The following is a 57,671-nucleotide window of genomic DNA, read 5'->3' on the forward strand; positions in this document are numbered from 1 at the left end:
CGTTGCTGGGCATGTGCTACGGGATGTTATTTGCTGAGGCTAAAATTTTACAAATTAGTGGAGTTTTGCTTTTTTGCTCACTTGCCTTTTTTGCAACGACTTACGCATTAAGCTTTATGGATAATGAAAAAAAGAGCTTTGCAGCCTTTGCACTTTTTGTTTCAGCTATCTTTTTGCTAATTGGAATAACGCTTGGTTTTTGCTTGCTTATGATACTTGGCGGTACGTTGATGCTTGATTTTGAGATGACACTAAAATTTCACGTTTATTTTGTGCTAGGTTTTGTGTTTCTTGTGATACTTGGAGCTGCTAGTGTACTCTTACCTATGTTTGCATTGGCTCATGATCTAAAATTTACACTTAGTAAAGCCTCACTAGCATGCTATATTATGGGTGGTATCTTACTAGCTTTTAATGAAAATTTGTCTATTTTGTCAATATGTGTGGCGGCTTTACTTTTTATAGCTCAAGCACTTTATATTTTAAAAAAGCGCGTTAGAAAGGCGTATGATTACTGGAATGTAAATATCGTGCTTTCGTTGGTGGCTTTGCTTGGTGCTGCTGTTTTTATAGCTTTAGACAAATTAAATTTAGCTGCATATTTTTTAATATATGGCTTTTTATTTGCTTTTATCGTAGCTCATCTTTACAAGATTGCACCATTTCTCATATGGTATCACTATGTAGCACCTTTTGTTGGAAAGGTAAAAGTGCCACTTCTTGATGCTATGATACTAAAAAAGATAGCTTATTTTGGTATAGCTTTTAATGCTATCTCGCTTCTTTGCTATCTTCTCTCAACTTGCTTTGAACTAGAAAGTTTAGTGCAAGCAGGTATGATTTTTATAGCTATTAGTATAGTTTTGCTATCGATAAATATAATAAATATTTTTAGATTTACTGGTTTTAAAGGATAAAAAATGAAAGAAAAAATTTATAACGCACTGTCAAATATCGTTGATCCAGAAGTTGGCTTTGATATCGTTTCGCTCGGACTTATATACGATGCGAGTTGCGATGAAAATGGCAAAGCAAAGGTTACTATGACGCTTTCAACCAAATCTTGCCCACTGCACGAAATGATACTTGGCTGGGTAGAAACTGCCGTGCTTGATATAGAAGGTGTCAAAGAGTGTGAGATCGATCTTGTCTGGGAGCCTGAGTGGAATATACAAATGGCAAGTGATTTTGTAAAAGCACAACTTGGAGTTTAAATTTTAAGTTTTTAGATTTGAAAGTTTGTAAATTTTTAATAAGCTAGAGAGCAAAAGCTCTCTAGAAATTTTAAGGAGTTTATTTTTTATTAGTCCATTTGATGGCGCATAAATGATGGCACATCAAGTTGTGACATATAGTCTTCGTCATATCCACCACTAACTTTTTTAAGTCTTAATATACGCTCTTTTTTTATGATATCGTTTGCATTAGAAGTTTGTACTTCATCTTTTTTTTCAGTTTCTTTTTGTGAGCTTTGAAAACCTGTGGCTATTATTGTAACTTCAACCTTATTATCTTCTATTTTGTCATCAGTTGTTGTACCAAATATAATTTCAGCATCTTCATCCGCTGCCTCATGAATAATGCTCATCGCATTATTGATGTCAGCTAGTGGGCAACTAGGGCTTATTCTAAAATGAACTAAAATACCAAATGCGCCATTTATTGTCATATTATCAAGAAGTGGTGATTGTATAGCATTTTTTATAGCTTCTTGTGCTGCATCTTCGCCACTTGCTTCGCCAACGCCCATTAAAGCTAGTCCTCTATGGCTCATAATCGTTCTAACATCAGCAAAGTCTAGATTTATATCGCTTTTTCCTGAGTCAAGTACAATCGTACTCATGCCATTGACGGCTCTTGCAAGTACTTCATCAACCATTTCAAAGCTTTCTTTTATGCCAGCATTTTTATCAATTAGTGTTAAGAGTTTATCGTTTGGTATGACAACAATAGAATCGCTTTCTTTCCTGAGCTCTTCAAGGCCACAATCAGCCAATTTTCTACGTTTTTTTCCTTCAAACATAAAAGGCATAGTAACAACTGCAACTGTTAGTGCACCAATATCTTTTGCAGCTTGAGCAACTACTGGAGCTGCACCTGTACCAGTTCCACCACCAAGTCCTGTACCGATAAAAACTATATCTGATGTCTCAAGTGCACTTTTTACTTCATCGTAGCTCTCTTCAGCAGCAGCTTTTCCTATTTCAGGTCTCATGCCTGCACCTAGGCCTTTTGTCGTCTTTTCTCCAAGCTGTATTTTTGTATGTGCAAGAGAATTTTCAAGAGCCTTAGCATCTGTATTAGCAACAATAAGATCTATATTTAAATTTGGATTAACTCTTATTATGTGGTTGACCATATTGCCACCACCTCCACCTACACCTACGACTTTTATCTTTGCACCATAGATGCTTTTATTTTCTTCTACTGTGAAGCTACTCATTTTTGAAATTCTCCTTAAAATAATTGTGTAATACTATACCAAAATTTTGCAAAAGCATTTGGCTTTTTTTCTTGTTTGCTAATATCCGCAATATTGGCAAGCTCTTCTTTGTTTTTTGATTTATTTGCTATCTCTAATTCAAAATCTTTATCAGAAAAACTATCCTCTTTTTCATTTGGATCCTGCACCTCTTGTCCAAAATTTTGTACGTTTTCTTCTTCTACAAAAACATTTCTAAAATTTGCTTTCGGTTTTGAGGCTATTTCCCCTTGGTATCTCATTTTTTTCTCAGAATCAATCTCGTATGGGCTAAAGTTGCCAGCACCATACAAACAAAGCCCTATAGCACAAGAATTTGCTGGGTCTCTTAAAATTTCAAATAATCCATCCATTTCTTTTGGTTTTGCTATACGAACCGGCATTTTGTCAAATATTGCGGATGCAAGATCTCTAATACCTTCTAACTTAGTCATACCGCCAGTAAGTATTATTCCAGCACCAATGCTATCTTTATAGCCGCTATCTTCTAGCATCTTAGCAAGTACCATAAGGGTTTCTTCTGCTCTGGCATATATAACATTTGATATTATGTCTAGTGAAACTTCGTGGCTTTTTGTTTCATCTCCAAGGATCGGAAGTTCTATTAGATCAACTGACTTATTTATTAAAGCACCATAACCTAATTTTATTTCTTCTGCCTTTGGAAGAGGTGTATGCAGAGCCATAGAAAGATCATTTGTAATGTTTGCTGAGCCAACAGGTAAAAATTCGTTATATCTTATAGAATTTCCAGAATGTACCACAAGATTACAAGTAGCACCACCCATATCAACAAGTGCGGCACCAAGCTCTTTCTCGTCTTTTGTTAATGTTGCTATTGCAGAAGCATATCCTGAAAGGACTATGTTATCTAGTTGAACACCTGCTAAATTTACTGCTTTTCTTAGGTTGCTAATAGATGACTTTTGTACTGTAACAATATGTGTTTGTACTTCTAGCCTACTACCGTTCATACCTATTGGATCTTCAATATGTTCTTGCCCATCTACTTTAAAATTATAAGGAAGAACATGTAGTTTTTCATACTCATGAGGTATATCAGCTGTATGATCGGCCATTTGCATAGCACGTTCGATCTCTTTTATACCTATTTCATGATTTGGTATATTCACTACACCACTACTGTCAACGCTTTTTGTATACGCACCAGAAATAGAAACTATGACTTTTTCATAGCGTGTTCCTGCAACTCTTTGTGCCTCTATTAATGCATTTTTTATAGACTTTGCAGCTTGTTCAATATTAGTTATAACACCTTTTCTTATTCCTTGTGTTTTTTCAGTCCCAATTCCAATTATCTTAATGCCATTTTCATCATGTTGTGCTATTACTGCACAAATCTGAAAAGAGCCGACATCTATACCTAAAATTTTTGTACTCAAAATAAATTACCTTTTGATATATTCTTTAATTTCATAGTATTTTTTTAGTTTGTTTGTTAAATCTTTTATTAACTCATTATTTTTAAGCATCGTAACGTTTTGCTGTGTTATTTGCTTATAGCTATTATCTATATTATCTACAAGCAACCTTTGTTCCAAAATATCGTATATAACGGCCTTATCTTCTAATATAACATAATCTTTTTTGTTGTTAGTTTCAAAAAGTTGAGAAACAAAAGCTCTAGTTTCACTTTCATTTAGTCCTGAGATAGAGCTATTTATATCTCTACTGATAAAGCCTATATCAGTTCCTTTGAAATTTTGTAAAGACTCTTTTGCCATAGTTGTTAAGTTTTCTTTTTTCTTTTTATCTTTGTAAATTTCAAGTACCATTGCTCTTGCTTGTTCAAAACTCATAGGTTGTGGAGGAGTTATACTTTTTACTCTAACTATCAAATATCCATCTTTATATGTAAATGGTTTTATAACTTCACCAACTTTTGCACCTTTTATTTCATCAAGTGAGAATGTCGCATTATCTTCATTTATACTAACAAATTCATTTGTTGCAAGCTCAGCTTTTTTGATAGAGGTATATTTTTTTAAAGCATCAGTCTTGCTTTTCTCGATATTGTAGTCTTTGATAACTTCAGTCTTTACTTCGTCAAATGATTTGATTTTATCATCAGAGCCTTTGTATCTCTCCTTGTTTTCGTTGTAGTAGTCACTCAAAGTAGTTTGATTTACATCATTTTTGTTTGACTCTATAAAGTATGTTTCAAGACCGTATATAGTCTTTGTCATATAGTTGTTTTTTTTTGTTTCCCAAAGATTCTTTAGCTCTTTTTCATCTATTTTTATATCACTTTGATTAGCATTTATTATCTGTATTGCTAATTTATCTTGCATAAAAAAGCTTGCTTCCATCATTGCAATGTCTTCTTTGCTGGCTGGTAAATTTAAAATAGTTCTAAGTTTATCAAGTAGTATTGTTAGTTTTAAATTTTCTTCAAAATCGGTTGGGTTTATTCTGGCTCTTCTTAAAATATCGTAGTATAAATTTTTATCAAAAGCACCATCTTTTTGAAATGTTGGATCAGCGATTATATATTTTAAAATATCATCTTTACTAACACTAAGACCTATATCGTCTGCAAAATTTAATAGTAAATTCTCTTGAATTGTAGCCTGAAGTGCAGCATTTTGTAAGCCTAACTCATTGGCCTTTTCTTGTGTTAATTTACCATCAAAAAGATTATTGTAGTATTGATACAAATTATCGTATTTTTGTTGTAGTTCTTGAATGCTTATATTTCTGTGTCCTACTTTTGCTACCGAAGTGGCTCGATTGCTATTTAAATCATATGCTCCCCAGCCTACAAAGCCTGCTCCAACAAAGGCTATTGTACTTACCCAAATGGTAACAACTAGGTATTTTTTATGTTTTTGCATCCAAGACAACATTAAATTTTCCTTTAAAAGACTAACGAAATTTGTATGATATATTATATAAAATTGCCTTAAATAAGCTTAAAATAGGGGCTTTAAAAATACCTTTGTGAAGAATTTTGCTAACAATTTTTTAGTATTGTTAGCAAAATTTTTAAATACTATAATCGCTATAACCACTAGTTAAATGAAGCAATTTGCAACTATTTTCTAGCAAAGCTATCTCTTTTGCAAGAAGCTGAGGGCTTCTACTGTATGCGTAAATGCCATATCCTTTAACGATAATAATATTTGTATTTTTTTCTAGCATATATCTATAAATTTCAGTTTCTGCACGTTCATACCAGTCATCATATTGTTTTGGATCATAAACAGAAATTTTATCAAATCTCATATACCCAAAATAATCTTTCGGTACTATTTTTTCATGTTTCATTGCGTAGGCAGTTGCGTATGGTGGCATTGCGTAGCAAACAAATCTCGCCTCATTTATATTTTTATAAATATTTAAGTGTATATCAGCATCAAGACTAGCTTCATTCCAACGATAGTCTTTTTTTGATGAAAGAAGCGTCAAGTCGTCATCTTTTAAATTATCAAAAATGGCATTTTGTTTATTGATTATAAATTGATTTTTTTCGACTCTTGCTGAAATTGAGCCGTGAAAGACGCCAAAAAAATTCTTTCTAAACATAGAAAGTGATATCGTTTTTATCTCATTTATTGAGTGTTCTAGCTCCATTTTTTCTCCTACATTTAAGCGATTATATTTAAGCTATCTTAAAATTTATGTAAAATTTTGTGTAATGATAGCTTTTTAAGTAAAATTTCGATAAATTTTCCACACTATTTACTATAAAGAGGCAGCGTTGCAAAGTCCACATATCAGTGTTTTACTTGATGAAGTCCTATCTTTTTTTAAAAATTTAAATGGAAATTTTATAGATTGCACGCTTGGATATGCCGGACATTCTAGTGCCATTTTGTCTCAAAATAAAAATTTAAATTTAATTGCCTGTGATAGAGATAACGAAGCTATAAATTTTTCACTAAAAAAACTTGAGCCATTTGGTAGTAGAGTTAAAATTTATAAAAGTAACTTCTCTGAAATGATTAGTAAGCTAAGTCAAGAAGAAATTTTAAATGTTAGAGGAATTTTGGCCGACATCGGTGTTAGCTCGCTTCAGATAGATAAAGATGATAGAGGCTTTAGTCTTGGCTCAAGTACGCTCGATATGAGAATGGACAAAGAGCGAAATTTTAGCGCATTTGACGTTGTAAATGGATACTCTTTTGATGAGTTGGTTAGAATTTTTAGAGATTATGGCGAGCTAAAAAATGCTGCCGGGATTGCAAACAAGATTATAAATGCTAGAAATTTAGGCAAGATAACGAGTGCAAAAGAGCTTGCAAATTTAATAGGTACAGCCCAGATAAAAGGACGCGGAGTTAGCCCTGCAATACTTGCCTTTCAAGCCATCAGGATAGAGGTAAATGGTGAGCTAGATGAGCTAACAAATTTACTTGATAGTATAGAAAAATGTGGGTTTAAAGATTGTCTTGTGGCAATTATTACGTTTCACTCGCTTGAAGATAGGATCGTAAAAGAGCGCTTTAAAAAATGGGCAAATAGCTGTATCTGCCTACCTGGCGTCTATAGATGTGAATGCGGAAACAATCACGAACTAGGAGAAATTTTAACCAAAAAGCCACTAACAGCAAGCCAAAATGAGTTAAAGATAAACTCACGAAGCAAGAGCGCAAAACTGCGGGTTTTTAAGATAAAGGGATAAAGATGCAAGAAAAAGAAGAGCTACTAACGCTTCACGACGAGGAGCAAAAACGTGAGGTAAATTTAAGCTTTAAGACATTAGTGATGGTCTATTTAGCTGTTTTTATAGCTCTAGCTATATTTTTGCCAAAAATTTACATAGCAAATCAGATTTATTATATAAGTAGGGATATAGCCGACATCAGCGGTAAGCGAGATATGCTTTTAGAGGAAAATAGAGCTCTTAATATAAAGCTCGAAAATTTACGTTATAAAAATCAAATTTTAAATAATATGCAAGAGCGTCAATGGAAATAACGAAACATTTAAAGCTTTATTTATTCTCATCTAAATTTTTGCGATTCAATTATATTGGCAAATAATTTAGCCATTTTGTATACGACTGCACAAAAATAAAATTAACTCAATAAACAAAGCCAAGCTTAACTTGCTAATTACTTTCTTTTTGAGAGATTAGCTTTTCATATATATATTGTTCTAAATCTTTTTTTGATATGTCATTTTTTATAGCAGTATTATAAATTTCTTCGACCTTGCTTGAGTATTTTTCATAGCTAAAATATGGAAAATGCACACTCCAAGCTTTCTTAATAAGATCGTGACTTATCTCTCTTCTTGCCCAAACTTTAAACATATCAAAGCCAATGAAAACGGCCGAAGTAACGACAGCAGTCGCTATTATCGATATGTGTGCATCAGTTTTTGCTAAAAAATGATGCGTGATGATTAACAATGGAAATAAAATGACAAAACAGATAAGTGCGTAAATCTGATAGAGCTTGATATGATTAAATCTAAAATTTAGCTTTGCTCCATCTATTAGCATACCTTCGTTAAAAAGGGCATTCGCTTCAAGTAGATCCCTGAATAAAACTGGCTGTTTTGAAACAAAAAAAACGTTTTTTATGATTCTATCTTTTAAAGTTTCTTGCATTTTTTATAGACTTTTTACCTTTGAAATTTTGACTCATTATATCTAAGAATCTATAAATTCAAACAAAATTAGATACAATTTGCCCAAAATTTAAGGAGCTAAAAATGGCAGATCAAGCTTTACAAACCGTCTTTTTAAATGGAGAATTTTTGCAAAAAGACGAGGCAAAAGTTAGTGCTTTTGATAGAGGATTTATATTTGGTGATGGAATTTATGAGGTTGTGCCTGTGATAAATTCACAAATGGTTGATAAAGATGGGTTTTGGGCTAGATTTGAAAGAAGCTTAAATGAAATAGATATAAGCTTGCCCTACGAAAAGGAAAAATTTGAGGCAATCTTAAACGAGATAATCGCAAGAAACGCCTTAAAAGAGGGCGGAATTTACATGCAAGTAACAAGAGGCGTGGCGTTTAGAAATTTCTATTTTATGGAAAATTTAACACCAAGCGTCTTTATCTTTTGCTACGAGAGTGAAATTTTAAACAATCCTGCTGCAAAAACTGGCATAAAGGTGGTAAGTGTCGAGGACATCAGGTGGAAGAGGCGCGACATCAAATCTATCTCTCTTCTAGCTCAGTGCTACGCTAAAAATGAAGCTCACAAAAAAGGCGCAGACGAGGGCTTTATGGTGGAAAATGGCTTTGTCACAGAGGGCTGTAGCTCAAGTGCTTTTATTATCAAGGATAAAACTTTAATCACGAAACCACTTTCAAATGAAATTTTGCCAGGAATTCGCCGAATGAGACTTTTAAAGATCGCTAAAGATATCGGCCTTAAGATAGAGGAGCGAAAATTTAGCATGGATGAAGTTTATGGTGCTGATGAAGTCTTTATCTCGGCTGCTACGCTCATACTCTTACCAGTCGTCTATGCTGATGGCAGGGCAATAAATGGCGCAAAAGTAGGAGAAATTTCAAGCAAACTCCGAGAAATTTATGCTGGTGAACTTTTAAAAGAAGCTGGACTTTGAGAGAAAAAATCTTAATAAGTGCTTGCCTAGTCGGCATAAATTGTAAATTTAACGGCGAAAATAATCTCTTAAATAAAGATGTTTTGGATGAAATTTCAAAGAGATATCATCTGCTTTTTGTTTGTCCAGAGGTTTACGGTGGACTTAGCACGCCAAGAGAACCGGCTGAGATGAAAAATGGTGCGGTTGTTTGTAAATTTTCAGGTAAAGATGTGAGTAAAAATTTTAAAAAAGGAGCAGAAATTTGCCTAAAAATAGCAAAGTTAAATGGCTGCAAAAAGGCTATTTTAAAATCAAAAAGTCCAAGCTGCGGAAGTGGGCAAATTTATGACGGAAGCTTTAGTAAGAGACTTATTTTAGGCGATGGCATCACAGCAAAACTGCTAAAAGAAAATAAAATTTTAGTTTTTAGTGAAGATGAGATAGTGCGGCTTGATGTTTGATAAACTAAAAGACAACATTATGCTTGAGGTAATCTTTAAGTGCGTCGTGGTAAGGTTTTGTAAATGCTCTCAATGATGTAAAAGTGGGTGAGGTTTTAAAGAAAAAACTCAAACGATATAAAAGTAAAAAGAGAATGAGACGATGAAGCAAATTTGTAAAAACAATAATGAAAGGATGTTTTACGTTTTTGTTTTAATCGTAGAAGCTATATTTAAAGATAAGGAAAAAAGTTGAAAAAGGGTATATTTTTAGCATTTAGCGTTGCTTTGTTTTTGGGATGTTCGCAGACCCAACCAAAGCCAAGTGTGCAAAATTCTTTACCAGATGAAAATGTATATAAGCCAAATGAACGCATTAGTTTGCTTGATTTTGAAATGAAGCAAGATGCCTCGTCGCTACCGCAAAATATACAAAGTGCAAGCTTTGACCAAGAGGAAATTTTAAAAAGAAGGTTTAAGGTTTTTACATTAAGGGGCGTAAAATTTAATCCAAACGATGTCTTTTGGGCATTTAATATATATAAGCCAAGCGAAAAGAGAAAGTATTTTGGCTCAAATTTTAGACAGATACCACAAAGCTGGTTTGACGCACAAAAGGATAATGCAAATTTTTCAGCTCTTTCAAGCATCTCTGCTTATGCTCTAACTTCGGCAAACACAGCTTTAAGAAATTTTCCAACCGATGAGCCGATATTTTTAAATCCGCAAACTCCAGGAGAGGGCTATCCGTTTGATTATCTACAAGAATCAACCCTAAGCATCGCTCATCCACTTTTTATCTCACATCTTTCTAAAGATAGGGCATGGGCGTTTGTTAGTGATGATGCGGTTTGGGGCTGGGTAAAGGTCGAGGATATAAAATTTATAAGCGACGATGAGGCAAATGCCTATCAAAAGTCAAGTTTTGTGACTATAAAAACGGACAAGATGCCAGTTTATGATAAGGCTGGAAATTTCTTGTTTTATTCAAGAGTTGGAGCGATACTGCCTGTTTTGGCTCAGGATAGTAAAAACTACTACGGAAAAATTTATGTAAGAAATCTCTTGAGAGAATTTGTGTTGCCAAAGTCTGTTGGCGCTCTTTTTCCTCTTAAATTTAATGACTCAAATCTAAAAACAATTATTAGCTCCCTTCTTACTCAGCCTTATGGCTGGGGCGGGGTCGATAAGCTAAGGGATTGCTCACTTTTTACTAAAGATTTGTTAGCAAGCTTTGGCGTGTGGCTGCCTAGAAACTCAAGGGCTCAAGCAAATATGGGACAAAAATTTGATCTAAAAGGACTTAGTAACGCTGCTAAGACAAAAGAGATAAAAGAAAAAGGTGTGCCATATCTTACGCTTGTGCATCTGCCAGGACATATCATGCTTTACGCTGGATACAAGGGCGATGATATCTACGTGGTACATGATGCTTGGGGACTAAAAACCGAAAATAACGGCAGGGCATTAATCGGTGCTACGGCAGTAACTACGTTAAACATCGGACAAAATAGAAGCGATATACAAAACTCAAATTTGCTCATTTCAAAGGTTGATTCTATAAATGTGATAAAGCCCGAAAATGTAATAAGCGATAAAGCTAGAAAAATTTCAGCTTTACAAAGGGCTTATGATGTTAAGGTCGAGGATAATTTGGTCAAATTTGGTGATGGAACAATATTTGTCTATGATGACTTTAAACAAAAAGATGATGAGTGTAGTATCGGTGCTGATATAGAGGATATGAATGCGCTTGATTACGCTGCATTTTCGCCGCTTAGCACCGCACTAAGCGATGCTGGCAGATGCAGAAATTATGAGTTTTTAGGCAAAATTTATGGCTCAAGCGAGAGCGAGGTAAAAGCAAATTTGGTAGATGTCGTTTGGCTAAAAGATAGCCTTGCGCTAAAACTACCATTTAACTCTAAAAATGGAGCTGCAGCCGCTTTACAAGATGTAAGTAATGAGCTAAATGAGATGGTAAAACATGATATGAGTTTGCTTGAGTATTTAAAAGATCCAGGTGGGACATTTAAGTGGCGAGTTATTGCTGGTACAAACCGCTTGAGTGCGCACAGCTACGGCATCGCGATCGATATAAATGTGAAAAAGAGCCACTACTGGCAGTGGAGCAAGGGCTATCAAAATCTCATTCCTGAAAAGATAGTGCGTGTTTTTGAAAAACATAAATTTATCTGGGGTGGACGCTGGAAGCACTTTGATACGATGCACTTTGAGTATCGCCCAGAGATGTTTGAGTAGATGAAAGAGCAAATTTTAGAAATTTTATCTCGCTCAAACGTCTTTTTAACAGGTGGCGGAGGTGTTGGCAAGAGCTATCTAACGGCCTCCATCATCATACACTACAAAGAAAATTTTAAAAACGTCATAATCCTTGGCTCAACTGGCATAAGTGCCGTTAGCCTTGGAGGAGTTAGCTTGCATAGCTTTTTTAAATTTGGCTACTGCAAGGACTATGAGGAGCTAAGGCGCTTTGACTATCATCAAAAAGACAAACTAAGCAAGCTAAGAAATATGCTAGATGCATGTGATCTGCTTGTAATTGATGAAATTTCAATGGTGAGCTCAGATTTAATGGAGATGATAAGATACCGACTACTTACTTCCAAATTTAAAGGTAGGGTGCTTATAGTGGGCGATTTTTATCAGCTTCCGCCAGTGCAAAAGGAGCAAAACGAAAATAGGCTTTTTAATTTTTTATACGCTTTTAACTCCAGTGCGTGGGAGGATATGAAATTTACAAATGTTGAGCTACTAGTCTCAAAACGCACAAATGATCTTAAATTTTATGAGATTCTCTCTCGTCTTAGAGTTGGTGAGTTAGATGATGAAATAATGAGCTATATAGAGAGTTTAAGAGTGACCAAGATAGAGCCAGATGATGATACGAGTGTGCTTTTTGGCAGAAATGCCGAGGCTGAAATGCTAAATCAAAAAAGGCTTTCAGAACTTAGCACGCCACTTGAAATTTCAAACTCAGATGTGAGCATTTTGGATGAAAATTTAGATAAAAAAGAGTTTGAAAAATGGGCAAATACGCTAAATATCTCAAGGGATTTGGAGATGAAGATAGGCGCTAAGATCATCTTTACGTCAAATAAATGGGGTGAGTACTATAACGGCGAGCAAGGCAAGATCATGCAAATCTTAAAAGAAAACGGAGTCATTTCAAGCGTGATCGTGAAAAAAGATAGCGGTGAAATTTGCGAGATAGAAAAAGCTGCTTATATATTTAGTTCGTTAAATTTAAACGAAGATGAGATCGAAGAAAATGTGCAGGCATCGCTTTATCAGTTTCCATTTAAACTTGCTTACGCTCTAACTATCCACAAATCTCAAGGAATGAGCATAAACTCGCTCATTTGTAATATCAACCACATTTTTGCCAAAGGACAACTCTACGTCGCACTTTCTCGTGCAGTAAGTCCTAAAAATTTAAAACTTTTTTATGATAAAAAAAGTGATTTTAGGCAGCATTTAAGAAAAGTGGTTAAAATTGACGACGAAGTTAAGAAATTTTACCAAGAAAACGTATTTTTGCATATTAAGGAGAATTTATGAAAAAGCTATTTTTAAGCCTTGCTTTTTGTATTTTTGCATTTGCAGACGTGCTAAAAGTAAGAGATTTTCAAACAGATATTTATTCAAAAGCTGGACAAAATTTAACAAAAAAGATAAATATGAATCTTGAAGTTGTTGGACGTGATGTTGAAGAAAATGAAGCGTATGTACTTGATGCTTTAAACATAATAGTTGGTAGCTTTTACGTGGAAGATATTTTAACCTCAATGGGAAAAGAGAAATTTAAAGAGCTTTTCATAAAATACGCAGCCAAAAAGCACTCTCTTGATATCGATGATGTGCTTATCTTAAATATAAAAGTGATAAATAATCTTGAGCTAAGCGAGATCATAAAAGCAATAAAAAGCCAAAATTTATGCTCCGATCCAAGTGTAAATGAAGAAATTGTAACAAAACCAGAAAAGAAGAAAAAGGGCAATGAGATCATCATCTCACCAGACCCAAATGATGTAGTTCAAAAGCCTATCGATCTAAATAACGTTCAAGAATTTGGAAAAGATTTTGGAGAGAAGTGAATAAATTTGGCTAAAGTTAGCCAAATTTATTGATTTACAATGTCATAACCTTGAGGAATGACAGGAGTTAGCGTCTCTTGTGGTATGAGTGCGTCTTTTACTGGGTTGCTTAAGGTTATTTTTATTTTATTTGAAAGTTTATCTTTATAGTCAATCGTCGTTGGAAGAGTGTTTTTAATGGTTATAAAGTACTCAACTCCGTCATATATCGCCTTATAAAGTGTCGGCTGAATTTGCTCTGCGTGAGCTAAAATTTGCGTCAAATTTGGCGTATCATCAAGCTTTGAAATGATGGCTTGCTCAAGCTCGTCTTCAATCACGATCACACGCTCTTTGTTAAAATAAATTCTCTTTGGTGTTGGACTTTCATATATCCAAAGTGCAGTATTGTCGTTTTTTGCGTAAAATCTACCCTTGTAATTTATACTTTTGCCTTCGCTAAAAACAGTTTGCGTAAAGTCACTTTGAAGGCTTTTGAAATTTAAGCCAGCACCAAATGAGCAAACTGCGACGAGAGATGCAACTAGAAATTTTTTCATTTTTTATCCTTTTTTGGCGTATTCTAGCCCAGTTTAATTAAATAAATAGTTAAACTATGCTAAGATCCAAAGTTTAAAAATTTAGGAAGGTAAAGTAATGATTTCATCGGTATTTAGAAAGATTTTTGGCACGAAAAACGATAGAGAAGTCAAAAAATATATAAAACGTGTGGCGCAGATAAATGCGCTAGAACCAACTTATGAGAAGATGAGCGACGATGAGCTTAAGATAAAATTTAACGAGCTAAAAGCCCAAGTAGTAGAAGAAAAAGTCACTTTAGATCAAATTTTAAATGATGTTTTTGCGATCGTTAGAGAGGCTAGCAAAAGGGTGCTTAAGATGCGCCATTTTGATGTGCAGCTAATTGGCGGCATGGTGCTAAACGAGGGTAGGATCGCTGAGATGAAAACGGGCGAGGGTAAGACCTTGGTGGCGACTTTACCAGTTATCTTAAACGCGATGAGTGGCAAGGGCGTGCATGTAGTAACCGTAAATGACTACCTTGCAAAGCGTGACGCTACGCAAATGGGCGAGCTTTATAACTTTTTAGGCTTAAGCGTAGATGTGATACTAAGTGGTGGATACGATGATAACGTAAGACAAGCTGCGTATAACGCCGACATAACATACGGCACAAACTCAGAATTTGGCTTTGACTATCTTCGTGACAACATGAAATTTGAAGCTGGTCAAAAGGTGCAAAGAGGCCACAACTTCGTTATCGTGGACGAGGTCGATAGTATCTTGATAGATGAGGCTAGAACACCGCTTATAATCTCAGGTCCAACAAACCGCACGCTTGATGGCTATATAAGAGCTGACCAGGTCGCAAAACAGCTTACTAGAGGCACTCCAGCCGATCCAAACGTGCCAGGCTCAAAGCCAACGGGAGACTTTATAGTAGATGAAAAAAATAGAACGATAATGATCACAGAAGCTGGTATAAGCAAGGCTGAAAAATTATTTGGTGTTGAGAATTTATACAACCTTGAAAACGCCATACTAAGCCACCACCTAGATCAAGCTCTAAAAGCTCACAATCTCTTTGAAAAAGATGTGCACTACGTCGTAAAAGATGGCGAGGTAGTCATTGTTGATGAATTTACTGGACGTCTAAGCGAAGGCAGACGCTTTAGCGAGGGACTCCACCAAGCACTTGAGGCAAAAGAGGGCGTAAAAATCCAAGAAGAGAGCCAAACTTTAGCCGATACAACATATCAAAACTACTTTAGGATGTATAAAAAGCTTGCAGGTATGACTGGTACGGCCCAGACAGAAGCCACTGAGTTTTCCCAAATTTACAACCTCGAAGTTATCTCGATCCCTACAAACCTGCCAGTTAAGAGGATCGATCAAAACGATCTTATCTATAAAACTCAAAATGAGAAATTTAAAGCAGTTATCGACGAAGTTAAAAAAGCCCACGAAAAGGGTCAGCCAGTGCTTGTGGGAACTGCAAGTATCGAGCGTAGTGAGGTGCTTCATGAGATGCTTAAAAAAGTTGGCATCCCACACTCTGTGCTAAATGCTAAAAACCACGAAAAAGAGGCCGAGATCATCGCACAAGCTGGTGTAAAAGGCGCTGTAACTATCGCTACAAATATGGCTGGACGCGGTGTTGATATCAGGATCGATGATGAGGTTAGAAATTTAGGTGGTCTATATATCATCGGTACCGAAAGGCACGAGAGTAGAAGGATAGACAATCAGCTTAGAGGCCGTGCTGGACGTCAGGGCGATCCTGGCATGAGTAGATTTTATCTAAGTCTTGAAGATAATCTTTTAAGAATTTTTGGTAGCGACCGCATAAAAGCGATCATGGATAGGCTTGGTATCGACGAGGGCGAGAGTATCGAGAGTCGCATGGTAACAAGAGCGGTTGAAAATGCTCAAAAGAAAGTCGAGAGCTTGCACTTTGAGGCTAGAAAGCACTTGCTTGAGTATGACGATGTGGCAAATGAGCAAAGAAAGACTATCTATAAATACCGCGACGAGCTACTTGATAAAAACTACGATATGAGCGAAAAGATAGCTCAAAATAGAAAAGAGTACGCTGCAAATTTACTTGATACAGCTGAAATTTTCCATGGCGGCTTGAAAGATGACTTTGATATTAAAAATTTATGCTCTATCATCCTTGCAGACTGCGGTGAAGAGATAGACGAGAGCGAGCTAAAAGGCCTAGAGTATGATGAGTTAATAGAAAAACTTGCGCAAATTTTTGAAGTAAGATATAACGAAAAAATGAGCGTGCTAAATGAAGATCAAAGAAAAGAGATAGAGAAAATTTTATACCTTCAAGTGCTTGATAATGCGTGGAGAGAGCATCTCTATCAAATGGATATCCTAAAAACCGGTATCGGCCTTAGAGGGTATAATCAAAAAGATCCGCTTGTCGAATACAAAAAAGAGAGCTATAACCTCTTTATGGAGCTAGTTAGCAGGCTAAAAAGTGAGAGCGTTAAGACGCTTCAGGTTGTAAGATTTAAGAGCCGTGAGGAGCAAGAAGAGCAAGCTAGAATGATGCTTGAAGCTAGCCAAAATGCCGAAAATGAAAATTTAAGCTATAACAACCAAGGCGAGGATGATAAATTTACACCTGAAAAAAAGATACCAAGAAACGCTCCATGCCCTTGTGGAAGCGGTAAAAAATATAAAGATTGCCACGGAAAAAGTGGCCCTAAAAAAGGCATATTTGCTTAAAATTTCTACTTTTAAGGCGCCAAAAGCGCCTTAATCTTTTAAAGGCTATTTGATGACAAGCTTACCAAAGTACCTGCTTTTTAAATATTTAAGATTTGATAAAACTCAGCCATTTATCACCCTAAGTGCCTTGCTTGCCTTTCTTGGTGTTAGCATCGGACTTATGGTCTTAATCGTTGCGATGGCGATTATGAATGGATTTGACAAAGAATTTGAGCGCAAACTTTTTACGATGAACTATCCAATAACCGTTCAAAGTGCCTTTAAAGGCTCTATTGATGATGGCTTTGTTGATGAGCTCAAGGCTAGATTTAGCGACCTAAAATTTAGTCCATTTATAAGCACGCAGGTCATCTACCGCTCGGCAAATGCGCTTGAGGGCGGACTGGTTTATGGTGTAAATTTTAAAGATGAAAAGCAGATAAATTCGGTTGTAAACGAAGCTTTAAAAGACAAAGAGCTAGATGGTTTTGAGATACTTGTGGGAAGTGGCATAACGAGTGAGTTTAGACTAAAAAACGATGAGAAATTAACGCTTATCTTTACAAAGGCCGATCCAGCTGGCTTTTCGCTAACGCCAAAGATGAAGCGATTTGACATCGGTGGCTCATTTACATCTGGGCTAATCGCCTATGACAAGGCATTTTCATATGTTTCAGTTGATGCTTTGAGGAAAATTTTAGACTATCCAAAAGGCGTTTATGATGGAATTCATATCTTTTCAAGTAAGCCATTTGATGATATAAAAAGAGTGCGTGAAGGGCTTCCAGCTGGCACTGTTGCCATTGGTTGGTGGGAGCAAAATGGCAACTTTTTCTCAGCGCTCGCACTTGAAAAACGAGCACTTTTTATCGTTTTGATGCTTATTATCCTTGTGGCTTCGCTAAATATCATAAGCTCGCTGCTAATGACAGTGATGAACCGCAGGCAAGAGATCGCCTTACTTTTAGCGCTTGGAGCTAGTAAAGGCGAGATAAAAAGAAGCTTTTTCTATCAAGGGCTAGTAATCGGCGGGGGTGGCATTATATTTGGTTTGATACTTGGCTTTTTAGGGCTATTTTTGCTTGGAAATTTCAACATTATAGACTTGCCGGCTGACGTTTATGGCTCAAGTAAACTGCCATTAGAACTTTCTTTGATTGACTTTATGCTTATAATAGTTGGGGCTATCTTTATCGTTGCTATCTCGTCTTATTATCCAGCTAAAAAAGCCACAGAAGTAAACGTACTTCAAACTTTAAGAAATGAGTAGAGCCTAGATACTTAGGCTTACTCATTGCTTGTAAAAGTTATTTTTAAAAGATTATTTTAAAACCGAACATAAACTCGTAAAATTCTAGAATGAATTTATACTTTTACGCTCTTATATCATGATCGATTTTGCATTGAAGAGCCTCGTGTACGAGTGTTTTTGCCATGACACGCTCTTCATTTATTAGGTGAAAATTTTTACCCAGCTCACCAAAAATATCTTTATTACCCTCACCATTTATTTTTATTATAGTTTGGGTATTTACGCCGTAGTCTTTTATCTTTTGCGCGATGAGCTCCACCCTTTGCTCATTGTTAACGGTTATAATAACAGCAGCAGCATCGCTTAGGCAGGCATTTTCAAGTGTATGGCTTTGAAGAACATTACCTAGAAATACATTTTCCCCGCGGCTCCTACCAAGCTCAACTAGACTAATATCATTATCAAGCACAAGGTATAAAAGCTTTGTCTCTTTTAGTCTTAAAACGACCTCTTGCCCAAGCCTTTCATAGCCAAAGACTACGATATGATTTTTTATTTTTTGCGGCTTTAGAGTTTCATTTGGTTCAACAACAATCTCACGTTCTATGAGATCTGCTATTGTGTCTAGTTTTTTAAGTATAAAAGGCGTGGCAAACATCGACACAACTGAGGCTGCGATAAAAATTTGAGCTGTTTGTATATCAAGTAAATTTCTAGTAGTCATTAGTCCAAAAACTGCTAGTGCAAATTCGCCTATTTGACAAACACTAAGTGCAGTTTTTGCAGCAACTCTTCGCTTTAAGTAGATGTTTAAGATAGCAAAAACGACAACCGCTTTTATCACCATGACGCTAAATACTAGGCCAAGGACAAGCCAGATGTTTGAGATGACGACAGCAAAATTTATCTGCATACCAACGGTTATAAAAAATAGCCCTAAGAGCAAATCTCTAAAAGGAATAAGATCAACTTCGATTTGGTGTTTATATTGTGTCTCTGCCATCATCATACCGGCCAAAAATGCACCCAAAGAGTATGAGAAGCCAAAGAAGTGAGCCAAAGTGCTAGAGCCAACGACCATAAATAAAATCGTAGCTATAAAAACCTCTTGCGAATTTGTTTGAATGACTTTATAAAATATCCAGTTAATGACATATTTACCAAGTAAAAATAGTACAACGATAAGAATAATCGCACTTGTAAATGTCTTTAGTAAAAGCTCATTTATTGAAGCATCTTGCGAGCTAAACATATCTATCATAAGTAAAATAGGAATGACGGCAATATCTTGAAATAGTAAAATTCCAAGTGCTTTTCTGCCGTAAATTTTACTCACATCGCCACTATCGTTTAGCGTCTTTAGCACGATCGCAGTTGATGAGAGTGCAAGCGCAAGACCTGCAATAAGTGCCGTTTCGTCTTTTAAGTGAAGGGCATAATAAAGCATAACGCCCATTATAAAGCCACTTAAACAAACCTGTAAGCCGCCATTTAAAAAGACCTCTTTTTTCATACCCATTAAGTGCTTAAAGCTAAACTCAAGCCCAATGGTAAACATCAAAAACGCGATACCAAATTCCGCGATATGAGAAATTTCATCATTGCTTTTTAGGTTGAAAAATTCTGATATAAGCGTACCTGTTACGATGTAGCCGATGATGGTTGGTATCTGAAATTTTTTAAAAATGACATTTAATGCGACTGAGATCGCTGCAACAAGCAAGAAGCCTTCTAAAATTTGTTCCATAAATTATTTTTTACCTTCATAAAAGACTAGATCAAAGCTATTTTTTCTCTTTACGAGCGATCTTTTTGTGCTAGTTTGACTGGTAGCTTCGTGCAATTTTTTATTTAGCTCATCAATAGTTGATTCTAAATCGTCAATTTTTTCTTTCAACTGAAGTATCACATCAACGCCGGCTAAATTTACACCTAATTCGCGGGTTAAATTTAGTATAGTTTTTACTCGATCAACATCTTTTTGTGAGTAGAGCCTCATCTTGCCATCTGTTCTTGATGGCTCGATAAGTCCCTCTCTTTCATACTGTCTTAAAGTTTGTGGATGTATGCTTAAAACCTTTGCAACAACGCTTATTAAAAAAAGTGGTTCTTCATAATTTTGCATTTTTTACTCCGGTAATTTTTCTTTTAACTCTTTTACTAAGCCTTCATCAAGCTCACTAATATTTGGAAGTTTTATCCTGGCTTTTAAGTAAAGATCGCCATAAATTCCGCTCTTTCTGTTTTGCACGCCATACCCTTTTAAACGGATCTTTGTGCCTGTTTTTGAGTTCTCAGCGATCTTAATCGTGACATCTTTTTTGTAAGTATGTACATCGACTTTTCCGCCAAAAAGCATAGTCTTTAGTGGAATTTCTATATCTTTATAAAGATCGTCTCCGACTCTTTCATATTCGTCGCTTGGCTCAACGCTAATAGCAAGTATAAGATCGCCTTTTTGACCACCAGCACTCTTGCCTTTGCCTTTTACACGAAGCTTCTCGCCGCCTTCTATGCCGCTTGGAATTTTTATCTTAATGCTTTCGCCATTAAAATTTATCTTATGTTCGCCACCAGTTACAGCTACGTCAAATGGTATAGAAATTTTTGCATTTACGTCTAGATCAGCTCCGCCAAAGCCAAATCCACCACTACTAAATCCGTCAAAGCCTCCAAAATTACTACCAAATCCGCTGCTAAATTTAGCTCCACCGCCGCCAAAGCCACCTGAGAAGATATTCTTTAAAATTTCATTTAGATCGCCCATATCGGCTGAGCTACTAGCAAAGTCGTGGAAATTTTGACCGCCAAACATAGTATCGCCGTACTGATCGTATTGAGCTCGTTTTTTATCGTCGCTTAAAATTTCATAAGCAGCGTTTATCTCTTTAAATTTATCTTCTGCTCCAGGGTCTTTGTTGATGTCTGGGTGATATTTTCTGGCAAGTTTTCTATAAGCTTTTTTTATCTCGTCGCTTGAGGCACCCTTTGAAACCCCTAAAGTCTCATACAAGCTTTCACTCATATATTCTCCTTATATTTTTTTGATACGGATTATATCACAAAGCTTTAGTCTATGCAAGTCAAGTTTATTTTTGTTTAATAACAAGAAAAAGTGTTAAGATTTTATTTTTTCACTATATTTATAATTTGCAAAAATTTTTAGTTTAAAGGAAAAAAATGAAAAAGATTGTGCTAATTTCATTAGTAGCAGCTTCTTTTTTAGTGGGGGCTGATATTAAATTTAATGAAGCTAACTCTAATATCACGAGAGTCTCGCCACTTAGCGATAAAAATAGCGTACTTTCTTATTATGACTCGATCGCTCAGGCAAAGCTTTCAGTTGTAAATATCTCAACTACAAAAACGGTAAATAACGCTGGTATTGAGCAGATGTTTAATGACCCTTTCTTTAATGAATTTTTTGGATTTAATTTTGCAAAACCAAAAGAAAAAGAAAAAACTACTTCACTTGGTTCTGGCGTTATTATCTCAAATGATGGCTACATCGTTACAAACAACCACGTTATAGAAGATAGCGATCAAATAGTCGTAACTCTTGCAAATGGTGGTAAAGAATTTAAAGCCAAATTAATAGGAAGTGATCCAAAAACCGATCTAGCCGTCGTAAAGATAGAAGCAAGTGGACTAAATGCTATCACTTTTGCGGACTCATCAAAGCTGCTTGATGCAGATGTTGTATTTGCAATAGGTAATCCATTTGGCGTTGGTGAAAGTATCACTCAAGGTATCATTTCAGGGCTAAATAAAGACAATATCGGCCTTAATCAATATGAAAATTTCATCCAAACAGACGCCTCGATAAATCCTGGCAACTCAGGCGGCGCTTTAGTTGATAGCAGAGGATATTTAGTCGGAATAAACTCAGCCATACTTTCAAAAAGTGGTGGCAATAACGGCATTGGTTTTGCAATCCCATCAAATATGGTAAAAGATATCGCTAAAAAGCTGATAACTGACGGTAAGATCGAGCGTGGCTTTATCGGCGTTACGATTGCAAATTTAACAGATGATCAAAAAGAGCTTTACACAAATAAAGAGGGTGCTTTAATAAGTGGCGTAGAGCAAGGCATGCCAGCAGATGAAGCTGGACTAAAAAGAGGCGATTTGGTTATATCAGCTAATGATAAAGCTATCAAAAATGCAAATGATCTTAAAAATTTCATTGGCTCACTAACTCCAAATAGCAGCGTTGATATAACTTACGAGCGATCAAATAAAATAATGAATGCAAAAATCAAGCTTGCAAACGCTGATCACAATTCAAAAGACATAGCAAAAAGCATTATCATCGAAGGACTTAGCGTCAGTAATCTAAGCGATGAGATAAGATATAAATACAAAATCAGTCCAGATACTCAAGGTGTGCTAGTAACTGATGTGAAATCAGGCTCAAAAGCTGAAGACTTTGGCTTTGAAAGAGGCGATGTGATCGTTCAAGTTGGCGAAGAGAGTATAAAAGATCTTCAAACATTTGCAAATACAATCAAAAATACAAAAGGTAAAAAGACACTAGTGTGGATAAATCGCGGCGGTATCATACAAGGCCTTGTTATAAAATAATCATCCAAGAGCTGAAATTTCAGCTCTTAACCCTTTTAAATTTTTAAAATCTTAATCTGCTATAATCCTTAAAAATAAATTTACAACAGGAAAGATCATGACTAGAATTTTAATGATAGAAGATGATATGGAGCTTGCTGAAATTTTAACTGAATATCTAGAAAACTACGATATTGAAGTAGTAACTGCTGAAGAGCCATATATCGGACTATCTACGCTAAATACAAGTAAATTTGACCTAGTGATACTAGATCTTACATTGCCTGGTATGGATGGATTAGAAGTTTGTAAAGAGATCAGGAAAAATCACAATATTCCTATTATCATATCAAGTGCAAGGCATGATATAACAGATAAGGTAAATGCTCTTGATAACGGAGCAGATGATTATTTGCCAAAGCCATATGACCCACAAGAGCTTTTGGCTCGTATCAAAAGTCATCTAAGAAGACAGAGTATCACCCCAGCAAGTGAGGCGAGAAATTTAAATAAAGACTTGGTTTTAAAAGAATTTGAACATGAAATTTTATTTAAAGGAAACGTGCTAAATTTAACTGCTGCAGAATACGATATCTTAAAATATCTACTTTTAAAAGAGGGCGGAGCGGTTACTAGAGAGGAGCTCATCTATAACTGCGAGAGCATAAATGAAGATAGCTCAAACAAAAGTATAGATGTCATTATCGGCAGGATTCGCCAAAAACTAAATGAAAATCCAAAAGAGCCAAAATACATCCACGCGATCCGCGGTATCGGCTATAAATTGGTTCTTTGATGCCAAGATCGTCTATTTTTATAACCATAACTTTTATCTTTGCCCTTGCACTCGTTTCGATATTTTTAGCTTTTTTGTGGCTCATGGGTTTTGACAAGCAAAACTATACAAGAGAGCTAAATAACAAATACTCAAACGTTGCTAGGACAAATTTATTTTATATGGGTGGCATCATAAATAAAACTCAGTACGACCGCCAGCTTTCAAATATCGATATGCCAGAGATCAAAGACGAGAAGAAAAAAGATGAAATTTTAAAGCAAGCGACTGTTTTAGAAGAAATTTCAAGCGATCTAGGATCTAGTGCGATCTTGCTTTATGACAAGCATCACTACTTAAGGATTGAGCATTTAGACGAGCTAAAGCTTTTAATGGATAAAGAATTTCAGCCTTACAGATACGAGGTGATAAAGGCTGTTTTTTTGGTAGTTGCGGTCATTTTGCTAGGTGCTTACATTTTTGTTATCTATAAGATAAAACCACTTAGAAAGCTAAAGCGCCAGATCGTAAAATTTGCAAATGGTGAGCTTGATGGCGTACAAAATGTCGGTAATGGCAAGGATGAAATTTCTGAAGTTTCAGAGGCATTTTATGAGGCGGTTTGTCAGATCAAGGCGCTTAATGACTCGAGGCATCTTTTCTTAAGAAACATAATGCACGAGCTAAAAACTCCTATCACAAAAGGGCTAATCGCCGCTCAAATGATAGAAAAAAGCAAAAATCAAGAAAGGCTAATCTCTGTCTTTCACAAGCTTGAAAACTTAATAAACGAACTTGCAGCGATCGAGCAGATAACATCAAAAATAGGGCTTAGCAATAAAACACCATGTTTTATGAGGGATCTTATCGATGAGGCAATCGATATAGCCATGGTTGAAAAAGAGTGTGTTGGTGTCAGTGAGCTTGATGAGGTTAGGGTGCTTGTTGATTTCAAGCTATTTTCAGTTGCTATAAAAAATATGATAGACAATGGCATAAAATACTCAACTGATAAGCACGTAAATATCGTTGTTAGCAAGGACCATATGAAATTTATAACTCAAGGTGAGAAGCTAAAAAATGATCTTGACTTTTATATCCAGCCATTTATCAAAGGAGAGGATACTCAAAAGAGTTTTGGACTAGGTTTATATATAGTTAGCAATATACTTGATGCTCATGGACTCAAATTTAGATACGAATATAAAAACGGAATGAATGTCTTTGTTTTTGAAAATTTACAAGATATAATAGTGACTTAAATAAAACATAATAAACAAAAGAGGGCTAAAAATGGCAGCAAAAATTTTCTCACCAGTTGATATCTTATCAATAATAGATCTTGAAATAGCTTTTATAAATCGTTATAAAAATGTAAAAGATTATGCAAAAAATTTATCTTTGATATATTTTTCTTTGCCAAGTACTAAAGAGTATAGTGAACTATTTGAAAAATTTTTAAGACAAACTGACGTTGTTGTAAGAGAGAATGAACATTATGTGGTTGTACTTCATGGAACAAACGAAAGAGGAGCTAGTGAACTATTATCTGGTATTCAAGAGTTTTTAAACGCTGAGCCAATTGATTTGATAGTAAGCTATCCAAAAGACGGAAGAAACGCTAAAGAGCTTACTACTAAGCTTCAAGATGAGATAAAAGATAATTATGGTGTATTGCTTGAAATGCTTTCAAATCAAGAAAAATTTGAAGCTTTTGAAAGTATGATTTAATATAATTTTGTGGAGTTTGTTTGGAGAATTTACTACTATTTTTTGCGGTTTTGCTTATAACTAGCATTCTTTTAAGTAAGATCTCTGATAAATTTGGAATTCCATCTTTAATAATATTTTTAGGCGTTGGCATGTTGGCTGGCTCAGACGGCTTGCTGGGTGTAAATTTTGATGATCAAATGATTGCTCAAAATGTCGGTATGCTAGCACTTATTTTTATACTTTACGCTGGTGGGCTAGATACTGATTTTGCAGCGATTAAGCCTATTTTTGGCAGAGGTTTAGCGCTCGCTACACTTGGTGTTTTCTTAACCGCGCTAGCTATCGCTCCAGTAGCAAAATATCTGCTTGATTTTACTTGGGCGGAGGCCTTTTTACTAGGCTCCATTATCTCTTCAACAGATGCAGCAGCGGTATTTGCCATACTAAGAGCTAAGAAAATTTCACTTAAAAATAGCATTGCGCCATTGCTTGAACTTGAATCTGGCTCAAACGATCCAATGGCGATATTTTTAACTATGACGATCATTCAAATGATCTCACTAAATAGCACTCCAAGTGCGTCAGAGTGGGCGATTACACTGGTTAAGCAGTTTGGTATAGGTATCGCTATGGGCTATTTATTTGGCGTTGCTTTGCCAGCTATCTTTAATAGACTTCGCCTAAAAAGCTGGGGTCTTTATCCAGTTTTTTCTATCGCTTGGATATTGCTTTTATACACGCTTTGCTTTAAGGTTGGTGGCAATGGCTATTTGGCTGTCTATATAGCTGGAATTTTTATAAATAAAAAAGAGTTTTCTCATAAGAAAAATTTAGTCGGTTTTCATGACGGTATCGCTTGGACGATGCAGATAGTTGTCTTTTTGACGCTTGGTCTTTTAGTAAATCCTTCCGAGCTTCCAGCAACAGCACTAATGGCGCTTGTTTTGGCCTTATGGCTTATGTTTTTTGCAAGGCCACTTGGTGTTTTTGCATCGCTTGCATTTTCAAAATTTAAGATAAATGAGCAAATTTTTATCTCCTGGGTTGGGCTAAGAGGCGTCGTGCCAGTTGTGCTAGCTACCTATGTTTATGTCGATGGCGTACGTGATGCGGATATGATTTTTAACATTATATTTTTTATGGTTTTGATTTCTATTTTGATACAAGGTATGTCACTTGGCTTTGCAGCTGATAAATTTAAGGTCAAAGAGAGTGAGCAAGAGGATACTAAACTGGTAGAAAACTCTCCGATCTTAAGCTACACGCTTCGCCAGCATACCATCCACTATGGTTCAAAACTAATTGGCAAAGATTTGGCTCAGCTTGAGCTTCCAACTGAGTTTTTAATAATCCTAATAAAGCGTAAAAACGAGTATCAAAAGCCGACTGGCTCAACAATCTTTGAAGAAAATGACTTGCTACTGATACAATGCGAAAATCAAGTGCTTTATCAAGATACTATTAAGTATTTAACGTATTAAATTGAAGTTTTGTCATCGTTTGATGCTGAATTTTGATTTTATAAATTTATAACGCACGATAAATTTTTAAAAATAAAACTGCATGCAGTGCGAAGCACTGAAGCATGCACTTCTAACGTTGTCGTACTTCGACTTCGTCTCGTAACTGTAAGCAGACAGAGGATTTAAAAAGGGGGATAAGGGGACGGACGGCTTGCTTCGCTAGCTCGCAACTGCAAGCAGACCGTAATTCAAGCCCCCCCTTATCTCCCTTTTGATAAATTTACACCTCAAAGCAAATTTTAAAACTTTCATTTACTTGCAAGAATTGACTACTGATTTTAGGCCTCGCAAAGCTTGCCACTAAAATCAGAGCCGAAATTACTCGTTCATGAAATTTTAAAATTTGCCTGAGCTTCATATATGTAAAATTACCTACTAAAATTTGGCTTCGCTTGCAGCTTAGCTCAAATTTTAAGGCCAAAACAAATCCGTTCAGTCTCATTTTATTTTTGCTTTTTATAAAATCACTAAAACACTAGCAAAATGGGAGGCAAAATGCTTGATAGTATCATCCTTGCGGTCTTGGTATATTTTGCAACACTCTTATTTATGTTTTTTCTGCTCGCCTTTTTTGCCTTTTGGTATATAAGCGTGCCGCTACTTGTCATCTTTTTTGTTATAAAATTTATAAGGCAAGCAAAAGAGTGCGAGAGGATATGTGGCAAGCTTGAGTAAATTTTAAATTTCTAGCCCAAAATGAGCTAGAAATTTCTTTATTCTAGGGCTTGAGCCAGATCAGCTATCAGATCCTCAGCGTTTTCAAGGCCTATGCTAACTCTTATTAGCTCTTTTGTGATGCCAGCTTTTATAAGCTCTTCACTGCTTAGCTGTTGGTGCGTAGTTGATGCTGGGTGCGTGATGAGCGACTTTGTATCGCCGATATTTACCACGATCTTAAAGAGTTTTACACGCTCTAGCATCTTTTTTGCACGCTCAAAACTATCAGTTTCAAAGCAAAATAGTCCATTTGCCATGCCATCTTTAAAGTATTTTTGCGCCTTTGCGTGATCTACGTTGTCGGCAAGCCCAGGATAAGCCACGCTTTTTATATGTTTGTGAGAGTTTAGAAATTTAGCCACTTTTAGCGCGTTTTGTGAGTGTCTCTCAACTCTAACGGCGAGCGTTTCAAGCCCTTGTATGAGCTGCCAAGAGTTAAACGGAGAGATCACAGCGCCGATGTCGCGCACGATGGCAAGCCTCATTCTTAACGTGTAGATATCAAAACGATCCGTCATATCAGCATATACGATGTCGTGATAGCTCGCGTCTGGCACGTTAAAGTGCTCATATCTCTTGTTGCCTTTTAGCTTTTCGTTTAGGTGATTTGCGCTGACGACCACGCCTGCTAGGCTAAGACCCTGACCGCTCATATATTTGCTAGCGCTATGCACGCAAACATCGACGCCGTGGCGAAGTGGCTGAAAGATGATAGGCGTTGGCACGGTGTTATCAGTGATGCTGATGATGCCATATTTGTTTGAAATTTCTACGATTCTTTCGATATTTGGGATAGAAATTTGCGGATTTGAGAGCGTTTCAAAAAATATAGCCCTAGTTTTTTCGTCTATCAAACTCTCCAGATCATCAGCAGTGTCGCTGTCAAAGACTCTAGCCTCTATGCCAAATCTCTTTAGCGTGTGCGTAAAAAGCACCGTTGTGCCACCATAAATTTTTTTGGCGATGATGATATTATCGCCTGCTTGGGCTAAATTTATGATGCTGTAAAACAAAGCTGACTGACCGCTTGCAGTCGCTATCGCAGCGGCTCCGCCCTCAAGTGCGGCGACCCTTTTTTCAAAGATATCTGTCGTTGGATTGCCAAGTCTTGTGTAGATGTGGCCGCCATCCTTTAGATCGAACCTAGCAGCGGCTGTCTCGGCACTTCCAAAGTCGTAAGCCGTACTTTGAAAAATAGGCACAGCCATCGTGCCAAAACCCTCATGTGTGTCGTAGCCTACGTGGATCGCAGCGGTTTCTTGCCTCATTTTTGCTCCTTTTAAGGTAATTTTGGCGTAAATTATACATTAGCAAAGCCAAAATTTAGGGGATAAAATCAAATTTTGATATAATTTGCCAAAAAAAGGAAAAATTTGAACCAAGTTACGGACAAATTTAAGCGTGTAAAATATCTTCGTGCGCTAGAAAAATTTGCAAAATCAGCGATAAATGGTCTAAAAAGAGATGACTTTGACGAGGCTGAATTTCGTCAAAGAGTGGAGAAAAACGCGAAAGTCATCGAAAAAGTCGAGGCTGTCTATCTTGATCAGCCATACTCAAAGGCACTAGAAAATTTTATAAATTTGCTTATCAAAAATGCCCCAAAAGAGGAACTTTTAAAGGCGGCAAACCTACTTGATAAGCTCAAAAATCAAAAGACATATAAAAAAGAAAAACATAAAAATAAATTTAAGGATGAGGATTGAAAGTAGTTATTTTCGATATGGATGGCACGGTGATCGATAGCGGCGAGGCGATATATAAAACGGTGAATGAAGTAAGAGATGAGCTAAATTTGCCGCCACTTGAAAAAGAATTTATCATAAAAGCGATCAACGAGCCAGGTAGAAATTTACCCCTTGAGTTTTACGGCATCGACACGCCAAGCAGGAGCTTAAAAGAGGGCTTTGAAGAGAAATTTAAGAAATTTTACGATGAGTGCGCGACTACATATGAGGGTGTAAAAGAGCTTTTGCAAAAGTGCAAAGAGGCTCATTACAAAGTCGTTTTGGCAAGCAACGCACCGCACGATACGCTAGAGAAAATTTTAAAGAAAAATGAAATTTACGAGCTATTTGACGAGGTCATAGGCGCTAGCAAGGAGATACCACAAAAGCCTGATCCTGCGATGCTTCATTTGGCTGTTAAAAAGACGGGAGCCCGCAAGGCGATCTTTGTAGGAGATAGCCTAAAAGACGAGCTAGCTGCTAAAAATGCAAATATGCCTTTCTTGCAAGTTAGCTGGGGATTTGGCGAGGAGAGCAAAACTGCGACTTATAACGCTAAAAATGTTAGCGAGGCTTGGGAGATAATATTAAATTTTTAACTTAGTTTTAATTGGCTATAATCTTAAGAAATTTTCAAAGAAACAGCGATGATAGATATATTTGAGGGCAGTGCGAGGGATAAATTTTATGACATTTTGTTTAACGCAAATGCCGTTTTGGTTAAAAACGAGATAGATAAAATTTTTGAAAAATTTGTGGCTATGAGCGAGCTTTGCGAAAAGCATGGCGTTAGCGAAGATGAGATCAGAAATTTTATAGTCTCAGAGCAAGATAAAATTTATAACGGAGTAAATGACCTATATATCGAGCTTAGCGGAGAAATTTTAAGCCAAAATGAGTAAGATTTTCGCGCTCATTGCTTTGCTTGCTGCTCTTGTTTTTGCTAAGGAGCCAAATTTTGATCCAAGTTCGGTGCACACATTTGAGCTTAAAAAAGATGAGTGGGCAAGAGTTTTTATAACTGAGAAGCGAACTCAAAGGGTTGAAACTTTTGACTTTCGCTGGACGCTGTTTGATAGCACAAACATCACCGTGCAAAGCTTTTTTAGGCGCTATCCAAGGCAGATGGTCTTTTCTCTAAGACAAGGACAAAACACCTACATGCAGCGAGTTTTGCCTGATTTTACGATGCCGCCAAATGAGAGCGTAAGCCTTTATATATCATTTATTGATTTTAAGGATAAAAAGGCGCATTTTAGGGTGGCGCTGCTAGATGAGAGCAAGCGTGTGGATGTGGGTTTTAGAGATCCGCACGAGGATAAATAGAAGGATAAAAATGGATAAAATCGATGAAATAATGAGCAAATTTATAAGCGAGCTTGGCTACAAAGAGGCGTTTGAGATGTTTTTAAAGATAAACTCAGGCAAGAAGCTGCGCTCAAAACTTCTTTTAAAGATCGCAGGCGAGAGTGAAATTTCACTTAAACTTTGCGCTATCATCGAGCTCATCCACCTTGCAAGCTTATTGCACGACGACGTCATAGATGAGGCAAATATAAGACGCGGCAAACCAAGCATAAACGCACTTTTTGGCAGTAAAAACTCAGTCATGTTGGGCGATATCCTCTACTCAAAGGCTTATTTTGAGCTTACAAAATTTGATCCAAGCATCGCAGCTGTCATCTCAGACGCGGTCAGCAAACTAAGCATCGGCGAGATGATGGATGTGAAAATGGCTGAAAATTTTAATGAAAACGAGCAAGAATATTTAAAAATGATCTATTATAAAACAGCTGTTTTGATAGAAGCCACGGCTATTTGCGGGGCAAAGCTAGTTGGCAAAAATAGCGAGAAATTTGGCATTTATGGCAAAAATTTAGGTCTTGCATTTCAGATCGTTGATGATATCTTAGACATCACTCAAGATGAAAAAACGCTTGGCAAACCAGCACTAAACGACTTTGTCGAGGGCAAAACAACACTCCCATACATATATCTTTATAAGAGCCTGGACGAGGCTGGTAAAACAAAGCTTAGATCGCTTTGGGCAAAGAAGTTAAACGCGGACGAAATTTCGTGGCTAAAAGAAAATTTTGATAAAACTAGCTCACTTAGCAAGGCTATAAGCGAGGCAAAAAGGCTTGGGACTGAAGCGATAGAATCGATAAGAGAGTATAAAAACGCCGAGCTTGAAGGGATCATAAAAAGCATGATAGATAGGGAATTTTAATGCACTATTTAGATATAAGTTTTACATATAAAAATACTGATATTTCAGTCAGAGAAAAGCTTGCGTTTGATAGTGATGAAAAAAAAGAGCAAATTTTAAAACTACTAAGGTCAAACAAAAACATAGAAGAGTGTATGGTGCTAAACACCTGCAACCGCGTTGAAATAATAGCAAGTGTAAGTGATCTAAAAAGTGCAACGACGCATGCGTTTAGATGCATGTCTGTATTTTCAGGTGTTTTTGAAGACGAGCTTTATGAAAGAGCAGACATTTATGAAGATAGCGGAGCCGTGCATCACCTCTTTGCCGTGGCAAGCTCGCTTGATAGCCTAGTCGTCGGCGAAACGCAGATCGTTGGTCAGTTAAAAAATGCTTTTAAATTTGCTTACGATAGCTCAGCTTGCGGCGAACAAATCAGTAAAATCATCCATTATGCATGTAAGTGCGCTGCTAAAGTTAGAAACGAAACTCAAATTTCTAAAAACCCAATCTCAGTTTCAAGCGTCGCCGTAGCAAAAGCAAAAGAAATTTTTGGTACGCTTGAAGGCAAAACTGCTATCGTCGTAGGCGCTGGTGAGATGGGCGAACTAGCAGCAAAACACCTAATCTCAAGTGGCGCAGAGGTGATCATCATAAACAGAAGCTCGGATCGTGTTGAGCAGCTAGTTGATAGCCTGGGTGATAACGCTAGCTGGGATAGCATTTTAAAATTAAAAGAGTATGTAAATAATTACGATCTGATATTTTCAAGCACCGCGGCCCCTCACGCTATCATCACAAACGCCATAATCGAACCAAGAGAATTTCACAGATACTTTTTTGATATTGCCGTGCCAAGGGATATTGATCTTATAAATACAGAATTTATTAGTGTCTATACGGTTGATAGTTTAGAGGAGATAGTAAGGAAAAATTTAGCCCTAAGAGAGGAGCAAGCACAAAAGGCTTATTCGATCGTAGGCCAAGGCACAAGCGAATTTTTAAAAATTTTAAAAGAAGATATGAGCGTGCCACTCATAAAGTCTATCCGCAAACAAGCTGAAATTTGCGCTAAAAACGAGCTAGAAAAAGCGATAAAAAAAGGATATTTAAAACATAGTGATTACGATGAGGCGCAAAAGCTCATCCATCAGGTCTTTAAAGCCTTTTTGCACCAGCCAACGATGAAACTAAAAGGGCTTGCAGACGAGGAGAGAGCTAGCGAGCTTTCAAACGGAGTTAAATTTTTATTTGACATAAAAGATGAACAAAATTTTCAAGCAGGAGATATAGATGAAATTTAGTAAATTTTACGCCCCAACGACCAAAGAAGTGCCAAAAGATGCATCTTTACCAAGTCATCAGTTTTTGATAAGAGGTGGCTTTGTAGAGCAGATCGGCTCTGGGCTTTATAACTATCTGCCGCTTGGAAAGATCATGCATGATAAAATTTCACGCGTGGTAAAAGAGGAGATGAACGAGGCTGGCGCGCTAGAGGTTAGCTTTAGCGTGGTTACTTCAGGCGATCTTTGGAAGCAAAGTGGTCGTTACAACGTCTTTGGCAAGGAGCTTTTGCGCTTTAAAGATAGAAAGGATAATGACTTTGTCATAAGCCCGACAAACGAAGAGGCAGCCGTTGCTTTGGTGCGTGGCAAGGTGACTAGCTACAAGCAGCTGCCGCTAAATTTATACCAGATAAACACCAAATTTCGTGACGAGGCAAGACCACGCTTTGGCTTGCTAAGAGGTCGCGAATTTACGATGAAAGATGGTTATAGCTTTCACTCGAGCAAAGAGGATCTAAAGCGTGAGTTTGACCTTATGGAGGCAACTTATAGTAAGATTTTTACCCGTTTGGGGCTAAATTTTAGAGCTGTTGAGGCTGATAGCGGAGCCATTGGCGGTAGCGGAAGTAAAGAATTTATGGTGCTTGCAAGTAACGGCGAGGACGACATACTTTGCTGTGAGGCTTGCAGATACGCTGCAAACGTTGAGGCTGCAAGACGCAAGCCAAGAGTTAGCGAGGCTGAGGCGCCAGAGGCGGACGCGGCTAAATTTCTAACGCCAAATGCAAAAACTATAAAAGATGTGGCGGAGTTTTTCAAAGTTAGCGAGTTTTACTGCATAAAAGCTGTTATGAAAAAGGTGATCTATGAGGACAAAGAAGAGGTCGTGGTCTTTTTCGTAAGGGGCGATGACGAGCTTCAAGAGACAAAGGCACAAAATGCTTGCAAGGCACTCGAACTTGTCGATGCTAGCGAAGAAGAGATTATAAAAGCTGGGCTTGTGGCTGGATTTTGCGGGCCAGTTGGGCTAAAAGATGTGAAATTTTACATAGACAACGAGCTAAAAGGCGCAAATAATATGATATGTGGTGCCAACGAAAAGGATTACCACTTCGTTGGCGTTAGTGTTAGCGGATTTAACGAAGAGAGATTTAAAGACCTTGTAAAGGTAAAAGAGGGTGATAAATGCCCAGAGTGTGGCGGAAATTTAAAACTTAGCAAGGGTATAGAAGTTGGTCATATCTTTCAACTAGGCGATAAATATTCAGCTGCTATGAATGCGACATATCTTGATGAAAACGGCAAGGCAAAGCCATTTTTGATGGGCTGCTACGGCATCGGTATCAGTAGGCTGATTGCCGTAATGATAGAGGCTAGCCACGATGAGAAGGGCTGCATCTGGAAAAAAGAGTGCGCACCGTTTGACGTGGAGATCATCATTTCAAATTTAAAAGATGAAGAGGGCGTAAAATTTGCATTTGAGCTTTATGAGAGCCTTAAAAAAGCTGGCGTTAGCGTCATCATCGATGATAGAAACGAGAGATTTGGCGTTAAGATGAATGACTTTGAACTCATCGGCTTCCCTTATGCGCTGCTTGTGGGTAAAGAATTTGTAAATGGCAAGGTTGAGTTTATAACAAGAGATGGTTTAAGCAAAGAAACGATCGGCGTAAACGAAGCCTTTAAAAAGATAAAAGAAAGCTTATGAGATTTTTTGCATTTTTGTTTTTTTTGATAGAAGCGATATTTATCTATCTTTTTGTTGATAAATTTGGCTTTTTAAACTACTTTCTTGAGGTGCTGGTCTCTGGATTTGTTGGCATCGCACTTCTTTTTAATGCTGGATTTTCTAGTTTAAATTCGCCTCAAGTGGCGTTTAAAAGCTTTCTTGGCGGAAATTTATTTAGCCAGTTAGGGCTTAGCTTTGGCGGAATGCTTTTGTTTTTACCGGGAATTTTAACAGATATTTTTGGTATAGCCGTAGTCGTTTTTTCTTTAGTGTTTAAGAAAAATGCAGCCAAAAACGAGAGTTATCAAGAGTTTAAATTTCAAAATTTTAGCGAACAAAGTACTAAAAAAGATGATGGCGAGATCATCGACGTTGAGGTTATAGAAGAGCCAAAAAGAGTAAATTAGGAGAGATGATGAAAGAGATAAAAATAGCAACTAGAAAGAGTATCTTAGCGCTTTGGCAAAGCGAGCATATCAAAGCTAGAATAGAATCAAAACATAACGATATAAAAGTTGAGCTTATTGGTATGAAGACAAAGGGCGATGTGATCCTTGATACGCCACTTGCGAAGATCGGCGGTAAGGGGCTTTTTACAAAAGAGCTTGAAGATAGCATGCTAAAAGGCGAGACTGACATCGCTGTGCATAGCCTAAAAGACGTGCCAGTAGTCTTTCCAAAAGGGCTTAAACTAGCAGCGATTTGCTCACGCGAGGATACAAGAGATGCGATGATAAGCGAGAAATTTGCTAAATTTAGCGACTTGCCACATGGCGCGAAAGTTGGCACAACGAGCCTACGCCGCAAGATGCAGCTACTTATCATGAGGCCTGATCTTGAGATTATCTCGCTTCGTGGAAATGTGCAAACTAGACTTAGAAAGCTAAAAGAGGGTGAATTTGACGCGATTATTTTGGCGATGGCTGGCATAAATCGCTTAAATATCAAGGCTGAAGTGGCACATATCTACACATTTGGTTTTGACGAGATGATACCTGCAATGGGGCAGGGTGCTCTTGGGGTAGAGGCTAGAGATGAGAAGAAAATTTTAGATGAGATCTCTTTTTTAAACGACGAAAATGCGGTTATAGAAACGACCATAGAGCGTGATTTTGTAAGCGTTTTAGAAGGCGGCTGCCAGGTACCAATTGGTATAAGCGCAAGGCTAAAAGATGATGAAATTTCTATCGATGCGATTGTTGGTCTACCTGATGGAAGCGAGTTTATAAAAGATAGCTTAAAGGTCAGCAAAGATAAATTTCAAAGCGTTGGTAAGGAGCTAGCTCATAAATTTATAGAAAAAGGGGCAAAAGAGCTTTTAAAACGCGCTGAAGAGATGTCTTAGAGTGTGTTTGAGCTAAAATTTAAAGCAAAAGCCCTAACCGCTACTAAAAATAGCAAAGACAACTACTATATGATCGGTCTTGCAGACGACAAATACGACTACAAAAACTACATAATCTTTCAAAGACCGATCAAGCTCAAAAAAGATGACGACGAAAACGCCGACATAAACGGCATATACGCAGAGTGCAACGGCGACGTTTGCTATAACACTTGCAAAAGGGTGAAGATCACTGATAAAACTATTATTTTTGAGGTGCAAGATAGCGTTATTAGCGTTGATATAGAGGGTGTTCAACTTAACGAGCGCTTTATGAAATATAGCAAAGAGATATTTGGCAAACTGCTAAAATGTAGCATATCGAAGTAATTAATAAAATTTACTGCCGTTTTTAAAACTGCGATGCCATCTAGCGTTTAAAAAAATTGTAATGAATCACTTTGGAAAAGACGTAAGTATGCCGGGCCATGTGTGGCTGTGCGTTGAACACTAGTTTGCGCACATTCGACAATGGAGTATAAATTTAGTGCTTGTGTCTATTTAAACGGCGAGGCAATATCGCAAAGAATGCGTCCGAAACAGCGATCGATACTCTGATAGCTATTTATACGTGTGATAAATAATAGGTATCCGCTTTGCTTCGCCTTTTTCAGCTATTTTTGGCTAAAATCGCCCAAAAATCAAAAAGGCGAAATATGGACTACATCAAGCTTTTAAAAGAAAATAATCTACTTCGCGTCATCGACGAGCCTGCGGATATCGACCTAGAGATCGCGCACGCAAGCTATATCGAGGTCAAGCGCGAGGGTTCGCAAGCGCTACTTTTTAAAAACCCAGTTTGCAAAAAAACTGGGCGTAAATTTGCCCCAGTGCTTACAAATATCTATGGCTCAAAACGTGCGCTTGAGCTTATCTTTGGGCTAAAGCCTGATGAGATCGCAGCCGAGATAGAAAAGCTTTTAAAGCCCAGAAAACCAGAGAATTTCAAAGAAAAGCTTGATTTTTTAGCCTATCTTTTTAATATGAGAAAAATTTTTACTAAAAGGCTAAAAGGTGAGGGCGAGTGCCAGCAGGTGAAATTTATAGGTGAGGATGCTGACCTTTTGAGCCTACCTGCGCTAAAGACGTGGCCACATGATGGTGGCGCTTTTATTACGATGGGACAGGTTTATACGCAAAGCTTGGATGGAAATTTGCAAAATTTAGGTATGTACCGCCTACAAATTTATGACAAAAACCGCCTTGGCATGCACTGGCAGATCCACAAAGACGGTGCAAATTTCTTTCACGAGTACAAGCGTGCAGGCAAAAAAATGCCAGTCTCTGTGGCGATTGGTGGCGATCCACTCTACATCTGGTGTGGGCAAGCGCCGCTTCCAAAGGGAGTTTTTGAACTTTTACTTTATGGTTTTATCCGAAAAGAGCCAGCCAAACTTGTAAAATCCTTAACAAATGAAATTTGCGTCCCACACGATGCAGACTACGTGATAGAGGGCTTTGTGGATACGGCTAAGTGTGAGCTTGAAGGCCCATTTGGCGATCATACTGGCTTTTATACTCCTATCGAGCCTTTTCCGGTGATGGATGTAACGGCGATAACTAGCAAGCGTGAGCCTATATTTCACGCGACTGTGGTCGGAAAGCCGCCACTTGAGGATAAATATATGGGCTGGGCGACTGAGCGGGTTTTTTTGCCGCTTTTGCGAACGGCCGTGCCTGAGCTTTTAGACTACAATATGCCTGAAAATGGCGTTTTTCACAACCTAATCTTGGCCAAGATAAATACGCTCTATCCAGCTCATGCAAAGCAGGCTATGCACGCATTTTGGGGCGTTGGGCAGATGAGTTTTGTAAAACATGCCATTTTTGTTGGAGCCGATGCGCCTGAGCTTAAAGATTATGATGAATTTACTAGCTTTGTTCTAAATCGTTTTGGTAGCCAGAGTGTGCTAATAAGCCAAGGCGTGTGCGATCAGCTTGATCACGCTAGTCCAAATTCGTGCTTTGGCGGCAAACTCGGTGTAGATGCGACGCAAGACTTTTGTAAATTTAGCCCTGTGGTTTTAAGCGACAGCGAGCTTTTGGCTAAATTTCAAAGCGTTACGCCAAATGTAAAAGAGCTTAAGCAGTTTAAAACGGATACTAAAACGCCTATTTGTGTTGTGAAATTTGAAAAAGATTGTGTGGTAAAAGAGCTTTTTGACAAGCTTTTGACATTTAGAGAATTTTTCAAACTCCTTATCGTTGTAGATATGCAAAATCACCTTGAAAACCCATATATGCTACTTTGGCGTGTGACAAATAATATCGATGCTTTGCGTGATATTTTCATAGATGGTGAAAATTTCTGCGTAGATGCGACGAGCAAGGACGAGCTAGAGGGATATACGCGTGGCTGGCCGCTACAAACGGATTGTGACCGCGAAGTAGTTGCTGATCTAGTTAAGCGCGGCATAGTAAAAGATGAGCCAGAGTTGTTTAAAAAATTTGAAATATTTGGCTAGCTTTGAGGGGCTCAAGTAAATTTATAAATTTTGCTTTTTGCTGCGGATTTGAAATTTTTAATAAGACTTACTTAATCAAATGCTGGTGTTTTTTATGCTGATTTAAAAATAGCTTTTAGACTAGGTCTAAAAGCTTAATTTATTTTTAGCTCTCTTTTAAGAGCTTGCTTGCGAGCATATCGGCTTTTGCTTTGTCGGTGTCTTTTTTTACAGATTTATAAATTTTAGATATATAATTTTCCAAAACTTCATGGCAAGATATTACTTTTTCATTTTCGCTTCTTGCTACTTTTACGTATTCACCGCTATTTTGTAGCTCAAATGCTAGATCGTTATCGCTTAGCTGAAGCTCTAAAATTTCAAGCAACCTCTCTTGAAGCCTTGGCTCAAAAATAGGCGTCATAAGCTCCAAGCGACGCTCTAGATTTCTTGGCATCCAGTCAGCACTTGAGATATAAATTTTTGGCTGAGCATGTTTAAAATATAAAATTCTAGCATGCTCTAAGTATTTACCGATTATTGAGCGAACTTTTATATTTTCGCTTTTGCCTTTTATGCCAGGCCTTAGTCCGCACACACCACGAACTATAAGATCGATCTTCACGCCTGCGTTTGATGCGCGGCTAAGCTCATTTATCACATCTTCATCGATTAGTGCGTTCATTTTGGCGATGATCCTACCCTCGCTGCCTTTGCTTGCTTCTACTCTTATCTTTTCGATAATGCGCTCTTTTATCTGAAAAGGTGACATGCTAAGAGCGTTTAGACGGCGATTTTTATTATATCCTGAGAGGATGTGAAAAAACGAAGTCGTATCTTGGCTAAATTCCTCTTTGCTCGTAAATAGGCTCACGTCGGTGTAAATTTTAGCCGAACTGCCGTTGTAGTTGCCTGTGCCAAAGTGCATATAAAATTTAAGCTTATCGCCGATTTGGCGGATGACCTGGCTAACTTTTGCATGCACCTTAAAGCCTGTGATGCCGTATATCACGTGCGCACCTGCGTCTTCAAGCGCCTTTGCCCAGTGTAGGTTATTTTCCTCATCAAACCTAGCTTTTAGCTCAACCATCACAGTTACTTGCTTGCCATCACTTGCGGCGTCTATTAGGCTTTGAATTATTGGTGAGCTTTTATCGACTCTATAAAGTGTCATTCGAATAGATATGACTTTTGGATCTTTGCTGGCTTCTTTGATAAAGCTTACAACTGGATCAAAGCTCTCAAATGGATGCACTAAGAGCACATCTTCTTTATCTATGGCGTCAAACACAGATATGCCATTGCCAAATGGCGGTAATGTCTTTGGAACGTAAGGCGCATTTGCTAGGTGGGTAAAATTTTTACTTCCAGCTATCTCCCAAAGTGAGCTAAGAGTGAGCGGAATACTTGAAAAATAGACATCTTTATGAAAAATTTTCATATGAAAATTTAAGAAGTCCAAGATGTCAGCATCTACGTTTTTATCGATTTGCATACGAACAAAAGCCCCTTTTCTGCGAAGCTTTAGCCCTTGCTCAAGTATCATCATAAAATCATCCGCTTCTTCTTCTTCAATGACGATATCAGCGTTTCTTGTCACTCTAAAAGCAGCTGAGCTAAGTAGCTTATATCCTGGAAAAATTTCTTCTGCGTGGCGATGTACGATCGTTTCAATCGGCACAAAAACATTGCTACTTGGCTGTGTAAAACGTGGCAAGACTCTTGAAATTCTTATCATGCCGTATTTTAAAATTTCTGGATGTTCGATATCAGCAAGCTTAACGGCAAGAGAGAAGCTAAGGTTGTTTAGGTGCGGAAATGGATGAGTCGCATCTACAGCGATAGGAACGATGACTGGCAAGATATTTGAGAAAAAGTATTCGTCGCACTTTTGTTTCAAGCTATCATCAAGTTCGTCATAATTTTTTATAAAAAGCCCCTCTTTGCTAAGAGCATTTACTGTTTTTTTATAGTGATCTTCTACTAAATTTTGCTCATTTTGTAGATATTTTCTAATCTCTCTTAGCTGATCAAGTGGGCTCATGCCATCGCCACTGCTTGTAGTAGCTCCAGCTGCAAAAAGCTGCTTTAAGCCAGCAACTCTGATCATATAAAATTCATCAAGATTTGTCATATAAATGGCTATAAATTTTAGCTTTTCAAGTAAAGGAATTTCCTTTTCACACTGAGCGAGCACCCTTGAATTAAAGCGTAGCCAGCTTAATTCTCGGTTTATAAAAAGAGTTTCATTTTCGCTCATCATCTTCTCCTTGTGCGTTTTTGAGTTATTTTATGATATGTGCGGTTATAAAGTTCTTACTTTATTTAAAATTTTGGTTACAATAAGTCAAAACTTAAATTTAAAGGCTTGTTATGTCTGATTATGTGATATTAGTTGGTATCTTTTTAGTGGCAGTCGTTGTTTTTGCGCTTATTAAAAAGATATCGTTTTAGCTTTTAAATTTCTCCCACCACAAATAAGCAAATATGAGCCCAAAGCCCTTGACTTTGCTCTCGTCAAAGGCAAATTTCATCATATCTTCTCGTTTTATAAAAATAAGCTCGATGTCTTCGCCATCGACGCCACCGCCAGAATTTACTTTCATATTCTCATCGATTTTAGCGTAAAACATCGTTTGTGTGTTGCCTCCAAAGCCAAAAGCACCGTATGTCATTGTGATACGCTCTATCTCTTTTAGCTCATAGCCCACTTCTTCGATCGCTTCTTCTCTAGCTGTTTGCTCTTCGCTTAGTCCTTTATCCATAAGCCCTGCGCAAAGCTCATAAGTAAAGCCTTGCTCATTTGTTTTGATGCCTTCTTTCTCTTGTGAGTACCAAACAGCCGGGCGAAACTGCTTTACAAACAAAAAGGCATCCTTTTGCTCGTGATATAAAAAAATACTAACGCTATTCATCACTTTTACGCAGTCCCAGTCTCTTTGGACACCATTTTGCATAAATTTCATCTTAAATGGCTTTAGGTATTTTGACTCATCAAGAGGCAGAATTTCTAAATTGGTTATAGTAGTATCCATTTTGCAAGTCCTAAAAAGCTAAAAAATCCTATCGCATCAGTAAAAGTAGTAAGAATGACGGCTGAGCCGACTGCAGGATCTATGTTAAAGCGCCTTAGCGTTAAAGGTATAATCGTGCCAAAAAAGCCAGCAAAGAATAAATTCGTAACCATGCTAAGCCCGATAACAACGCCAAGCATACCTTTGTCAAACCAAACAGAGGCGATTATGCCCATTACCACACCAAAGATTAGTCCATTTATGAGTGAAATACTAACCTCACGTTTTAGAACATTTTTGGCATCTTTAAACTCGATCTCACCAAGCGCTAAACGGCGAACCGTAACGGCAAGCGCTTGTGTGCCGGTATTTCCACCCATTGATGCAACTATTGGCATTAAAACAGCAAGAGCGACGTAAGCTGCGATTGTCTCATCAAAAAGTCCGATTATGGATGAGCTAAAAAGAGCTGTTAGTAAATTTACACCAAGCCAAACCGCACGACCACGACCTGCTTTAAATAGCGTATCGTCCTCTTCTGACTCGTCATCAACGCCGGCCAGGTTATAAATTTGCTCAGTTGCACTCTCTTGAATGTAGTCGTGAATATCATCAGACGTGATACGACCAAGCAAAATTCCAGTGCTACTAGTAACTGCAATAACGTTTAGATCGTACTCTTGAAACATATCAGCGACATTTTGCATAAGGTCCATATCATTTGCAACGTGTGGCTTGTAGTGATCGATCTGTGCTGACTCGATATTTTGCTTTAGCGTCTTTGTAAAATCAAAAAGTATAAGATCTTCAAGCGGAATAGCGTATTGTAAAACGCCATTTTTATCGATAATAAAAAGCTGCGAGATATTTTCTAGCTTGCCTTCTTGTTTTTCTCGTCTAAGTCTTGCTACTGCATTGCCAAGCTTTTCCTCAAGATGAGCCGAGAAGAGCTCTGTTTGCATGTGAGCACCGGCTCTATCTTCTTCGTAGCTTCTAAGCCTTAAAATTTCATTTTGGTTTTCTCTGTCAAGCTCGTTAAAAAGCTCTCTAGCTTTATCCTCGTCAATGTCCTCGATGTATTGAAGCAAGTCAGTCGCATCATCACTCTCTAGCTCTTCAAGTGCTTCTACGATCTTTTCAGCTGGAAGTTGTTCGATCACATCTTTTAGCATATGATCAGGTAACTCAATAGCAACATCACCTAAAATTTCAGGATCTAGCTTCTCAAGATAGTGAGCAAAAAGCTCTTCATCGTGCTTTTTAAGTGTTTTTAGGTGCTGGGCTAGCTCGTAAGGCGAGAGTTCATTGTCTTCTAAATTTTCATCTAAATGCTGATCTATCAGCTCTTTTGCTTCTTCTAGTTCTTGGCTCAAGTTTTACCTTTAAAATTCTATTACATTAGGGAAAAATTCCACTTTGTGATACTCTTTTTCATTGCTTAAAGCATTTTTTATTAGCTCGTCATTTTTGCTAACAACTGCTTTAAATTTAGCTGATTCTTTCTTATCCTCTAGGCTTTTAACGACCTTTATTGCACTTTCTGGATTGATAGGCTTATTATCTCTATAAAGACCAAAATGAAGATGTGGCCCTGTGCTCATACCGCTTGTGCCAACGTAAGCTATAAGCGTGCCTTGCTTGACTTTTAAACCACCTTTTATGCCTTTAGCAAAGCCATTTAGGTGAGCATAAAGTGTCTCATAGCCACCAGCGTGGGAGATGATGACGGTTCTGCCATATCCGCTTTTTTGTCCGACAAATTTAACCGTACCATCGCCTGCAGCTTTGATTGGTGTACCTTTTGGAGCACCGTAGTCAACGCCAAGGTGCGCTCTATATCTTTGTAAAATAGGGTGCCATCTTTTTAGAGTAAAAGCTGATGTGATTCTAGCATTTGCAAGAGGGCGGACTAATAAAAATTTATCATTTTTCTTGCCGTTTTTATCATAAAATTTATCTTCAAATTTATACATGACATATCGTTTATTTTTCGTTTCTATCATCGCAGCATAAATTTCTGGAGTACCAAAAGAGCGGCCCATACGTATTTTTTGATTATAAACGATAGCGATCGTATCGCCTTTGTTTATCTTTTTAAAATCAATGCCACTTCCTTTAAAAATTTCTTTAAAGCCAAGAGCTAGCGTGCCAGAGCCAGTATAGTCAAAAATGTCCTCAGAGACTGATTTATCGACCTTTAAGGCTAAAAATTTATCCTCACTTTGATAAGAGATGGGAAGAAATTCGAGCTTAAATTTATCATTGTCATCTCTAAAAATATGCATTTGAAGCTCGTCACTAACAGGGATTAGTACTTGTTTGGTGTTGCCGTTGTCGTCTTTATAAATTTGATACTTTGTGCCAGCGATGATCTCTTCTGTTAGTTCTTGATCTTCGGTTGCTAAGTTATAGTAAAGTGAAAGTGGGATTTTGTTTGTCTCTAAGAAATTTAAGAAGTTACTTCCATTTGGCCAGCTAAGTTCGTCGATACTTGGCTTTATAGCGTATAAATTTATAGATAATATTGCAAAAATTATAAAAATACGAGGCATTAATATCCTTTTAAAAAGCTGGTGGGATTTTAACTAAAACTTGCTTTAATTTTGCAAAAGATAAAGCATTTTAGGCTATAATCGCTCTAAAAATTTAAACTTAGGAGATATTTTTGAAACGTATATTTGTGATTTTATCGCTAGTTTTTGGCTTTGCTTTTGGGGCTGATTTTTCTTTAAATGAGTATAGAACTCCTATAATTAGCGTCGATAGTGATGGCACAGCGACGATAGTTGATAGTCCAGAAATTTTAATCGGCTCAAGTGGCGTTGTGCTTCATAAATTCGATACTGATAGCTCTATCATCGCAAGAGTTAGCGTTATCTCAAAAAATTCTGGCTTTGCTAAGATTAGATTTGAGGTGTTTGATCTGCTTGAACAAAAGGCACTCCCACTTCCAGGCATTGCACCTGCAAATGGCGATATGGTCGTGCTAAACTATCTTTATAACCGCTCATTAATCATCGTGCCAAATAAAGAAATTTACGAAGAGATCACTTCTGCGTTTCCAAATATGATATTTATCCACCCAGATATTATAGGAGCGTATCTAAGCTACGAATACAAGCCAAATCCAAGCAGAGATGACTTTAGAAAAATGTGTGCTCAAAGTGCAGCTGGTCTAATTTTCGTAGCGATGGATGGCAGAAGCGTTTTTGCCGATTGCCAAAGCTTTAAAGTGCTAAAAGAATTTAAAAGTGGCGAGGTTGAGTACTATCAGCTACCATTTTATACAAGAGTTAGCGACATAGACACTGTGTTTTGGAAGCTAAATAGCGAGCACATTAACAACTACGACGCTCACTACGAAAAACTTTTTGAAGAAGATAACTGATAAATGAGCCGTTTGTCCTTAAGTAAACAAAGTTTAAAAGAGTTTTTAAATTTACTTCCAACGCTTAAGGACAAAGAGCTCTTTCACTACGCTTCAAGCCTTAGTTTTCATACGATTTTATCGATCATTCCGATACTTCTTATATCGTTTTCTATCTTTACAAAACTGCCTAGTTTTGAGGATTATTACGCCAAGATTCAGGACTTTATCTTTTCGGCTCTTTTGCCAAGCAACCAAGAGATCATTTCAAACTACTTGCAAAATTTCTTACAAAATAGCGGAAATTTGGGCATAGTTGGCTTTGTAGCGATGATATTTACATCGGCTATGTTTTTTAGTGACTACGAGTATGTAGTTTTGAAAGTGACACGTGCAAGTAAGGCTAGAGGATTTTGGTCAGCACTTAGCTCGTATTGGACGCTTATCACGCTCGCGCCACTTGGTCTTGCTGGTAGTTTTTATCTTTCAAGCCTCATTCAAGAGATGCTAAACTCAAACGTGATCACAAACTCGATAAATTTTTTGAGCATATTCCCATATCTCATCATTTGGGCGATATTTTGCATCACATATCTCATCTCAGTAAATGACGAGATAAAGTTTAAAAGCGCATTTTTTAGCTCATTTGCCGCTTCGCTTGTTTGGTATATTGGCAAGTCGGCCTTTGTCTATTATGTCCTTTATAATAAAACCTATCTAAGCGTTTATGGCTCGTTTTCAGCAGTGCTTTTCTTCTTTGTCTGGATCTACATCTCGTGGATCATCTTTTTATATGGACTAAAGCTTTGCGCTTATCTCTCAAACAGCTCAAAATTTAAAAGATAAATTTAATAGTTCACACCAGCTAGCGTGATTTATATTATTTTATGTAAAATCTTATGTAAAATCAGCGTTTAAACTCGCAAATTTCTATCTTTATACCAAGCTCTTTACTAAATTTGCTAGCAGTCTTGGCCAGCTCATCTTTATCAAAACAGATAAGATCTATGTAAGATCGCATCTCGCCATTTGCTTCACCTATGATCTCGCAAATTTCACTCTCTTTTAGCGCATCTGAAATTTTGTTTTTGCTATCAACGCCAAACTGTATGTCGCCACCGTGAGATATGGCTAAAAAGCAAAAATTTATGCCAAGCTCAAAAGCTTCGTTATAAGTATCGCTTGCACCGTCGTAGTACTCGTTTAGTAGCTCGATAAGAGATGTAAATCCTGTGAAAACGTCGTCACGTAGCTTGTTTGAGCGAGGTTCTAGCTCATAGACTATAAAATTCTTAAGTGGCTCGTTTGAGGCTTCTTTACCAAATTTCTCATCTATAAGATCGGCAAAGTCGATCAGTGGCACGCCTTTTTCTCTTGGCTCGTCTATTATCTCAAACTCTCCAAGCATATTTATCATGATCATCTCACCAACTACGTTGTCACAAAGTATGAGTGATAATGTATATGCCTTATTTTCATCTTCGCTTTTAAGCTTACTTAGAGTCTCGTTATATAGGCACATATCTACGCTTTTGTCGTTAAAATTTGCATAGACCATGACCTCATTTGCATCAACGCTTACGCCATACATTTGTATAGTAGCTACATTGCGCGGTGCACGTGGTTTGCCAAGTGTGCAAGTAAGCTTTGCCTCATACTCTTTTGGCATGCGCGATTTTATAAATTTAAGCCACAAAAGCCTATGTTTAAGTCCTTCTGGAGTGAGTACTAGATCGATCTTTCCATCAATAAGGCCTATCATAAAAGTTGGATCAACTAAACATAAATTTAGCGCTTCTTCGGTCATTTTGCTTGCAGCTTCAAAATTTTTATCTTCTAAATTTTGTTTGATGGCGTCTAAATTTTTGCCAAACTCGCTCCAAAATTTATCAACTCTGCTTGCAAAGCTAGAGCTCTTTTTAGAAAACCACATTTTTTATCCTTGTTTATTAAAATTTTCAACATTTTTTTGCGTATAAATTTTCATCGATGGAAATTCTAAGGCACTTAGCTTGTCATATCCTTCTTCATTAAAAACACATCCCGTATCGATATTGGCGCTATTCGTATAGAGCTTAGCCTCACGCACTGGCGTATGTCCGTAGACATTAAATATGCCTTCAACTTGCATCATATCGCCTCTGCCTGATAGTACATGCCTTCTAAACTCATCTCTTGAGCTATCATCATCTCTTAAAGTCCAAAATTTACCAACAGCCGAGTGTGAAACGACCAAATGCTCGCCATTTTGGTTTTTGTGGTTTTTAAACTCTAAATATACTGGGCTACTCTCTAAAAATTCTATGTGTCTTTGTTTAAAATTTAGGCTTTGAGCTAGGTATGATCCATATGTCGCCACGCCACCATTGTTGAAAAACCAACTCGTGTCAAATGGTGCTTGGTTGTTTAAAAATTCATATTTATTGCTTAGTAACCTTCTTTCGTGGTTTCCCATTACCATTTTATAGTTATTTTGTATGATAAGCTCGACTACATCGCAACTAAAAAGCCCCCGATCTATCACATCTCCGACAAAGCAAATTTGTGATTTTTCTTTGTCTGGAAACTGCTTGATAAGCTCTAAAAGCGTGTTAAAACAGCCGTGCACATCGCCTATGATATAAATTTGCTCGCTCAATTTTTCTCCTTTGTATCAAATTTTAGTCTATTAAGCTTAAAAATGTAGTGTTAAGAAAACACTTTTGTATAGCTGTACTATATTGGCGTAATGCTAGCGATATATAAAGTTAAAACCTAGTAAAAGATATTTAAAATTTAAGGAATTTAAAGTAGAAGGGAGCCTAAGCTCCCTAAAATCATTGTGCGTAAAAGCCGCTAACCTTGCCGGTTAGATCGATCATTATGTTTTTCATTTGAGTGTAGTGCTCAAGTATGATCTTGTGAGTTTCGCGGCCGATGCCTGAGTTTTTATAGCCGCCAAATGGGCTGCCTGCTGGGATTTGGTTATAGGTGTTGATCCAGACTCTGCCAGTCTCCATAGACCTTGCAACGCGAAGTGCTTTTGTGATGTCTTGCGTGAAAATTCCGCCACCTAGGCCGTATTCGCTGTCATTTACCATTTTGATAAGTTCGGCTTCATCTTTAAATTTGATGACAACGCCAACTGGACCAAAAATTTCTTCCTGAGCCACTCTCATATCATTTGTCACATCAACTAGCAGTGTTGGCTCGACAAATGCGCCCTTGTCGCAACCATTTGCTGTGTAGGCTTTGCCACCGACTGCCACTTTTGCGCCTTCTTTTTTGCCGATCTCGACGTAGTTTAGAATTTGCTCAGCTTGTTTTTTATTGATTTGTGAGCCCATTTGAGTGCTAGGATCTAACGGATCGCCAACTTTTATGGTGCTAAATTTCTTAACCGCAGCCTCTATAAATTTGTCATAAAAGCTCTCTTCTACGAAAATTCTTGAACCTGCGCAGCAAACTTGACCTTGGTTAAATAGTATTCCAAGCTGAAGACCATCAAGCGCTTTGTCTAAATTTGCGTCGCTAAAGAAGATATTTGCACTCTTGCCGCCAAGCTCAAGTGTAGCTGGGATGATACGGCGAGCCGCAGCTATAGCGATATCGCGGCCGATCTCGGTTGAGCCAGTAAATGCTAGCTTGTCGAGGCCTGGGTGGTTTTTGATCCACTCGCCACTCTTGCTGCCTCTGCCGGTTACTATGTTTATTAAGCCTTTTGGCAAAATTTTATCTATCAGTCTAAATAGCTCAAGCACGCTAAGGCTTGTCTCGCTTGATGGCTTAAATATACTCGCATCGCCTGCTGCGATCACTGGAGCTAGCTTCCAAGCTGCCATCAAAAATGGAAAATTCCAAGGTACGATCTGACCCACAACACCTATTGGCTCACGCAAAACGATAGAGAGTTGTTTCTCGTCAAGGACGTTTGCGCTGCCTTCTTCGCCCATGATAACGCCAGCAAAGTACCTAAAATGCTCTGCCGCAAAAGGGATATCGACATTTAGCGTCTCGCGGATCGGCTTGCCATTATCCATGCTCTCGACTTTTGCCAAGTGCTCTTTGTTTTCATCGATGATATCAGCGATCTTGTTTAGTAGCTTTGCACGCTCGCTAACTGTGGTATGTTTAAATTTCTTAAAAGCCTCACGTGCAGCACGAACTGCGTCATTTACATCTTCTTCGGTAGCATCAGCGATCTTTGCAAGGTGCTCGCCGTTTGCTGGATTTTTTGCATCAAGTGTAGCGCCGTCTTTTGCGTCGCGCCACTCACCATTTATGAAAAGCCCATATTTTTCTAGTAGTTTCATACTTTTCTCCTTGATTAAGATTTTGTAAAAGGATTATAATATTAATAAAATTTATCAAAAATAAATTTTGGACATAAATTATCTTTTTTAATAAATTTTATTATTTAGAGTAGGATTATTTTAAAATTTAACTCTGCCAAGAGAGCAAAAACGTAGTCTCGCCATCAAGCTCGCTTTGGCATTTTACGGTGATGCCATTTTTCTTGCAGCACTCTTTTACTAAATTTAGCCCTATGCCAAAGCCGCCTTGATCGTCGTTAAATCTCGTGTAGCGATCAAAAATTTTCATCTGATCCTCTTTGCTTATGCCGCGCCCAGAGTTACTTATGCTAAAGAAATTTGGCTCTAAAACGATGCTAACCTTTGAATTTGGCGCTGCATATTTGGAGGCGTTGCTTAAGAGGTTGTCTAAAATTTTACTCACATCCTCAAGGTCTGCGTTTATGAAGCTTGGCTTTAAACTAGCCTCTATCTTAAGTCCGCGTTTGGCAAAAAATGGCGAAAAATAGTTTAACCTTTGTGTGGTTAGCAAATTTAGATCTATTAGCTCTTTTTTGCCTGGCCTATCAAGGTTGAAGCTTAGATGAACGAGCGCGTCATAGATGCTACCTAGGCTCTTTACGGCAAGGCTGATATTATTAAAACGCTTTAAATTTCGCTCATTTAGGTTGTCAAGATCAGCCGTTTCTATACTCATCGAGATAACGCTTAGAGGTGTATTTATCTCGTGTGTTGAGTCTTTTATGAAGCGGTTTAGCGTATCTATCTTTTCATAAAGCGGTCTTAGGCTTAGTTTTGCGAGGTAAAAGGCAACAAAGAGCAGGGCAAAAAAGAAAAAGAGTGCCTTTAATGTGATCGAAATTTGCAAGGATAAAATTTCGCCGTTGATATTTTTACCAACTAGAAAAATATCTGCGTGTGAGAGCTCGTCTGTGGTGTTGTCGTCCATGTACTGGATCTTTTCAAATATCGCGACCTTGCCGCTGATCAAATTTACATTTTTGCTTTTGTCGATCTTTTGGCAGTCAAAGTCTTGATAAATTTTCTCACCATTGTTTAGCACGATGCAAGCATGCACGCCTTTTTCTTTTGTTAGACTTGAAATTGAGTCAAGTCCATTCATTCTAGCTTTCATGTAAATGCCCATTTTTATCTCTTTTAAAGACTTCACCTCGTTTAAAATGAGCGCTTCTTTTTTGTTTTTGTAGTCGTTTATAAAAAAATATCCCAAAAATAGCACAGAGCTAACAAGATAAAGGGATAAAATTTTAAATAAAATTTGCGTCTTTTCAGACATAGACATAGCCGTCCCCACGCCTATTTAAAATGGCATCTTTGCCTAAAATTTGACGTAAATTTTTGATATAGACACGAAGGCTAAGCTCGCTTGGCTCCTCGTCAAATTTCCAAATTTTATTAAAAATTTCATCTTTGGTTAAAATTTTGCCTTTGTTTTGCAAAAATAGGGCGAGTAGGTCGCTCTCTTTACTAGAGATATTTACGTTTTTACCATCTTTGCTTAGTGTTTTGCTCTGTGGATGAAAGCTAAATTCGCTTGAAATTTTGATCGCATCGCCACTGTGATGTGAGAAATTTCTCTTTAGAAGCGCTTGTATACGTATGAGTAACTCTTTTAGTTCAAATGGCTTTTTTAGATAGTCGTCGCAGCCACTTTTGTAGCCTTTTTCAAGATCGTCTATGGTATTTAGCGAGGTGGTAAAGATGCTAGGTGCGCTAACACCTAGCTCTCTTAAGGAAGAAAGAAGTGAAAAGCCATCTCCTTGTGGGAGTTTGACGTCAAGTATAAGCAGGTCGAAATTTTGCTCGTAGGCGAGATCAAGCGCTTCTTTGGCATTATCTGAAGTAGTGACCTCATAGCCATTTTCGCTTAGATACTCACTGATGAGATCAAGTAAAATTTCATCATCTTCAACGAGCAAAATTCTAACCATTTACCGCCTTTACATACCTTTTTTCATTTCGTCTTTTTTCATACCCATGTCGTCTTTTTTCATTTCGTCTTTCATGCCCATGTCATCTTTTTTCATTTCATCTTTTTTTATCATGGGTTTTTTAGCCATGTCATCTTTCATCATTTGCTCTTTCTTCATCATCTCGTCTTTGCCCATGTCATCTTTTTTCATCATTTCAGTAGCATTTGCAAGACCACCAAGCATAAACATAGCACCAAGTGCAACTAGTAGTAATTTCTTCATAACGTCTCCTTTAAATGAAATATGATGAAATACTATCTCATTAGTGTGAAGTGAGCGTGAATTTATGCAAATACAAAATAGATAACTGGAAGCGTGATAAATGAAAACAGCACGCCTATGGCCACTGATGAGATGGCTAGCGAGCTATCAAGCCCAGATTTTATGACCATCGCACTTGCAAGGGCTGATGTTGGCATTGCACATTGAAAGAGGCCAACGACCCAAGTTTTGCTCATCTGGATACCTGAGACTTTTAATATGATAAAAAATACGATAGCTGGCAAGATCATCTTACACAAAAGCACAACGCTAACGCCTTTATATGAGCTTGTGATACTGCTAAAGTTAAGGCCAACACCAATCGCAAAAAGTGCCACCGGAGTAACGCTGCCTTCAAACATCCTAAGTGGAGCAAAGATAAACTCAGGCAAAGGGACTTCTTTTAAGATAAGAGCCATAATAAGCGCGATAAATGGCGGAAATTTTAAAATTTTCATCGTATTTTGAAATAACGAAACCTTCTCTGGTGCAGCAAAAGAGAGAATAAGTGGCCCAAGGATAGAAAGTGGGATACCAGTGGCTATCTGATCGTAAAAGATGACCTCATTTACCATCGCATCGCCAAAGAAGCCCTGAATGACCGGCATACCGACAAATAGGGTATTACCAAAAAGACTTAGCATGACCATACTAACAGTTGTTACTTTAGTAAATTTAAAGATCTTGCCAAGCACCAATGCCATGACGGCACTGATAGCTGTTGAGCCAAAGCCAATTAAAATTGTATTTATAAGCGAAACATCGACGTTTACGTGATAAATTTTGTCAAAGATTAGCGCAGGCATTGCAAAACAAAGGACAAAATCCACAAATGGGATCGAGTGCTTTTGCTCAACAATGCCGACTTTTTTAGCAAAAAAACCAGTTGCGATTATGAAAAAAATTGCAAAAAGTGGAGTGAAGTTCATAGCATTCTCTTTTAAATCTAAATTTTTACGGAAAATTGATTATAGGACCCATAAGATTAAATTACAATAAACCTTTTTTAAAATTTGCTCTCAAAATTTATGCCTTGATATCAACCTTTTTATAAAATTTATCTCTCTCATCTATCTTTTCTTTGCTCTTTAAATCATTCTCAAGATAGCTTATATTATAAATTTCTCTTGTAGATATGCTTTTGCCATTATTTAGACTGATTAAAAATTTACTCTCAAATTTATTAGATAGATTGGCAATAGCGATCGCTCCAGCATCTTTTAGGCTTACGATTTTATCACCTTGCATGAAGCCAATATCTTTAAAATCCAAGCTATTTAGCTGCACATTACTCATCTCTTTTGCCTCTAAATTTATGCTAGTTTTTAGCTCACTTGGTGTATTTAGCTTGCCAGTATCGTTATAAAGCTCTTTTACGTCTATCTCTCTACCACTATCAAATTTTAGTCTGATGCTACCATCTTTGTTTAGCTTCATAGCTATTACGCTGTCACTATCTTGTAAGGCTGTTGCCGCCGTGGATTCATTTAGCATAAAAGCTCTTTTTACCTTTTTTAAATTTGACATACTAAACTCAAGCCCAGTTGCTTTACTAAATTCATTTTCCATGGCTATCATTTTGGCTGATTTTGTCTTCTCAAGCTTTGATATATAAGCATCCGCATTTTCTTCAAATTTCTTTAAATTATTGCCAAGATTTTCTATCATCTTGTTGTATGCGTCAAACTCAGCGTTATAATCTTTGTAAAATTTCATAAAACTATCTTTTTGAAATTTTGTATATGAGAAATTTTCATCTTTTTTGTAATCTTTGCTCGGCTCAATGATCGGATTAAACTCGTTTAGTCTTGCAGTGTCATCAAAACCCACTTTAAGATAGGCAAAATTTTTAAAAGAGCTATCTTTGCCAAAGATGTTATTGTGTCTTAGATCGACCCAGCCGTCATTTTGGGCATATTTTTTAAAGAAATTATTTATATCATTTTTCTCTATCTTTTCATATCTGTTTTCTGCAGCGAACAAAGTATTTGGATCTGAGGCGTAGTAAGAGTGTCTATAATCAATATCTTTTGTATCCACGTAAAGATCGGGATTATTTGTGATCGTTGCTTTACGATTTAGCTCTTCTCTTTTTATTTGGTTGTGATTTATGACATTTGTGCTGATAAACTGCCTAAGATCAACCCTTGGCATTACATCGCTTAAATTTGCTATTTTTTCATTTCCGTCTTTATCATAACCCCTTACTTTTAACTTATCAAAGAGTATGTCTTTTTGATCTAACACACCGTCATTGTTGCTATCAAAGCTAAAAAGATAGCTATTATTTTCTAATTTTGTAGTGCCAAGTTTATCGTTATCGCCGTAAATATCTAAAAATACTTCTACTTCTCCATATTTTGTTTTTAGAGTGTTTGAATAGGCGTAATCGTTTAAATTTTTAAATTTTGTATTTTCTAGGTATCCACTTTTTAGTGTAGATAGCATGCTACTACTATCTGAAGCTTTTATATTTTTAAAGTAGGCATTTTCATTAAAATGATAGCCTCTAGAAAGCTCATCGGAGTGAATTTTATTGTTGCTGTAGATGAGATTTTTTGAGTAGTTATTTAAAATTTCTTCTACTTTTTGTAGGATTTTGTGTCTATTTTGCTCTTTGATCTCGGCATCAGTGATATTTATAACTTTGCCCGTCTTTATACTTTCTTTTAGACTTGAAATTTGTTCGTTATTTATCTCTAAACCTTGTTTATCCTTAAAGGCATGGAGCATATCTGTAGGATTTTCTAAATCTTTTAAATTTATAAAGTTATATTTTAACGATGCAATATTCATCTAAAATCCTTTTTAAAGATGTTGCAGATAATATCGGATAAATTTAGAAATTATTTAGGTAAATAATGGTGCCCGAGGTCGGACTCGAACCGACACAAGGTTGCCCTTACCAGATTTTGAGTCTGGCGCGTCTACCAGTTTCACCACTCGGGCTAAAGTTAAGATTGAAAATTAATTTTTGTATGAGAGGAAAAAGGGGAGAGTTGCTCCCCGAAAAAGAAAATTATTTCTTTTTACCTTTTTTAGCAGCACCAGCAGCAACTGCTTCTTTAAGTTTTTTGCCAACTTTGAATTTAACTGCTTTGCTAGCAGGAACATCGATAACTTTTTTAGTTCCAGGAACTCTAGCTTTTCTTGCAGCTCTGTCAGCAGTACCAAAAGTACCAAAGCCTATAAAGCTAATTGTATCGCCTTTTTCAAGAACTGCTTGGATTGTCTCCAAAGTAGCATCAACAACTTTTAGAGTATCTTTTTTTGAAAGACCAGCCTTATCGGCAACAGCTTGAATAAATTCAGCTTTTTTCATGAACCATCCTTTTAAGAAGTTATGTGGCTATATTACACTCTTTTAAAAAAAAATACAATACTTTTTCCCTAAATTTAGCTCTTTTTTACGTTTTTTTAACAAAAAATGCAATTTTTTTAAAAATTTACTCGCAAATTTCAAACATAAGCTCGGTCTTTAGACCAATCTTTTTCATATCAATAAGCCTTAAATTTTTAAAATTTAAGCTCATTAGTTCATCTTTATTTTTTACAAGCTTATTTGCTATCTGGCGCAAGACTTCGCCTCTATATGCTTTTGCGTGATGACTCACTATTTTTTTATTTTTTATAAAGCAAAAAGCTATGTATTCTTTTTTTATAGTGTAAAATTTTTCATAAAACTTAGCTCTAAGGTCTAGAATCTCATCATTTTGCAAAAAATCATCAACCGCTTTACTAAAATTTTTTTCATAAAATTTTGAAATTTCAAAGCCACCTAGCTTTTCACCTTGCTTTAGTTTGTATTCTGGTATCTCATCTTTTGCTAAGATAGGTCCAAATAAATTTGAAAATATTAAAACATTATTATCTATATATTTTTGCGCCTCATTATCTAAGCCACGATAGTTTAGATGTTTATAAGCCACTCCATCATACCTTAAAATAGCTTTTATGCTGCCTTTTTGAGATAGGCTTTCTCGCAGCTGCTTGCTCTCTTCAAGCTCTTTTAGCCCAAAAAGCTTTTTTATCTCGTCTAAATTTGCGTTTTTTAAAAACTCATCGTATCTGTTTAAAATTTCAACTCTTTTGTCAAAAAGTTCTGGAAATATCAAATCCTTGCCATTAAATTTATTATTTGTATTTAGAGAAATTTTACTTTCGCTTGGAGAAAAGAGAATTTTTAGTGCCATTTTTCTTACCTAGTTTTATATGTAAATTTTTGTTGGATTATACAATAAACTTTTTATGCTAAAAAAAATCAAATTTTTACCGATATAAAAACAAGCGGAATCATTTTTGCTTAGAGTGAATAAAAATTTAGGAAAAAATTATGAGAATAACAAACCAACTACGTTTTAGTCAGACTTTACATGACTACCAAAAAAATATGACTGGTGTAAATAAAAGCTATAAGCAGCTCTCAAATGGTTTGAAAATTCAAGATCCATACGATGGTGCTGCGACTTATAATGATGCGATGAGGCTTGATTATGAAGCGACTACTCTCACTCAAGTAGTTGATGCCACTGGTAAATCTGTAAATTTCTCAAAAAATACAGATAATGCATTGCAAGAGTTTGAAAAACAGCTTGAAAATTTTAAGACAAAAGTAGTCCAAGCAGCTAGCAGCGTGCATAGTAAGACATCGCTAGAGGCTTTAGCAAATGATCTTCAAGGCATAAAAAATCACCTTGTAAATATTGCAAATACTTCGGTCAATGGGCAGTTTTTGTTTTCTGGAAGCGCTGTTGATACAAAGCCAATAGATGGTGCAGGAAAGTATCAAGGCAACCGTGATTATATGAAAACATCAGCTGGCGCTCAGGTTGAGCTTCCTTATAATATCCCAGGATATGATCTATTTTTAGGAAAAGATGGTGATTACAGTAAAATTTTGACTACAAATGTTCGTTTAGCTGATCAAACTAGAACCGACATCTCTTATGCGCCAAAATTTCTAAACGATAACAGCAAGATAAAAAATATGATCGGGCTAAATTACGCTAGTGATTCAGTGGTTAGAAGTGACGGCTCTTACAATGGAACAATAAATCCGGATTATGATTTTTTAGATAATTCAAATGTAAATTTTCCGGATACATATTTTTTCATGCAAGGTAAAAAGCCAGACGGCACGACATTTACTAGCAAATTTAAGATGAGTGCAAATACAACAATGGCTGGGCTTATGGAAAAAATCGGCATGGAATTTGGCAATACAAAAACAACAAAAGTTGTTGATGTAAGCATAAATAACGATGGACAATTTAATATAAAAGATCTTACTAAAGGTAATCAAACTATTGACTTTCATATGGTTGCGGCCACATCAGTAGCACCAAATCGCGGCGCAATCGCTCAAAACAACGCGCTTGATGCGGTAAATTCTCTTGAAGGTCTTGAAACAATGGCAAATAACGTTCCAAAAACGGTTCATATCACTGAGTTTGTAAAGAGCAAATATACCGATAAAGATGGAAATGCGACAAATGCATTTGACTATGATAAGGTTAGATTTGAAAGAAAAGATAATGAGCTAATCGCAAATTTACCTCAAGTAGCTAGAAGAACGGGCGAATATGCAACAGATCAGACAAAGCTAAGCGAAGTTTCTGGTACAAAGGAGAGCTACGATAGAAATTTATATCCAAAAGATGTTGATGCTAGAAAGAGAGAGCTCTTTAATATCGACAACCAAGAGATAAATTTACAAGTAAAGTCAATCACTGGTACAAAATATGATATAAAGGTAAAAATGGGTACAGCAGGGGGTACAAATACTCCAGTGCAATTTGAAATAACATCTACACCACCAGGTGGCACGCCTTCTGCACCTAGGACTTTAACAGTCTATAACTCAGATGAGTTTGGAAGTTACAGAACTTATGCCAGCGATTTTACTTATAAGCAGCTCATGGATATCGTTGCAATGGCAGCAAGTGATAATATCCCAAATCCTCCACATGCAGAAAACGCAAATTTTGATACAGATATTGAAAAGGTAAAAAGAGATCAAAACTATAATGCCTATAAAGAGGCTTTATCAAAGACAAAGGATGCGGTAGAGACAACTTTAGATGATAAAGGTAGAATGGTTTTAACCGATAAGACAAAATCAGTAACAAACATAGAAGTAACTATGCATGATGCAAAAAATAGCGATAAATTTGATGGCGATAGCACTGGTAGAGATACAGCTGGTAATGCTGGACACCCTCAAGGAAAGGGTTCTGTCTTTAGCTTTAATGAAAATAATGCCTTAACTATTGATGAGCCAAGTACGAGCGTTTTTCAAGACCTTGATAATATGATCGAAGCTGTTAGAAAGGGATATTATAGAGCTGATGCAAATAGCAATGATCCACGAAATACCGGCATGCAAGGTGCATTACAAAGGCTTGATCATTTAATAGATCATGCAAATAAAGAGCTTACAAAGATCGGCTCTCAATCAAAGCTTTTAACAGCTACAAAAGAGCGAGCCGAAGTAATGAAAGTGAATGTACAAACTGTTAAAAATGATGTAATTGACGCAGACTATGCGGAGTCATATCTGAAATTTACGCAGCTTTCACTATCTTATCAAGCAACCCTACAAGCAAGTGCAAAGATAAATCAACTA

At 37.0% G+C, this 57,671-nt stretch carries 53 protein-coding genes, 1 tRNA gene and 3 pseudogenes (2 of these 57 running past the window's edge); 32 read left to right on the forward strand and 25 right to left on the reverse strand.

Features of this window, described 5'->3' with window-relative positions; all coding sequences use genetic code 11:
• Both G6W45_RS02670 and G6W45_RS02675 read left to right on the forward strand, forming a co-directional pair.
• Positions 1-917 carry the 3' portion of a peptidase M50 gene (locus G6W45_RS02670; protein WP_194167426.1) on the forward strand. The gene continues 274 nt to the left of window position 1, outside the view, so 917 of the gene's 1,191 nt are visible here — the last part of the coding sequence; the start codon falls outside the window, past its left edge; the stop codon is at positions 915-917.
• Positions 918-920: 3 nt separating this feature from the next.
• Positions 921-1,214, forward strand: coding sequence for a metal-sulfur cluster assembly factor (locus tag G6W45_RS02675; RefSeq protein WP_021091019.1), 294 nt, complete (start codon positions 921-923; stop codon positions 1,212-1,214).
• A gap of 89 nt (positions 1,215-1,303) precedes the next feature.
• On the opposite strand, the gene ftsZ is transcribed toward G6W45_RS02675, so the two are convergent.
• From ftsZ to G6W45_RS02695, 4 genes are all read right to left on the reverse strand, one after another.
• Complete coding sequence (gene ftsZ / locus G6W45_RS02680; protein WP_103624034.1) at positions 1,304-2,443, reverse strand: cell division protein FtsZ; 1,140 nt, start codon at positions 2,441-2,443, stop codon at positions 1,304-1,306.
• A 14-nt stretch (positions 2,444-2,457) separates the two neighbouring features.
• Positions 2,458-3,885 carry a cell division protein FtsA gene (gene ftsA / locus G6W45_RS02685; RefSeq protein WP_194167427.1) on the reverse strand — a complete coding sequence of 476 codons (1,428 nt, stop codon included), beginning with the start codon at positions 3,883-3,885 and terminating at the stop codon, positions 2,458-2,460.
• 6 nt (positions 3,886-3,891) lie between these two features.
• Complete coding sequence (locus tag G6W45_RS02690; protein WP_194167428.1) at positions 3,892-5,349, reverse strand: peptidylprolyl isomerase; 1,458 nt, start codon at positions 5,347-5,349, stop codon at positions 3,892-3,894.
• Between the two features lie 139 nt (positions 5,350-5,488).
• Entirely contained in the window at positions 5,489-6,076 is a 588-nt protein-coding gene (locus tag G6W45_RS02695; protein ID WP_084108231.1) for a class II aldolase and adducin N-terminal domain-containing protein, read from the reverse strand.
• A 127-nt stretch (positions 6,077-6,203) separates the two neighbouring features.
• Here G6W45_RS02695 and rsmH point away from each other — a divergent pair, with 127 nt between their 5' ends.
• Both rsmH and G6W45_RS02705 read left to right on the forward strand, forming a co-directional pair.
• Positions 6,204-7,127, forward strand: a complete 924-nt coding sequence (rsmH, locus tag G6W45_RS02700) for a 16S rRNA (cytosine(1402)-N(4))-methyltransferase RsmH (RefSeq protein WP_194167429.1) — start codon at positions 6,204-6,206, stop codon at positions 7,125-7,127.
• Between the two features lie 2 nt (positions 7,128-7,129).
• Positions 7,130-7,423, forward strand: a complete 294-nt coding sequence (locus G6W45_RS02705) for a hypothetical protein (protein ID WP_021090986.1) — start codon at positions 7,130-7,132, stop codon at positions 7,421-7,423.
• A 133-nt stretch (positions 7,424-7,556) separates the two neighbouring features.
• Here the strand turns inward: G6W45_RS02705 and G6W45_RS02710 are convergent, their stop codons facing one another.
• Positions 7,557-8,060, reverse strand: a complete 504-nt coding sequence (locus G6W45_RS02710; RefSeq protein ID WP_021090515.1) for a hypothetical protein — start codon at positions 8,058-8,060, stop codon at positions 7,557-7,559.
• A 104-nt stretch (positions 8,061-8,164) separates the two neighbouring features.
• Here G6W45_RS02710 and G6W45_RS02715 point away from each other — a divergent pair, with 104 nt between their 5' ends.
• The 5 genes from G6W45_RS02715 to G6W45_RS02735 all read left to right on the forward strand — a co-directional run bounded on the left by G6W45_RS02715 (position 8,165) and on the right by G6W45_RS02735 (position 13,571).
• Positions 8,165-9,031 carry a D-amino acid aminotransferase gene (locus G6W45_RS02715; protein ID WP_194167430.1) on the forward strand — a complete coding sequence of 289 codons (867 nt, stop codon included), beginning with the start codon at positions 8,165-8,167 and terminating at the stop codon, positions 9,029-9,031.
• Positions 9,028-9,474: a 2-thiouracil desulfurase family protein gene (locus G6W45_RS02720; RefSeq protein ID WP_194167431.1), complete on the forward strand. Its 447-nt coding sequence runs from the start codon at positions 9,028-9,030 to the stop codon at positions 9,472-9,474. The genes G6W45_RS02715 and G6W45_RS02720 overlap by 4 nt, the downstream gene beginning before the upstream one ends.
• Positions 9,475-9,705: 231 nt before the next feature.
• Positions 9,706-11,715 (forward strand): bifunctional C40 family peptidase/M15 family metallopeptidase, encoded by a 2,010-nt coding sequence (locus G6W45_RS02725; RefSeq protein WP_194167432.1) that lies wholly within the window; start codon positions 9,706-9,708, stop codon positions 11,713-11,715.
• Entirely contained in the window at positions 11,716-13,035 is a 1,320-nt protein-coding gene (locus G6W45_RS02730) for an ATP-dependent DNA helicase (RefSeq protein ID WP_194167433.1), read from the forward strand.
• Complete coding sequence (locus tag G6W45_RS02735; RefSeq protein WP_087584339.1) at positions 13,032-13,571, forward strand: hypothetical protein; 540 nt, start codon at positions 13,032-13,034, stop codon at positions 13,569-13,571. The genes G6W45_RS02730 and G6W45_RS02735 overlap by 4 nt, the downstream gene beginning before the upstream one ends.
• A gap of 26 nt (positions 13,572-13,597) precedes the next feature.
• Here the strand turns inward: G6W45_RS02735 and lolA are convergent, their stop codons facing one another.
• The gene (gene lolA / locus G6W45_RS02740; RefSeq protein WP_194167434.1) at positions 13,598-14,110 is read right to left on the reverse strand and encodes a LolA-like outer membrane lipoprotein chaperone; all 513 of its coding nucleotides are present in this window, start codon (positions 14,108-14,110) and stop codon (positions 13,598-13,600) included.
• 97 nt (positions 14,111-14,207) lie between these two features.
• On the opposite strand from lolA, the pseudogene secA reads away from it, so the two are divergent.
• From secA to G6W45_RS02750, 3 genes and pseudogenes are all read left to right on the forward strand, one after another.
• Positions 14,208-16,604 (forward strand): annotated as a pseudogene (gene secA, locus G6W45_RS02745) (preprotein translocase subunit SecA); the annotation flags it as partial.
• Between the two features lie 108 nt (positions 16,605-16,712).
• Positions 16,713-16,814: pseudogene (locus G6W45_RS10055) on the forward strand (SEC-C metal-binding domain-containing protein); the annotation flags it as partial.
• A 52-nt stretch (positions 16,815-16,866) separates the two neighbouring features.
• Positions 16,867-18,066 carry an ABC transporter permease gene (locus G6W45_RS02750; protein WP_194167436.1) on the forward strand — a complete coding sequence of 400 codons (1,200 nt, stop codon included), beginning with the start codon at positions 16,867-16,869 and terminating at the stop codon, positions 18,064-18,066.
• A 103-nt stretch (positions 18,067-18,169) separates the two neighbouring features.
• Here the strand turns inward: G6W45_RS02750 and G6W45_RS02755 are convergent, their stop codons facing one another.
• Genes G6W45_RS02755 through G6W45_RS02765 form a run of 3 tightly spaced genes read right to left on the reverse strand, consistent with a single transcriptional unit; the run spans position 18,170 to position 21,073 of the window.
• A complete protein-coding gene (locus G6W45_RS02755) occupies positions 18,170-19,795 on the reverse strand; it encodes a cation:proton antiporter (RefSeq protein WP_194167437.1) in 1,626 nt (541 codons plus the stop codon).
• 3 nt (positions 19,796-19,798) lie between these two features.
• Positions 19,799-20,173, reverse strand: coding sequence for a heat shock protein transcriptional repressor HspR (locus tag G6W45_RS02760; RefSeq protein WP_072594938.1), 375 nt, complete (start codon positions 20,171-20,173; stop codon positions 19,799-19,801).
• 3 nt (positions 20,174-20,176) lie between these two features.
• Positions 20,177-21,073 carry a DnaJ C-terminal domain-containing protein gene (locus tag G6W45_RS02765; protein ID WP_194167438.1) on the reverse strand — a complete coding sequence of 299 codons (897 nt, stop codon included), beginning with the start codon at positions 21,071-21,073 and terminating at the stop codon, positions 20,177-20,179.
• A 155-nt stretch (positions 21,074-21,228) separates the two neighbouring features.
• On the opposite strand from G6W45_RS02765, the gene G6W45_RS02770 reads away from it, so the two are divergent.
• The 6 genes from G6W45_RS02770 (at position 21,229) to G6W45_RS02795 (ending at position 27,297) form a co-directional block, all read left to right on the forward strand.
• The gene (locus G6W45_RS02770) at positions 21,229-22,632 is read left to right on the forward strand and encodes a Do family serine endopeptidase (RefSeq protein ID WP_194167439.1); all 1,404 of its coding nucleotides are present in this window, start codon (positions 21,229-21,231) and stop codon (positions 22,630-22,632) included.
• Between the two features lie 97 nt (positions 22,633-22,729).
• A complete protein-coding gene (locus G6W45_RS02775) occupies positions 22,730-23,407 on the forward strand; it encodes a response regulator transcription factor (protein ID WP_021090796.1) in 678 nt (225 codons plus the stop codon).
• Positions 23,407-24,648 (forward strand): ArsS family sensor histidine kinase, encoded by a 1,242-nt coding sequence (locus G6W45_RS02780; protein WP_149719745.1) that lies wholly within the window; start codon positions 23,407-23,409, stop codon positions 24,646-24,648. The genes G6W45_RS02775 and G6W45_RS02780 overlap by 1 nt, the downstream gene beginning before the upstream one ends.
• Positions 24,649-24,679: 31 nt before the next feature.
• The gene (locus tag G6W45_RS02785; protein ID WP_021090991.1) at positions 24,680-25,117 is read left to right on the forward strand and encodes a hypothetical protein; all 438 of its coding nucleotides are present in this window, start codon (positions 24,680-24,682) and stop codon (positions 25,115-25,117) included.
• A 20-nt stretch (positions 25,118-25,137) separates the two neighbouring features.
• Entirely contained in the window at positions 25,138-26,580 is a 1,443-nt protein-coding gene (locus tag G6W45_RS02790) for a potassium/proton antiporter (RefSeq protein WP_194167440.1), read from the forward strand.
• 537 nt (positions 26,581-27,117) lie between these two features.
• Entirely contained in the window at positions 27,118-27,297 is a 180-nt protein-coding gene (locus tag G6W45_RS02795; protein ID WP_194167441.1) for a hypothetical protein, read from the forward strand.
• 38 nt (positions 27,298-27,335) lie between these two features.
• Here G6W45_RS02795 and G6W45_RS02800 read toward each other — a convergent pair whose 3' ends face one another.
• Complete coding sequence (locus tag G6W45_RS02800; RefSeq protein WP_194167442.1) at positions 27,336-28,607, reverse strand: O-acetylhomoserine aminocarboxypropyltransferase/cysteine synthase family protein; 1,272 nt, start codon at positions 28,605-28,607, stop codon at positions 27,336-27,338.
• 105 nt (positions 28,608-28,712) lie between these two features.
• Here G6W45_RS02800 and G6W45_RS02805 point away from each other — a divergent pair, with 105 nt between their 5' ends.
• The 11 genes from G6W45_RS02805 to G6W45_RS02855 all read left to right on the forward strand — a co-directional run bounded on the left by G6W45_RS02805 (position 28,713) and on the right by G6W45_RS02855 (position 38,139).
• Positions 28,713-29,045 (forward strand): hypothetical protein, encoded by a 333-nt coding sequence (locus G6W45_RS02805; protein ID WP_072594946.1) that lies wholly within the window; start codon positions 28,713-28,715, stop codon positions 29,043-29,045.
• Positions 29,042-29,665: an HAD family hydrolase gene (locus G6W45_RS02810; RefSeq protein WP_194167443.1), complete on the forward strand. Its 624-nt coding sequence runs from the start codon at positions 29,042-29,044 to the stop codon at positions 29,663-29,665. Before G6W45_RS02805 ends, G6W45_RS02810 begins: the two co-directional genes overlap by 4 nt.
• A 48-nt stretch (positions 29,666-29,713) precedes the next feature.
• A complete protein-coding gene (locus tag G6W45_RS02815) occupies positions 29,714-29,968 on the forward strand; it encodes a DUF2018 family protein (RefSeq protein ID WP_021085554.1) in 255 nt (84 codons plus the stop codon).
• On the forward strand, positions 29,961-30,392 hold the full coding sequence (locus G6W45_RS02820; RefSeq protein WP_194167444.1) for a hypothetical protein: 432 nt from the start codon (positions 29,961-29,963) through the stop codon (positions 30,390-30,392). Before G6W45_RS02815 ends, G6W45_RS02820 begins: the two co-directional genes overlap by 8 nt.
• A gap of 10 nt (positions 30,393-30,402) precedes the next feature.
• Positions 30,403-31,296, forward strand: a complete 894-nt coding sequence (locus G6W45_RS02825) for a polyprenyl synthetase family protein (RefSeq protein WP_194167445.1) — start codon at positions 30,403-30,405, stop codon at positions 31,294-31,296.
• Positions 31,296-32,579 (forward strand): glutamyl-tRNA reductase, encoded by a 1,284-nt coding sequence (gene hemA / locus G6W45_RS02830; RefSeq protein WP_194167446.1) that lies wholly within the window; start codon positions 31,296-31,298, stop codon positions 32,577-32,579. The genes G6W45_RS02825 and hemA overlap by 1 nt, the downstream gene beginning before the upstream one ends.
• Positions 32,569-34,269, forward strand: coding sequence for a proline--tRNA ligase (locus G6W45_RS02835; RefSeq protein ID WP_194167447.1), 1,701 nt, complete (start codon positions 32,569-32,571; stop codon positions 34,267-34,269). The genes hemA and G6W45_RS02835 overlap by 11 nt, the downstream gene beginning before the upstream one ends.
• Positions 34,266-34,697, forward strand: a complete 432-nt coding sequence (locus G6W45_RS02840; RefSeq protein ID WP_072594952.1) for an FxsA family protein — start codon at positions 34,266-34,268, stop codon at positions 34,695-34,697. The genes G6W45_RS02835 and G6W45_RS02840 overlap by 4 nt, the downstream gene beginning before the upstream one ends.
• Before the next feature lie 8 nt (positions 34,698-34,705).
• The gene (hemC, locus tag G6W45_RS02845; protein WP_194167448.1) at positions 34,706-35,635 is read left to right on the forward strand and encodes a hydroxymethylbilane synthase; all 930 of its coding nucleotides are present in this window, start codon (positions 34,706-34,708) and stop codon (positions 35,633-35,635) included.
• A 3-nt stretch (positions 35,636-35,638) separates the two neighbouring features.
• Positions 35,639-36,004, forward strand: coding sequence for an Imm10 family immunity protein (locus G6W45_RS02850; RefSeq protein WP_194167449.1), 366 nt, complete (start codon positions 35,639-35,641; stop codon positions 36,002-36,004).
• Between the two features lie 326 nt (positions 36,005-36,330).
• Entirely contained in the window at positions 36,331-38,139 is a 1,809-nt protein-coding gene (locus G6W45_RS02855; protein ID WP_194167450.1) for a menaquinone biosynthesis decarboxylase, read from the forward strand.
• A 145-nt stretch (positions 38,140-38,284) separates the two neighbouring features.
• Here the strand turns inward: G6W45_RS02855 and G6W45_RS02860 are convergent.
• The 4 genes and pseudogenes from G6W45_RS02860 to G6W45_RS02875 all read right to left on the reverse strand — a co-directional run.
• Positions 38,285-40,390 (reverse strand): annotated as a pseudogene (locus tag G6W45_RS02860) (RNA degradosome polyphosphate kinase); the annotation flags it as partial.
• A gap of 178 nt (positions 40,391-40,568) precedes the next feature.
• Complete coding sequence (locus tag G6W45_RS02865; RefSeq protein WP_194167451.1) at positions 40,569-41,153, reverse strand: NUDIX domain-containing protein; 585 nt, start codon at positions 41,151-41,153, stop codon at positions 40,569-40,571.
• Entirely contained in the window at positions 41,138-42,505 is a 1,368-nt protein-coding gene (gene mgtE / locus G6W45_RS02870; protein ID WP_021090506.1) for a magnesium transporter, read from the reverse strand. The genes G6W45_RS02865 and mgtE overlap by 16 nt, the downstream gene beginning before the upstream one ends.
• 9 nt (positions 42,506-42,514) lie before the next feature.
• Positions 42,515-43,684: a peptidoglycan DD-metalloendopeptidase family protein gene (locus G6W45_RS02875; RefSeq protein WP_149707317.1), complete on the reverse strand. Its 1,170-nt coding sequence runs from the start codon at positions 43,682-43,684 to the stop codon at positions 42,515-42,517.
• 113 nt (positions 43,685-43,797) lie between these two features.
• Here G6W45_RS02875 and G6W45_RS02880 point away from each other — a divergent pair, with 113 nt between their 5' ends.
• Together G6W45_RS02880 and G6W45_RS02885 are read left to right on the forward strand one after the other, a co-directional pair.
• Positions 43,798-44,520, forward strand: coding sequence for a plasminogen-binding N-terminal domain-containing protein (locus tag G6W45_RS02880; RefSeq protein WP_021090557.1), 723 nt, complete (start codon positions 43,798-43,800; stop codon positions 44,518-44,520).
• Between the two features lie 3 nt (positions 44,521-44,523).
• Complete coding sequence (locus G6W45_RS02885; RefSeq protein WP_103560281.1) at positions 44,524-45,345, forward strand: YihY family inner membrane protein; 822 nt, start codon at positions 44,524-44,526, stop codon at positions 45,343-45,345.
• A 61-nt stretch (positions 45,346-45,406) separates the two neighbouring features.
• Here the strand turns inward: G6W45_RS02885 and G6W45_RS02890 are convergent, their stop codons facing one another.
• The 11 genes from G6W45_RS02890 to G6W45_RS02940 all read right to left on the reverse strand — a co-directional run bounded on the left by G6W45_RS02890 (position 45,407) and on the right by G6W45_RS02940 (position 55,239).
• Positions 45,407-46,432 (reverse strand): hypothetical protein, encoded by a 1,026-nt coding sequence (locus tag G6W45_RS02890; RefSeq protein ID WP_194167452.1) that lies wholly within the window; start codon positions 46,430-46,432, stop codon positions 45,407-45,409.
• A 3-nt stretch (positions 46,433-46,435) separates the two neighbouring features.
• The gene (locus tag G6W45_RS02895) at positions 46,436-47,137 is read right to left on the reverse strand and encodes a metallophosphoesterase (RefSeq protein WP_103582683.1); all 702 of its coding nucleotides are present in this window, start codon (positions 47,135-47,137) and stop codon (positions 46,436-46,438) included.
• Between the two features lie 178 nt (positions 47,138-47,315).
• Complete coding sequence (locus G6W45_RS02900) at positions 47,316-48,791, reverse strand: aldehyde dehydrogenase family protein (RefSeq protein WP_194167453.1); 1,476 nt, start codon at positions 48,789-48,791, stop codon at positions 47,316-47,318.
• Positions 48,792-48,918: 127 nt separating this feature from the next.
• On the reverse strand, positions 48,919-50,088 hold the full coding sequence (locus tag G6W45_RS02905) for a sensor histidine kinase (RefSeq protein ID WP_194167454.1): 1,170 nt from the start codon (positions 50,086-50,088) through the stop codon (positions 48,919-48,921).
• A complete protein-coding gene (locus G6W45_RS02910; RefSeq protein ID WP_087585790.1) occupies positions 50,081-50,743 on the reverse strand; it encodes a response regulator transcription factor in 663 nt (220 codons plus the stop codon). Before G6W45_RS02910 ends, G6W45_RS02905 begins: the two co-directional genes overlap by 8 nt.
• Before the next feature lie 9 nt (positions 50,744-50,752).
• On the reverse strand, positions 50,753-51,007 hold the full coding sequence (locus G6W45_RS02915; RefSeq protein ID WP_087576934.1) for a pyruvate kinase: 255 nt from the start codon (positions 51,005-51,007) through the stop codon (positions 50,753-50,755).
• A gap of 62 nt (positions 51,008-51,069) precedes the next feature.
• Positions 51,070-51,975, reverse strand: a complete 906-nt coding sequence (locus G6W45_RS02920; protein WP_194167455.1) for an AEC family transporter — start codon at positions 51,973-51,975, stop codon at positions 51,070-51,072.
• A gap of 97 nt (positions 51,976-52,072) precedes the next feature.
• Positions 52,073-53,842, reverse strand: coding sequence for a response regulator (locus G6W45_RS02925; RefSeq protein WP_194167456.1), 1,770 nt, complete (start codon positions 53,840-53,842; stop codon positions 52,073-52,075).
• A 66-nt stretch (positions 53,843-53,908) separates the two neighbouring features.
• Positions 53,909-53,995: transfer RNA gene (locus G6W45_RS02930), tRNA-Leu, on the reverse strand.
• A gap of 70 nt (positions 53,996-54,065) precedes the next feature.
• Complete coding sequence (locus G6W45_RS02935) at positions 54,066-54,368, reverse strand: HU family DNA-binding protein (RefSeq protein ID WP_012001719.1); 303 nt, start codon at positions 54,366-54,368, stop codon at positions 54,066-54,068.
• 124 nt (positions 54,369-54,492) lie between these two features.
• Complete coding sequence (locus G6W45_RS02940) at positions 54,493-55,239, reverse strand: YaaA family protein (RefSeq protein WP_194167457.1); 747 nt, start codon at positions 55,237-55,239, stop codon at positions 54,493-54,495.
• A 140-nt stretch (positions 55,240-55,379) separates the two neighbouring features.
• On the opposite strand from G6W45_RS02940, the gene flgL reads away from it, so the two are divergent.
• Positions 55,380-57,671 carry the 5' portion of a flagellar hook-associated protein FlgL gene (flgL, locus tag G6W45_RS02945; protein ID WP_194167458.1) on the forward strand. Its footprint extends 24 nt past the window's final position, so 2,292 of the gene's 2,316 nt are visible here — the first part of the coding sequence; the start codon lies at positions 55,380-55,382; its stop codon lies beyond the right edge, outside the window.

The sequence above is a fragment of the Campylobacter concisus genome (genome assembly GCF_015229955.1).
GTDB classification, from domain to species: Bacteria; Campylobacterota; Campylobacteria; order Campylobacterales; family Campylobacteraceae; genus Campylobacter_A; species Campylobacter_A concisus_AT.

Bases quoted from the DNA above. Each gene is read 5' to 3' on its own strand.
- G6W45_RS02675 (WP_021091019.1), top strand. From the start codon at position 921: ATGAAAGAAAAAATTTATAACGCACTGTCAAATATCGTTGATCCAGAA.
- ftsZ (WP_103624034.1), bottom strand. From the start codon at position 2,443: ATGAGTAGCTTCACAGTAGAAGAAAATAAAAGCATCTATGGTGCAAAG.
- G6W45_RS02690 (WP_194167428.1), bottom strand. From the start codon at position 5,349: ATGTTGTCTTGGATGCAAAAACATAAAAAATACCTAGTTGTTACCATT.
- G6W45_RS02695 (WP_084108231.1), bottom strand. From the start codon at position 6,076: ATGGAGCTAGAACACTCAATAAATGAGATAAAAACGATATCACTTTCT.
- G6W45_RS02705 (WP_021090986.1), top strand. From the start codon at position 7,130: ATGCAAGAAAAAGAAGAGCTACTAACGCTTCACGACGAGGAGCAAAAA.
- G6W45_RS02710 (WP_021090515.1), bottom strand. From the start codon at position 8,060: ATGCAAGAAACTTTAAAAGATAGAATCATAAAAAACGTTTTTTTTGTT.
- G6W45_RS02715 (WP_194167430.1), top strand. From the start codon at position 8,165: ATGGCAGATCAAGCTTTACAAACCGTCTTTTTAAATGGAGAATTTTTG.
- G6W45_RS02730 (WP_194167433.1), top strand. From the start codon at position 11,716: ATGAAAGAGCAAATTTTAGAAATTTTATCTCGCTCAAACGTCTTTTTA.
- G6W45_RS02735 (WP_087584339.1), top strand. From the start codon at position 13,032: ATGAAAAAGCTATTTTTAAGCCTTGCTTTTTGTATTTTTGCATTTGCA.
- lolA (WP_194167434.1), bottom strand. From the start codon at position 14,110: ATGAAAAAATTTCTAGTTGCATCTCTCGTCGCAGTTTGCTCATTTGGT.
- G6W45_RS02750 (WP_194167436.1), top strand. From the start codon at position 16,867: ATGACAAGCTTACCAAAGTACCTGCTTTTTAAATATTTAAGATTTGAT.
- G6W45_RS02755 (WP_194167437.1), bottom strand. From the start codon at position 19,795: ATGGAACAAATTTTAGAAGGCTTCTTGCTTGTTGCAGCGATCTCAGTC.
- G6W45_RS02760 (WP_072594938.1), bottom strand. From the start codon at position 20,173: ATGCAAAATTATGAAGAACCACTTTTTTTAATAAGCGTTGTTGCAAAG.
- G6W45_RS02765 (WP_194167438.1), bottom strand. From the start codon at position 21,073: ATGAGTGAAAGCTTGTATGAGACTTTAGGGGTTTCAAAGGGTGCCTCA.
- G6W45_RS02770 (WP_194167439.1), top strand. From the start codon at position 21,229: ATGAAAAAGATTGTGCTAATTTCATTAGTAGCAGCTTCTTTTTTAGTG.
- G6W45_RS02775 (WP_021090796.1), top strand. From the start codon at position 22,730: ATGACTAGAATTTTAATGATAGAAGATGATATGGAGCTTGCTGAAATT.
- G6W45_RS02780 (WP_149719745.1), top strand. From the start codon at position 23,407: ATGCCAAGATCGTCTATTTTTATAACCATAACTTTTATCTTTGCCCTT.
- G6W45_RS02785 (WP_021090991.1), top strand. From the start codon at position 24,680: ATGGCAGCAAAAATTTTCTCACCAGTTGATATCTTATCAATAATAGAT.
- G6W45_RS02795 (WP_194167441.1), top strand. From the start codon at position 27,118: ATGCTTGATAGTATCATCCTTGCGGTCTTGGTATATTTTGCAACACTC.
- G6W45_RS02800 (WP_194167442.1), bottom strand. From the start codon at position 28,607: ATGAGGCAAGAAACCGCTGCGATCCACGTAGGCTACGACACACATGAG.
- G6W45_RS02815 (WP_021085554.1), top strand. From the start codon at position 29,714: ATGATAGATATATTTGAGGGCAGTGCGAGGGATAAATTTTATGACATT.
- G6W45_RS02820 (WP_194167444.1), top strand. From the start codon at position 29,961: ATGAGTAAGATTTTCGCGCTCATTGCTTTGCTTGCTGCTCTTGTTTTT.
- G6W45_RS02825 (WP_194167445.1), top strand. From the start codon at position 30,403: ATGGATAAAATCGATGAAATAATGAGCAAATTTATAAGCGAGCTTGGC.
- hemA (WP_194167446.1), top strand. From the start codon at position 31,296: ATGCACTATTTAGATATAAGTTTTACATATAAAAATACTGATATTTCA.
- G6W45_RS02835 (WP_194167447.1), top strand. From the start codon at position 32,569: ATGAAATTTAGTAAATTTTACGCCCCAACGACCAAAGAAGTGCCAAAA.
- G6W45_RS02840 (WP_072594952.1), top strand. From the start codon at position 34,266: ATGAGATTTTTTGCATTTTTGTTTTTTTTGATAGAAGCGATATTTATC.
- hemC (WP_194167448.1), top strand. From the start codon at position 34,706: ATGAAAGAGATAAAAATAGCAACTAGAAAGAGTATCTTAGCGCTTTGG.
- G6W45_RS02855 (WP_194167450.1), top strand. From the start codon at position 36,331: ATGGACTACATCAAGCTTTTAAAAGAAAATAATCTACTTCGCGTCATC.
- G6W45_RS02865 (WP_194167451.1), bottom strand. From the start codon at position 41,153: ATGGATACTACTATAACCAATTTAGAAATTCTGCCTCTTGATGAGTCA.
- G6W45_RS02875 (WP_149707317.1), bottom strand. From the start codon at position 43,684: ATGCCTCGTATTTTTATAATTTTTGCAATATTATCTATAAATTTATAC.
- G6W45_RS02885 (WP_103560281.1), top strand. From the start codon at position 44,524: ATGAGCCGTTTGTCCTTAAGTAAACAAAGTTTAAAAGAGTTTTTAAAT.
- G6W45_RS02890 (WP_194167452.1), bottom strand. From the start codon at position 46,432: ATGTGGTTTTCTAAAAAGAGCTCTAGCTTTGCAAGCAGAGTTGATAAA.
- G6W45_RS02900 (WP_194167453.1), bottom strand. From the start codon at position 48,791: ATGAAACTACTAGAAAAATATGGGCTTTTCATAAATGGTGAGTGGCGC.
- G6W45_RS02905 (WP_194167454.1), bottom strand. From the start codon at position 50,088: ATGTCTGAAAAGACGCAAATTTTATTTAAAATTTTATCCCTTTATCTT.
- G6W45_RS02910 (WP_087585790.1), bottom strand. From the start codon at position 50,743: ATGGTTAGAATTTTGCTCGTTGAAGATGATGAAATTTTACTTGATCTC.
- G6W45_RS02915 (WP_087576934.1), bottom strand. From the start codon at position 51,007: ATGAAGAAATTACTACTAGTTGCACTTGGTGCTATGTTTATGCTTGGT.
- G6W45_RS02920 (WP_194167455.1), bottom strand. From the start codon at position 51,975: ATGAACTTCACTCCACTTTTTGCAATTTTTTTCATAATCGCAACTGGT.
- G6W45_RS02925 (WP_194167456.1), bottom strand. From the start codon at position 53,842: ATGAATATTGCATCGTTAAAATATAACTTTATAAATTTAAAAGATTTA.
- G6W45_RS02935 (WP_012001719.1), bottom strand. From the start codon at position 54,368: ATGAAAAAAGCTGAATTTATTCAAGCTGTTGCCGATAAGGCTGGTCTT.
- G6W45_RS02940 (WP_194167457.1), bottom strand. From the start codon at position 55,239: ATGGCACTAAAAATTCTCTTTTCTCCAAGCGAAAGTAAAATTTCTCTA.